Source organism: Actinoplanes solisilvae (genome assembly GCF_003999975.1).
Classification (GTDB): domain Bacteria; phylum Actinomycetota; class Actinomycetes; order Mycobacteriales; family Micromonosporaceae; genus Actinoplanes; species Actinoplanes solisilvae.
Window position 1 is genome coordinate 396819 of sequence record NZ_RJAC01000002.1, and the last position, 57671, is coordinate 454489.

Annotated in this window: 50 protein-coding genes (1 of these 50 only partly in view); 20 read left to right on the forward strand and 30 right to left on the reverse strand. The window is 71.3% G+C overall.

Annotation, left to right across the window (positions count from 1 at the left end; translation table 11 throughout):
• Both EER30_RS08755 and EER30_RS08760 read right to left on the reverse strand, forming a co-directional pair.
• Positions 1-1145, reverse strand: partial view of a pyridoxal phosphate-dependent decarboxylase family protein gene (locus tag EER30_RS08755; RefSeq protein WP_127499827.1) — the 5' portion only. The gene continues 307 nt to the left of window position 1, outside the view; 1145 of the gene's 1452 nt are visible here — the first part of the coding sequence; the start codon lies at positions 1143-1145; the stop codon falls past the left edge of the window.
• Between the two features lie 72 nt (positions 1146-1217).
• Complete coding sequence (locus EER30_RS08760) at positions 1218-2546, reverse strand: MFS transporter (protein ID WP_127499828.1); 1329 nt, start codon at positions 2544-2546, stop codon at positions 1218-1220.
• A 49-nt stretch (positions 2547-2595) separates the two neighbouring features.
• On the opposite strand from EER30_RS08760, the gene EER30_RS08765 reads away from it, so the two are divergent.
• Complete coding sequence (locus EER30_RS08765; protein ID WP_127499829.1) at positions 2596-3987, forward strand: gamma-glutamyltransferase; 1392 nt, start codon at positions 2596-2598, stop codon at positions 3985-3987.
• Between the two features lie 12 nt (positions 3988-3999).
• Here EER30_RS08765 and EER30_RS08770 read toward each other — a convergent pair whose 3' ends face one another.
• Positions 4000-4923 (reverse strand): NAD-dependent epimerase/dehydratase family protein, encoded by a 924-nt coding sequence (locus tag EER30_RS08770; protein ID WP_127499830.1) that lies wholly within the window; start codon positions 4921-4923, stop codon positions 4000-4002.
• A 102-nt stretch (positions 4924-5025) separates the two neighbouring features.
• Between EER30_RS08770 and EER30_RS08775 the strand changes: the two genes are divergently transcribed.
• Complete coding sequence (locus EER30_RS08775) at positions 5026-5706, forward strand: TetR/AcrR family transcriptional regulator (protein WP_127499831.1); 681 nt, start codon at positions 5026-5028, stop codon at positions 5704-5706.
• On the opposite strand, the gene EER30_RS08780 is transcribed toward EER30_RS08775, so the two are convergent.
• A complete protein-coding gene (locus EER30_RS08780) occupies positions 5707-6009 on the reverse strand; it encodes an MGMT family protein (RefSeq protein ID WP_127499832.1) in 303 nt (100 codons plus the stop codon).
• Positions 6010-6069: 60 nt separating this feature from the next.
• Here EER30_RS08780 and proB point away from each other — a divergent pair, with 60 nt between their 5' ends.
• Positions 6070-7182, forward strand: coding sequence for a glutamate 5-kinase (proB, locus tag EER30_RS08785; RefSeq protein WP_205650144.1), 1113 nt, complete (start codon positions 6070-6072; stop codon positions 7180-7182).
• A gap of 13 nt (positions 7183-7195) precedes the next feature.
• Positions 7196-8443 carry a glutamate-5-semialdehyde dehydrogenase gene (locus EER30_RS08790; RefSeq protein ID WP_127499834.1) on the forward strand — a complete coding sequence of 416 codons (1248 nt, stop codon included), beginning with the start codon at positions 7196-7198 and terminating at the stop codon, positions 8441-8443.
• Between the two features lie 142 nt (positions 8444-8585).
• Here EER30_RS08790 and EER30_RS08795 read toward each other — a convergent pair whose 3' ends face one another.
• The 5 genes from EER30_RS08795 to EER30_RS48495 all read right to left on the reverse strand — a co-directional run bounded on the left by EER30_RS08795 (position 8586) and on the right by EER30_RS48495 (position 14598).
• On the reverse strand, positions 8586-9392 hold the full coding sequence (locus EER30_RS08795) for a prenyltransferase/squalene oxidase repeat-containing protein (protein WP_127499835.1): 807 nt from the start codon (positions 9390-9392) through the stop codon (positions 8586-8588).
• Positions 9393-9538: 146 nt separating this feature from the next.
• Positions 9539-10720: an adenylyltransferase/sulfurtransferase MoeZ gene (gene moeZ / locus EER30_RS08800; RefSeq protein ID WP_127499836.1), complete on the reverse strand. Its 1182-nt coding sequence runs from the start codon at positions 10718-10720 to the stop codon at positions 9539-9541.
• A 118-nt stretch (positions 10721-10838) separates the two neighbouring features.
• Positions 10839-11699 (reverse strand): DUF3152 domain-containing protein, encoded by an 861-nt coding sequence (locus tag EER30_RS08805; protein WP_127499837.1) that lies wholly within the window; start codon positions 11697-11699, stop codon positions 10839-10841.
• 128 nt (positions 11700-11827) lie between these two features.
• Positions 11828-12790, reverse strand: a complete 963-nt coding sequence (locus EER30_RS08810) for an alpha/beta hydrolase (protein ID WP_127499838.1) — start codon at positions 12788-12790, stop codon at positions 11828-11830.
• Positions 12787-14598, reverse strand: a complete 1812-nt coding sequence (locus EER30_RS48495) for a Daple (protein ID WP_240669893.1) — start codon at positions 14596-14598, stop codon at positions 12787-12789. The genes EER30_RS08810 and EER30_RS48495 overlap by 4 nt, the downstream gene beginning before the upstream one ends.
• Positions 14599-15148: 550 nt before the next feature.
• On the opposite strand from EER30_RS48495, the gene EER30_RS08830 reads away from it, so the two are divergent.
• The 3 genes from EER30_RS08830 (at position 15149) to EER30_RS08840 (ending at position 18137) form a co-directional block, all read left to right on the forward strand.
• The gene (locus EER30_RS08830) at positions 15149-15808 is read left to right on the forward strand and encodes a TetR/AcrR family transcriptional regulator (protein WP_127499839.1); all 660 of its coding nucleotides are present in this window, start codon (positions 15149-15151) and stop codon (positions 15806-15808) included.
• Between the two features lie 39 nt (positions 15809-15847).
• Positions 15848-16072, forward strand: coding sequence for a DUF3107 domain-containing protein (locus EER30_RS08835; RefSeq protein ID WP_127499840.1), 225 nt, complete (start codon positions 15848-15850; stop codon positions 16070-16072).
• Between the two features lie 253 nt (positions 16073-16325).
• A complete protein-coding gene (locus EER30_RS08840; protein WP_127499841.1) occupies positions 16326-18137 on the forward strand; it encodes a DEAD/DEAH box helicase in 1812 nt (603 codons plus the stop codon).
• 75 nt (positions 18138-18212) lie between these two features.
• Here EER30_RS08840 and EER30_RS08845 read toward each other — a convergent pair whose 3' ends face one another.
• Together EER30_RS08845 and EER30_RS08850 are read right to left on the reverse strand one after the other, a co-directional pair.
• On the reverse strand, positions 18213-18512 hold the full coding sequence (locus EER30_RS08845) for a DUF2470 domain-containing protein (protein ID WP_127499842.1): 300 nt from the start codon (positions 18510-18512) through the stop codon (positions 18213-18215).
• A 5-nt stretch (positions 18513-18517) separates the two neighbouring features.
• Positions 18518-19177, reverse strand: coding sequence for a biliverdin-producing heme oxygenase (locus EER30_RS08850; RefSeq protein WP_127499843.1), 660 nt, complete (start codon positions 19175-19177; stop codon positions 18518-18520).
• A 123-nt stretch (positions 19178-19300) separates the two neighbouring features.
• Between EER30_RS08850 and EER30_RS08855 the strand changes: the two genes are divergently transcribed.
• On the forward strand, positions 19301-20473 hold the full coding sequence (locus tag EER30_RS08855) for a class I SAM-dependent methyltransferase (RefSeq protein WP_127499844.1): 1173 nt from the start codon (positions 19301-19303) through the stop codon (positions 20471-20473).
• Between the two features lie 2 nt (positions 20474-20475).
• Here EER30_RS08855 and EER30_RS08860 read toward each other — a convergent pair whose 3' ends face one another.
• The 5 genes from EER30_RS08860 to EER30_RS08880 all read right to left on the reverse strand — a co-directional run bounded on the left by EER30_RS08860 (position 20476) and on the right by EER30_RS08880 (position 25727).
• Positions 20476-21480, reverse strand: coding sequence for a DUF8832 domain-containing protein (locus tag EER30_RS08860; RefSeq protein ID WP_240669894.1), 1005 nt, complete (start codon positions 21478-21480; stop codon positions 20476-20478).
• The gene (locus EER30_RS08865) at positions 21473-21685 is read right to left on the reverse strand and encodes a heavy-metal-associated domain-containing protein (RefSeq protein ID WP_127499845.1); all 213 of its coding nucleotides are present in this window, start codon (positions 21683-21685) and stop codon (positions 21473-21475) included. Before EER30_RS08865 ends, EER30_RS08860 begins: the two co-directional genes overlap by 8 nt.
• 34 nt (positions 21686-21719) lie before the next feature.
• Positions 21720-22025, reverse strand: a complete 306-nt coding sequence (locus tag EER30_RS08870) for a metal-sensitive transcriptional regulator (protein WP_127499846.1) — start codon at positions 22023-22025, stop codon at positions 21720-21722.
• Positions 22026-22075: 50 nt separating this feature from the next.
• The gene (locus EER30_RS08875; protein WP_127500243.1) at positions 22076-24193 is read right to left on the reverse strand and encodes a RecQ family ATP-dependent DNA helicase; all 2118 of its coding nucleotides are present in this window, start codon (positions 24191-24193) and stop codon (positions 22076-22078) included.
• Positions 24194-24455: 262 nt separating this feature from the next.
• Positions 24456-25727: an MFS transporter gene (locus tag EER30_RS08880; RefSeq protein WP_127499847.1), complete on the reverse strand. Its 1272-nt coding sequence runs from the start codon at positions 25725-25727 to the stop codon at positions 24456-24458.
• Positions 25728-25985: 258 nt separating this feature from the next.
• Between EER30_RS08880 and EER30_RS08885 the strand changes: the two genes are divergently transcribed.
• Entirely contained in the window at positions 25986-27701 is a 1716-nt protein-coding gene (locus tag EER30_RS08885) for a serine/threonine-protein kinase (RefSeq protein WP_127499848.1), read from the forward strand.
• Here EER30_RS08885 and EER30_RS08890 read toward each other — a convergent pair.
• Positions 27668-29161, reverse strand: a complete 1494-nt coding sequence (locus tag EER30_RS08890; protein ID WP_127499849.1) for a fused MFS/spermidine synthase — start codon at positions 29159-29161, stop codon at positions 27668-27670. The two genes, EER30_RS08885 and EER30_RS08890, sit on opposite strands and share 34 nt — an antisense overlap.
• Before the next feature lie 137 nt (positions 29162-29298).
• Between EER30_RS08890 and EER30_RS08895 the strand changes: the two genes are divergently transcribed.
• Positions 29299-31746: a hypothetical protein gene (locus tag EER30_RS08895; RefSeq protein ID WP_127499850.1), complete on the forward strand. Its 2448-nt coding sequence runs from the start codon at positions 29299-29301 to the stop codon at positions 31744-31746.
• 55 nt (positions 31747-31801) lie between these two features.
• On the opposite strand, the gene EER30_RS08900 is transcribed toward EER30_RS08895, so the two are convergent.
• From EER30_RS08900 to EER30_RS08930, 7 genes are all read right to left on the reverse strand, one after another.
• Positions 31802-32818 (reverse strand): coiled-coil domain-containing protein, encoded by a 1017-nt coding sequence (locus tag EER30_RS08900; protein WP_127499851.1) that lies wholly within the window; start codon positions 32816-32818, stop codon positions 31802-31804.
• Positions 32819-32883: 65 nt separating this feature from the next.
• Positions 32884-33657, reverse strand: coding sequence for an SDR family NAD(P)-dependent oxidoreductase (locus EER30_RS08905; protein ID WP_240669895.1), 774 nt, complete (start codon positions 33655-33657; stop codon positions 32884-32886).
• Positions 33658-33662: 5 nt separating this feature from the next.
• Positions 33663-34472 (reverse strand): inositol monophosphatase family protein, encoded by an 810-nt coding sequence (locus EER30_RS08910; RefSeq protein WP_127499852.1) that lies wholly within the window; start codon positions 34470-34472, stop codon positions 33663-33665.
• On the reverse strand, positions 34465-34920 hold the full coding sequence (locus tag EER30_RS08915) for a response regulator (protein ID WP_127499853.1): 456 nt from the start codon (positions 34918-34920) through the stop codon (positions 34465-34467). Before EER30_RS08915 ends, EER30_RS08910 begins: the two co-directional genes overlap by 8 nt.
• A complete protein-coding gene (locus EER30_RS08920; RefSeq protein ID WP_127499854.1) occupies positions 34917-36524 on the reverse strand; it encodes a sensor histidine kinase in 1608 nt (535 codons plus the stop codon). Before EER30_RS08920 ends, EER30_RS08915 begins: the two co-directional genes overlap by 4 nt.
• Positions 36521-37702, reverse strand: a complete 1182-nt coding sequence (locus EER30_RS08925) for a PP2C family protein-serine/threonine phosphatase (protein WP_127499855.1) — start codon at positions 37700-37702, stop codon at positions 36521-36523. The genes EER30_RS08920 and EER30_RS08925 overlap by 4 nt, the downstream gene beginning before the upstream one ends.
• Positions 37703-37772: 70 nt before the next feature.
• Positions 37773-38108 (reverse strand): hypothetical protein, encoded by a 336-nt coding sequence (locus tag EER30_RS08930; protein ID WP_127499856.1) that lies wholly within the window; start codon positions 38106-38108, stop codon positions 37773-37775.
• Positions 38109-38183: 75 nt separating this feature from the next.
• On the opposite strand from EER30_RS08930, the gene EER30_RS08935 reads away from it, so the two are divergent.
• Entirely contained in the window at positions 38184-40541 is a 2358-nt protein-coding gene (locus EER30_RS08935; protein WP_127499857.1) for a M28 family peptidase, read from the forward strand.
• Here EER30_RS08935 and EER30_RS08940 read toward each other — a convergent pair.
• Positions 40529-42301: a sensor histidine kinase gene (locus EER30_RS08940; protein WP_127499858.1), complete on the reverse strand. Its 1773-nt coding sequence runs from the start codon at positions 42299-42301 to the stop codon at positions 40529-40531. The two genes, EER30_RS08935 and EER30_RS08940, sit on opposite strands and share 13 nt — an antisense overlap.
• Positions 42302-42312: 11 nt before the next feature.
• Complete coding sequence (locus tag EER30_RS08945; protein WP_127499859.1) at positions 42313-42990, reverse strand: response regulator transcription factor; 678 nt, start codon at positions 42988-42990, stop codon at positions 42313-42315.
• Between the two features lie 90 nt (positions 42991-43080).
• Between EER30_RS08945 and EER30_RS08950 the strand changes: the two genes are divergently transcribed.
• Genes EER30_RS08950 through EER30_RS08960 form a run of 3 tightly spaced genes read left to right on the forward strand, consistent with a single transcriptional unit; the run spans position 43081 to position 46072 of the window.
• Positions 43081-44208, forward strand: coding sequence for an efflux RND transporter periplasmic adaptor subunit (locus EER30_RS08950; protein ID WP_205650145.1), 1128 nt, complete (start codon positions 43081-43083; stop codon positions 44206-44208).
• On the forward strand, positions 44205-44894 hold the full coding sequence (locus tag EER30_RS08955; protein ID WP_127499860.1) for an ABC transporter ATP-binding protein: 690 nt from the start codon (positions 44205-44207) through the stop codon (positions 44892-44894). The genes EER30_RS08950 and EER30_RS08955 overlap by 4 nt, the downstream gene beginning before the upstream one ends.
• Positions 44891-46072 carry an ABC transporter permease gene (locus EER30_RS08960; RefSeq protein ID WP_127499861.1) on the forward strand — a complete coding sequence of 394 codons (1182 nt, stop codon included), beginning with the start codon at positions 44891-44893 and terminating at the stop codon, positions 46070-46072. The genes EER30_RS08955 and EER30_RS08960 overlap by 4 nt, the downstream gene beginning before the upstream one ends.
• 46 nt (positions 46073-46118) lie before the next feature.
• Here the strand turns inward: EER30_RS08960 and EER30_RS08965 are convergent, their stop codons facing one another.
• The 3 genes from EER30_RS08965 to EER30_RS08975 form a co-directional block, all read right to left on the reverse strand.
• Complete coding sequence (locus EER30_RS08965; protein ID WP_127499862.1) at positions 46119-46733, reverse strand: hypothetical protein; 615 nt, start codon at positions 46731-46733, stop codon at positions 46119-46121.
• 100 nt (positions 46734-46833) lie between these two features.
• Complete coding sequence (locus EER30_RS08970; protein ID WP_127499863.1) at positions 46834-47118, reverse strand: Smr/MutS family protein; 285 nt, start codon at positions 47116-47118, stop codon at positions 46834-46836.
• A 10-nt stretch (positions 47119-47128) separates the two neighbouring features.
• The gene (locus tag EER30_RS08975; protein WP_127499864.1) at positions 47129-47500 is read right to left on the reverse strand and encodes a tetratricopeptide repeat protein; all 372 of its coding nucleotides are present in this window, start codon (positions 47498-47500) and stop codon (positions 47129-47131) included.
• Positions 47501-47630: 130 nt separating this feature from the next.
• On the opposite strand from EER30_RS08975, the gene EER30_RS08980 reads away from it, so the two are divergent.
• Positions 47631-49796: a hypothetical protein gene (locus EER30_RS08980; protein WP_240669896.1), complete on the forward strand. Its 2166-nt coding sequence runs from the start codon at positions 47631-47633 to the stop codon at positions 49794-49796.
• On the opposite strand, the gene EER30_RS08985 is transcribed toward EER30_RS08980, so the two are convergent.
• Positions 49777-50067 carry an RCC1 domain-containing protein gene (locus tag EER30_RS08985; RefSeq protein ID WP_127499865.1) on the reverse strand — a complete coding sequence of 97 codons (291 nt, stop codon included), beginning with the start codon at positions 50065-50067 and terminating at the stop codon, positions 49777-49779. The two genes, EER30_RS08980 and EER30_RS08985, sit on opposite strands and share 20 nt — an antisense overlap.
• Positions 50068-50186: 119 nt before the next feature.
• Here EER30_RS08985 and EER30_RS08990 point away from each other — a divergent pair, with 119 nt between their 5' ends.
• The 5 genes from EER30_RS08990 (at position 50187) to EER30_RS09010 (ending at position 57342) form a co-directional block, all read left to right on the forward strand.
• Positions 50187-50924 carry a response regulator transcription factor gene (locus tag EER30_RS08990; RefSeq protein ID WP_127499866.1) on the forward strand — a complete coding sequence of 246 codons (738 nt, stop codon included), beginning with the start codon at positions 50187-50189 and terminating at the stop codon, positions 50922-50924.
• Entirely contained in the window at positions 50902-52440 is a 1539-nt protein-coding gene (locus EER30_RS08995; RefSeq protein WP_127499867.1) for a sensor histidine kinase, read from the forward strand. Before EER30_RS08990 ends, EER30_RS08995 begins: the two co-directional genes overlap by 23 nt.
• Before the next feature lie 192 nt (positions 52441-52632).
• Positions 52633-53700 (forward strand): 3-deoxy-7-phosphoheptulonate synthase, encoded by a 1068-nt coding sequence (locus EER30_RS09000; protein WP_127499868.1) that lies wholly within the window; start codon positions 52633-52635, stop codon positions 53698-53700.
• Between the two features lie 85 nt (positions 53701-53785).
• The gene (locus EER30_RS09005; protein WP_127499869.1) at positions 53786-55903 is read left to right on the forward strand and encodes an ArnT family glycosyltransferase; all 2118 of its coding nucleotides are present in this window, start codon (positions 53786-53788) and stop codon (positions 55901-55903) included.
• Between the two features lie 119 nt (positions 55904-56022).
• A complete protein-coding gene (locus tag EER30_RS09010; RefSeq protein WP_127499870.1) occupies positions 56023-57342 on the forward strand; it encodes a bifunctional glycosyltransferase family 2/GtrA family protein in 1320 nt (439 codons plus the stop codon).
• The last annotated feature ends 329 nt before the right edge of the window (positions 57343-57671 follow it).

A 57671-nucleotide genomic window follows, 5' to 3' on the forward strand; every position in this document is an offset into this window, starting at 1 on the left:
GTCACGGTCAGGTGGATGGTGGCGGGCAGCTCGGCGAAGGCCATCTGGGGCTGGGTGTGCCAGCCACGCGCCGCGAGCTCGTCGGCGAGGACGAACAGGTCGACACCATCGGACTCGGCCGAGGCCAGGCAGACGACGCTCGTCTCGGGCGGGGCGAAGAGGCGCACGCCGTCGGTGGCGGTCACCGCCTCGGCCAGCACGGACACGGCTTCGCGGGTGCGGGCGGCGAGGTCGAGATAGCCCGCGTCGCCGATGTGGCGCAGGGTGGCCACGGCGGCAGCGATGGGGCCACCGGAGCGGGTGGACGAGATGACCGGGTTGATCATCGTGTAGCCGGGCCAGCCGGCGTAGGCGAAGTATTGCGGCAGGCGCAACGCCTCGTCGCGGTGCAGCAGGATCGAGACGCCCTTGGGCGCGTAGGCGTATTTGTGCAGGTCGACCGAGATGCTGGTGACGCCGGGAACAGCGAAGTCGAAGGCGGGCAGGTCGGCGCCGAGACGGCGTAGATAGGGCAGGACCCAGCCGCCGAAGCACGCGTCGACGTGGAACCGGACGCCCCGCTCGGCCGCAATCGCCGCGATCTCGGCGATCGGGTCGACCACGCCGTGGGCGTAGGACGGCGCGGAGGCGGCGACCAGCACGGTGTCGGGGCCGATCGCGGCGGCCATGGCTGACGGGTCGGCGCGCAGGTCGGGGCCGACGGGCACGACGTCGAGGGCGACGCGCAGGTAGTGGGCGGCCTTGGCGAAGGCGGCGTGGGCCGTGGAGGGAATCACGAGGCGCGGGGTGGCCAGGTCGGGACGGGAATCGCGGGCGGCCTTGACCGCGAGGATCAGCGACTCGGTGCCGCCGCTGGTGACGCTGCCGACCGTCTCGTCGTTGCCGCCGAGCAGCCGGGCCGCGGCGCCGACCAGGGCGTTTTCCATCGCAAGCAGCGACGGGAAAGCGGTCGGATCGAGGCCGTTGACGTGGGCGGAGATCGCATAGGCCGCGCGGGCCAGCTCGTCGAGCCCATCGAGCGCGGGGTCGTAGACATAGGCGAACAGCCGGCCGCCGTGGGTCGGCAGGTCAGCGGATCGCAGATCGGTCAGCTCGCTGAGGATCTGGTCACCCGGTAGGCCCTTCTCGGGCAGTGCCTCGAACATGCGCAGAAACTATCCGATGCATCGGCTCGTGGGACCCGACGAAGGTACTGGGTCGGGGCCGTACCGAGGTCGCTATCGGATGACGTCCCGATAGGCGCGTAATAGAACGACCGCGGCGCCGACCAGCACGGCCGGCAACACGGTGAACCCGAGCAGCACGCCGAGCCGGGCGGTGTCGTCCTGCGTGGCGGCGTCGCCGGTCGACGACGAGACATAGCCGAAGAGCTGGAGGATCAATGCATACAGTCCGGGGCCGAGTGCCAGCCCGAGCGTCTCCCCCGCCGTCCACAGACCGGTGAAGACGCCGGCCTGGCGACGGCCGGTGCGCGCGGTGTCGTAGGCGATGCAGTCCGGCAGCATCGCCATCGCGAAGACCTGCTGGCCGGCGTAGCCGACACCGATCACCGCCACGATCAGATAGACGGCGATCGGGGGCAGGGCCGGCGCGGTCAGCAGGGCCAGGGCGCCGGCGGCGAAGAGCAGCGAGCCGGCGGCCAGTGAGGTGGGCTTGCCGACCCGGTGGCCGACCCGGCTCCACAGCGGCATGACCAGCAGCGCGGGCCCGACGAAGGCCGCGAAGAGGAAGGTGGCGCCCGAGTCGCGTTCGACGACGTGTTCGGCGAAGTACTGCACGCCCGCGAGCATCGTGCCGATGCCGACCGCCTGAACGATCCAGAGGAGGAGCAGTGCACGGAAGGGACGGTTCGCCCACGCGACCCGCAGTTGCGTCCGCAGGTCGGGCTCGACCGCCTCCACCGAGCGGGAGTCGGCCGACCGCGTGCCGAAGTAGACGCCGAGGGTGCCGGCCACGATGAGCACGCCGACGAAGACGCCGGCCCACCGGTGCCCGGCGATGCCACCGCCGGTCTGATCGACGACGAGCGGGGCGACCGCGCCCGAGACGAGGATGGCGAGCGCCAGCACGGCGACGCGCCAGGTCATCAGGCGGGTGCGTTCCGTGTAGCCGTCGGTGAGCTCGGCCGGCATCGCGACGTAGGGCACTTGGAAGAAGGCGTACGCGGTGGCGGCGGCGAGGAAGGCGAGGGCCACATAAGCGCCCGCGCCGGCGCCGCTGTGCACCGGGCCGGCGAAGATCGCGGCGAAGAGCACCGCGAGCAGCAGGCCCGCGACGAGCAGGAAGGGCCGCCGGTCGCCGCGGCGGTCGGAGATCCGACCGGCGACCGGATTGACGAGCACGTCCCACGCTTTGGGCAGCAACACGAGGAGGCCGGCAACACCGGCCGCCACACCTAACGTATCGGTCAGATAGGGCAGGAGGAGCAAACCCGGCACGGTGCCGAAGGCGCCCGTGACCAGCGAACCCAGTGAATATCCTGCCAAAACACGACGTGGCAGGGCGGCCGCCGGCCGTACGTCGGGAGTGGGATCAGCGGTCGTCATGAACGCGGATGGTAACCATGATCACCGTATCGAGCCTAGGCTTCGCCAAATGAAAAAGGTTGCGGCCGGGGTCGCCGCCAGCCACCCGGCCACGGCCGGGGCCGGGTTGCGCATTCTCCGGGACGGGGGAACCGCGGCGGACGCCGCCGTAGCGGCGGTGCTGGCCTGCTGCGCCGCCGAGACGATCTACACCGGACTGGGTGGCGGCGGGTTCGCGACATACTTCGACGCGGCCACCGGCGAGGTCACGTGCCTCGACTTCTTCGTCGCGGTCCCGGGCACCGACGGCGATCTCGAGGCCGGCCCGATGGTCGCGGTCGACGTCTTCTTCGGCGGCATGCCCCAGGTCTACTCGATCGGCGGGGCCAGCGTCGCCGTGCCCGGCGTGCCGGCCGGCTGCGGCGAGGTGCATCGACGCTGGGGGCGGCTGCCGTGGGCCGAGGTCGTGGCGCCGGCGATCGCGCTGGCCACCGACGGCGTCCCGGTGCCGGCCGCGCACGCGCAGACCCTCGACTCCTGCGCGCCCGCGCTCGCCTGGGGCGAGGGCGCCGAGATCTACACGCCCAACGGCCGGCGTCTGCAGGGCGGCGACCGGCTGTTCCATCCGGGGCTCGGAACGGCCATGTCGACCCTGGCCGAGGCGGGGCCCGAGATCTTCTACACGGGCGAGTTCGCGGCCGTCATGGTCGACACCGTTCGGGCCGCGGGTGGTTCGCTCGGGCCGCGCGATCTGGCCGACTACCGGGTGCTCGAGACGGTCGTCGACCACGCGACGCTGGCCGGGCACCGGGTGATGGCCCGCCACGACCTCAACCGCACGGTCGACACGATCGCGGGCCTGCCGGCCGACCTGTCCCGCCCCGGCCGGGCGGTCAGCGTCGCCAAGGCGCTGCGTGATCAGGGACGGCAGAAGATCGGCGACACCACCAACGTCTCGGTGGTCGACGCCGACGGCAACGCCTGCGTGATCACGACGACGCTCGGGCTGGGTTCGGGAGTGTGGCTGCCCGGCCTCGGCATCAACCTCAACTCGATGCTGGGCGAGGGCGAACTGCTCACCGACGACCTGGAGCCGGGCCGGCGGATGTCGTCGAACATGTGCCCGCTCGTCGTGATCGACCCGGACGGGGCGCTGGCCGTGGCGGCGGGCTCGGCGGGGGCCAGCAGGATCCGTACGGCGCTGATCGACACGCTGCTGGGGGTTCTGGTCGACGGGGCCGACATGACCGAGGCGATCGGCCGGCCGCGCTTCCACGTCGTCGACGACACCGTGCACGTCGAGCCGAACTATCCGCGCGACGAACTGAGCGCCCTGATGGCGGCGGGCTGGCAGATCAAACAGTGGCCGGGGCTCAACCACTACTTCGGCGGCGTCACCGCGGTCGGCCAGGCCGGCGCCGCGGGCGATCCCCGCCGCGCCGGCGTCGGCCTGCTGCTCTGACGTCACACCCGCTCACATGCGGCGGGCGGCGATGGCGGCGGCGTCCTCGGCCGTCTCGCGGATGCCCACCTCGACAGGGCTGGGCGCGAGGCCGAAGGTGCGTTCGGTGAGCGAGCTGTCGAGGTGGAACGGCGCGTAGAACTGGTAGTCCATCTCGGCCAGCTCACGGGACATGGGGTGCACCAGCCCGGCCGTACGCATCACGAAGCGGGGCAGGCTGCGGATCTTCATCTTCGGCTTGCCGAGCAGGTCGCAGTAACGGTCGGCGAGTGAGCGGATCGTGATCGCGGGCGCGGTCGGCGCGTGCCATGCCCGGCCCCAGGCCCGCTCGTCGTGGGCCAGGGCGATCATCGTGCGGGCCATGTCGCCGGTGTAGGTGAAACTGTGCGGCAGGTCGACGTTCCCCGGGGCGTAGGCGGTGCGCCCGGCGTCGAGCGCGGGCAGCAGCACCGACGAGAAGACACCGATCGCGCCCGCGCCCAGGTAATCGGAGCCGCGCACCTCGACCGTCCGCACCCCGCTGGCCAGCGCGTCCCGCCACATCTTGATGCGCACCCTGCCCTTGCGGCCGACGGCGGCGAGCGGGCTGTTCTCGGTCATGTGCCCGCCGGGCTGCGGCCCGTAGACGTACAGATTCCCGGTGATCACGTAGACCGCGCCGGACGCCTTCGCCGCACTGATCATGGAGTCGTTGAGCGGGAACCAGAGCTTCTCCCACTCGGTGTAGCGGGGATTCGCGCAGTTGTAGATCGTCTCCGCGCCCGCCGTCAGCGCGGTCAGCCGGGACGCGTCGGAGGCGTCGGCCGCCACCCGCTCGATCAGCGGGTGCGACGGGCCGGAGCCGCTGCGGGTGATCATGCGGACCGGAGAGCCCTGGTCACCGAGGAGACGAGCGATCGAGGAACCGATCGGGCCGGAGCCGACGACGACATGCATTGCTGTTCTCCTTTGTGAGCACCGCTCTCTTATAAGAACAACGATTACACGAACAGGAAGACAAAGCAAGAGCAGTGCTCTCGTTGTGGCACACTGGTCTCCATGAGCGCGTCAGGAGTGCGAGCCCGCGTCCGGGCCGAGATGACCGAAGAGATCAAGACGGTGGCTCGCCGGCACCTGGCCACCGACGGCGCGAACCTGTCGCTGCGCGCGGTCGCCCGTGACCTGGGCATGGCCTCGTCCGCCGTCTACCGCTACTTCGCGAGCCGCGACGAGCTGCTGACCGCGCTGATCATCGACGCCTACAACGCGGTCGGAGAAAAGGCCGAGCAGGCGGCCGAGGGCATCACCGACCCGCTCGACCGTTTCCTGCGACTGGCCCACGCCGTACGGGACTGGGCGCTCGACGATCCGCACCAGTGGGCGCTGATCTACGGCAGTCCGGTGCCCGGCTATCAGGCGCCACAGGACACCATCGGGCCCGCGACGCGGGTGCTCCTGCTGATCGCGGGCCTGATCAGGGACGCGTACGTGGCCGGAAAGATCGCGGAGCGGGAGCCGATCAGCGGGCGATTCGCCGAGGAACTGGCCGTGGTCGCCGAGCAGTACACGCCGGGCGCGCCTCCGCGGCTGGTCGGCGCGGGCATTTCGGCCTTCGTCCACCTCGGCGGGGCCATCAGCGCCGAGCTCTTCGGCCAGCTCAACCACTCGGTCGACGAGGACCGGCGCGGCTTCTTCGAGTTTCAGATGCGCGGGGCGGCGTACCTCATCGGTCTGAGCTGATCAGGGCAGCCAGGCTGCTCGGGCCATGTCCACGTGATCGCCCTTCAGGGGAACGCCCTCGGAGAGCAGGCGCTGACGGGCCTCCTGCTCGTGGCCGGGTGGCATGCGTCCGGAACTGTTCACCACGCGGTGCCACGGCACGCCGCCGCCGTGCCGGGCCATGATCGAGCCGACCAGGCGCGCGGAGTTGCGGTCCGAGCCCTCGGCCAGGGCGTCGGCGATCGCTCCGTAGGACATCACGCGGCCCTCGGGGATGCGCTCAACGAGTGAAAGCACCTCTTCGACGTACTCCTGCGGGGTCACTCGGGCCACGATATGGGATCTGACCGGGATTCTGCCGGTGCGCCCGAGCACAATTGGCCGGTGCGCGAAGTGGTGACCGAGGCGCGCCGGATCGTGGTCAAGGTGGGCTCCTCCTCACTGACCACAGCCACCGGCGGGCTCGACGAGGAGCGCGTCGACCGGCTGGTCGACGCGCTCGGCAAGCTGGCGTCCGACGGCCGTGAGGTGGTCCTGGTGTCGAGCGGTGCGATCGCCGCCGGCCTGGCCCCGCTCCACCTGCCGCGCCGGCCACGCGATCTCGCCACTCAACAGGCGGCCGCCTCCGTCGGGCAAGGGCTGCTCATCGGGCGCTACGCGGCGGGCTTCGCGCGGCACGGCCTGACGGTCGGCCAGGTGCTGCTGACGGTCGACGACGTGACCCGCCGCGCGCACTACCGCAACGCGTACCGCACTCTTCGCAAGCTGCTCGATCTGGGCGCCCTGCCGATCGTGAACGAGAACGACACGGTCGCCACCGAGGAGATCCGCTTCGGCGACAACGACCGGCTGGCCGCGCTGGTGGCCGCCCTGGTCGACGCCGACCTGCTCGTGCTGCTGTCCGATGTGGATGCTCTCTACACCGGCAGCCCGTCGGACCCGTCGTCGCGCCGCATCACGTTCGTGGGCGACGAGTCCGACCTCGATGGCATCAGCGTCGCCACGCCGGGCCGCTCCGGGGTCGGCACGGGCGGCATGGTCACCAAGATCGAGGCAGCCCGTATCGCCACCGGTTTCGGCATTCCGGTCGTGTTGACCGCCGCTCCCCTGGCCGGCGAGGCGCTGGGCGGCGACGAGGTGGGCACGTTCTTCCGGGCCGCCGAGAGCCGCCCGGCCGCGCGGCTCTTCTGGCTCGCGCACGCCACCTCGCCGCGCGGCCGGCTTCATCTCGACCCGGGCGCGGTCGCCGCCGTCGTGGCCCGCCGCAAGTCGCTGCTGCCCGCCGGCATCACCGCGGTCGACGGCTCCTTCGCCGCCGGCGACCCCGTCGACCTGATCGACGCCGCCTCGGGCACGCCGGTCGCGCGCGGCCTGGTCAACTACGACGCGATCGAGTTGCCGGCGCTGCTGGGCCGAACCACCGGAGAGTTGGCCGCCGAGCTCGGCCCGGGATATGAACGAGAGGTCGTCCACCGCGACGACCTTGTCCTCCTATAAATGAGGGAAAGCCATGACGACCGTCCTTCAACAGGCCGCCGACGCGCGAGTGGCCGCGATCGACCTGGCCGCCGCCACCCGCGCCGAGAAAGACAGCGCCCTCCTGTTGATGGCCGACCGCCTGGTCGAGCGCTCGCCCGACATCGTCGCGGCCAACGAGGTCGACGTGGCCAACGCGCGCAGCGGCGGCCTCTCCGAGGCGATGATCGACCGGCTCACGCTGACCCCGGCGCGGGTCGAGGCGATGGCCGAGGGCCTGCGCGAACTCGCCGCGCTGCCCGACCCGGTGGGTGACGTGGTGCGGGGCTCGACGCTGGCCAACGGGCTCGAGCTGCGGCAGGTGCGGGTGCCGTTCGGGGTGGTCGGCATCGTCTATGAGGGCCGGCCCAACGTGACCGCCGACGCCGCGGGCATCTGCCTCAAGTCGGGCAACGCGGTGCTGCTGCGGGGTTCGGGTTCGGCGCTCAGCTCGAACGCAGCGATCGTGTCGGTGCTGCGCAAGGCGGTGGGCGACAGCGGTCTGCCGGCCGACACGATCCAACTGCTCGACGCGACCACCCGCGACTCGGTCAAGGAACTGATGCGAGCACGCGGCCTGGTCGACGTGCTGATCCCGCGTGGCGGCGCCTCCCTGATCAAGGCGGTGGTCGAAGAGTCGACCGTGCCGGTGATCGAGACCGGGGTCGGCAACTGTCACGTCTATGTGGACGAGGCGGCCGACCTCGAGAAGGCGCTGGCGGTCGTGCTCAACTCCAAGACGCAGCGGCTGTCCACATGCAACACCGCCGAGTCGCTGCTGGTGCACGCCGAGATCGCCGACCGGTTCCTGCCGCTGATGCTGGCCGAGCTGGCCGACGCGGGGGTCACCGTGCACGGCGATCCGCGGGTCACGGCGTACGACGATGCGGTCGTGCCCGCCACCGAGGAGGACTGGGGCACCGAGTATCTCTCGGCCGACATCTCGGTGGCGATCGTCGACTCGCTCGACGACGCGCTCGACCACATCCGCCGCTACGGGACGGGTCACACCGAGGCGATCGTGAGCGAGTCGGTGACGGCGACCCGGCGGTTCGCGGCCCGGGTCGACGCGGCCGCGGTCATGGTCAACGCGTCGACGCGGTTCACCGACGGCGGCGAGTTCGGCTTCGGCGCCGAGATCGGCATCAGCACGCAGAAGCTGCACGCCCGGGGTCCGATGGGCCTGCCCGAGCTGACCTCGACGAAATACATCGTCACGGGCAACGGGCACACGCGCCGATAGAACACGCGCCGATGGACATGCCGTGGGCCCGGCGGACGGTGCCGGGCCCACGACTGCCCCGAACACACTGTGCCGTTGCCGAGCGTGAGTTCACTACCCCCTGTTGTTACGAACAGTGACAACAAAAGGGTGAACTTACGGCTCAGAGGCAGGCGCGCAACACGGTGAGTGTTGTGTTCACGTCGAAGATCGGGCCCTCGGCGCTGTCCCAGCCCCCGTCGGTGCGCTGGGTCTCCCCCAGCCGCTTGCGGGCGCTCTGGACCAGCCAGTCGTCGCCGAGGTTGACCCGGCGCAGAGCGGCCGCCATCGAGGCGACGTCGGCCGGCGCCATGTCGGGCAGCCGGTCGCCGAGGACGAGCTGCACCCGGGCCGACTCGTAGAAGTACTGCTGGCCGTAGAGCAGACCGGCGGCGTGCCAGCCGGCCGCCAGGAACGACGGCCACGTGCCGTCGGGCTGGAGCTGGCCGACCACCCAGGTGGCCGCGGCCCCGAGAGTGCTCGCGTGCCGGGCGGGCACGTCGAAGTTGGGGTGCGCCTCGAACTCGGCCAGGGTGATCCAGAAACCGGCGAGGCAGGTGAGGTAGAGAGTGGCCTCAGGGTCGCCTGGCATCGCCCAGGCGGGTGCCACCTCGGCGAGCTCTTCGGCCTCTTGCCAGGTGCCGTCGGGGCGCTGCACGCTCGCCAGCCAGGCCAGTGCCCGGTCGACCGGCTCGCCGCGCAGGCCGCCCAGGTCGTCGAGCTCGTTGAGGCGGAAGCAGGTGGCGTCGATCGAGCTGATCGCGTCTTCGGTGGAGGCGGGCCAGCCACCGGCCTCGGTCTGACCGGCCACGATGCGGTCGAGCACCTGGGGTTCGGGCTGCTGACCGGCGCGCAGGTAGGACAGACGGGCTCGCTCGACCGGGTCGCCGTGCGCGACGACGTAACCGATAGCAGCGTCGATGTCTACCACGACCGTGACGCTACAACGCGTTCCTGATTTCCGCTGTGCCGTCTTGTCTCTTGCTCGCCTCTTGCCCAGAAGGTCCGTTCCGTCACCCACTGATCACGCTGAGAAGTCGCCTAAACCACTCCTCAGCGTGACCAGAGGGGTCGAACTCAGTAGGACGGCTGCGAAGGGTCAATCGTGTTGACCCAGGAGACGATGCCGCCCTGCACGTGCACGGCGTCCTTGAAGCCGGCCGCCTTCAGAGCCGCGAGGGCCTCGGCCGACCGCACGCCTGACTTGCAGTGGAGCACGATCTGCCGGTCTTGCGGGAAGCGGGACAGCGCCTCGCCGGACAGGATCTCGCCCTTGGGGATCAGGGTCGCGCCCGGAATCCGGTTGATCTCCCACTCGGCCGGCTCGCGGACGTCGACGAGGAACAGGTCCTTGCCGCTGTCCTGCCAGTCCTTCAGCTCGCGGGCCGTGATCGTGGCGTTGAGGGTCGCCTCCTCGGCCTCGACCGAGACCGCGCCGCAGAAGTCTTCGTAGTCTTCCAGCAGGTCGGTGACGGTCGGGTTGTCGCCGCAGAGCGCGCAGTTCGGGTCCTTCCGGACCTTGATCTTGCGGTATTCCATCTCGAGGGCGTCGTAAACCATCAGCCGGCCGACCAGCGGCTCACCGATGCCGGTCAGCAGCTTGATCGCCTCGTTGACCTGGATCGACCCGATCGACGCGCACAGCACACCGAGCACGCCACCCTCGGCGCAGCTCGGCACCATGCCGGGCGGCGGGGGCTCGGGGTAGAGGCAGCGGTAGCAGGGACCGTGCTCCTCCCAGAAGACGGAGGCCTGGCCGTCGAAGCGATAGATCGAACCCCAGACGTACGGCTTCCCGAGCAGGACGGCGGCGTCGTTGACCATGTAACGCGTCGCGAAGTTGTCGGTGCCGTCGACGATCAGGTCGTACTGGCTGAAGAGCTCTTTGACGTTGTCGCGGTCGAGCGCGGTGTTGTGGATGACCACATTTACCAGCGGGTTGACCTCGCGAATGCTCGCGGCGGCGGACTCGGCCTTGGGCCGGCCGATGTCGGAGACGCCGTGGATGATCTGGCGCTGCAGGTTGGACTCGTCGACCGTGTCGAAGTCGACGATGCCCAGCGTGCCCACGCCGGCGGCGGCCAGGTAGAGCAGCGCCGGCGAGCCGAGGCCACCCGCGCCCACGACCAGGACCTTGGAGTTCTTCAGTCGCTTCTGACCCGTCATCCCGACATCGGGGATGATCAGGTGCCGTGAGTAGCGGCGGATCTCATCGATCGACAGCTCTGCGGCCGGCTCGACGAGCGGGGGCAGTGCCACGTTAACTCCCCGGGTTGGCGGTAAGGATCGGTCACCATTGTCACTCGCGACCGCCCTCCGCGGCCATGACGTTACCCACCGGCCCGACATGCGGGACACGGGAATATCTCCGGGTCGCTCACAACGAGGGGCCGGTCAGCGTCTTTCCGTTCCGGCGAGGCCACGCGTAGGCCTGACAGCCGCGCAGCGTGAGGGTCTGCTGCACCATGACCGGGGCCGGCCCGCCCGCCTTCGGACAGCCCTGATGATGATGCCCCAGCTCGTGCCCCACCTCGTGGTTGATCACATACTGCCGATAGGTGAAGAGGGGAATCCGGGCGCTCACATAGGTCGGCGCGGACAACCGCCACCGGTCCAGGTTGATGATCGCCTTCCCGGTGGCGCGGCAGGACGTGTAGGGGCGCCCGCCGACCCGGATGTTGGTGCCGCCGTTCAGGCACATCTTCCCGGCCGTGTCCCGGGTCGCGAGATAGACCGTGAAGTCGGCCGGGTCGGAGCCGCGCACCATCTGCAGCCGCAGCTGACCACCGCCGGTCCAGCTGCGCGGGTCGCCCAGGATGGCGGAGACCTCCTCGGCGAACTCGGTGGCGTCCTCGTTGCTGCCCTTCTCGACGGCGACCCGGAAGCGGCGCAACTGGCCCTTGCCGCCGAAGACCGAACTGCGCAAGGACGCGTACGTGAACTGGCCGGAGCCTTTGGTAGGCACCGCGCCGGGCAGTTGCAGCAGCGTGGCCTTCTCAGGCGTCGGTGACGGCGACGGTGACGGACTCGCCGATGGCGGAGCGGCGTTCGACGGCGGCGGGGCGGGCGCGAAAGTCATGGCCGGAGCGCTGGTCTCGCCCTGCTCCATGCGCTGCCCCACCGCGAAGCCACCAGCGACCAGCACGATCACCGCAAAGGCGGCCAGCCACCACTTCCGCCACCGGCCGGGACCGGACGGCGGCTTCACCGGGGACGGCGCCGTAACCTCGTCGATCATCGTTCGCCAGCGTCGCACACCCCGACGGGCGGCGCGCCACCGCTATGGATCTTGTGTGACCCAGGGCCTAACTGTCTTGGAAGGGGGTCGAGTCGCGGACGAGGCCCAGCACCATCCCAAATCAGGCCCTAAGTCCTGGCCGGTGCGTTGACCTCGTCCAACAGGCCGACGACGGCCCGGGCGACCAGGCGCGGGACCTCCATCTGAGCCACGTGACCGACACCCGGAAGGACGAGCAGCCGCGAGTCGGGCACTGCTCGGGCCACCTGCAGAGGCACGCGCGGATCGATGAGCTTGTCGTTGAGGCCGCCCACTATCAGCGTCGGCGCCTGCACCCGCGCGGCCAGCCGCCACTGCGAGCCCGCACCGGGCAGATAGGCCCGCAGGAAGCTCGAGACCAGGCCACGAAGAGTGCCCAGATAAGCCTTGGGATAGTGCGCCACCGTGTAGCGCAGCTTGATCTCCTCCATCGCCTCGGCCCGGCGCTGGGCCGAGACCCGCCGCGTGTCACCGAAGCACGCGGCGAGCACCTGCTCGGCCATCTCCTCCGCGGTGATCCGCGAGAACGCCCAGCCGAGCAGACGGTGGGCCTGCGGCAGTGCCAAGATCGGCAGCACGCGGTTCTGCGCCGTGCGCCTCGGGTCGAGGAAGGGCATGGCCGGAGAGATCAACGTCAGCGTACGGACCAGGTCGGGGCGCAGTGCCGCGGCGCGCACCGCGATCGAGCCGCCCAGCGAGTTGCCGACCAGATGGACCGGTCCCCGGTTGTCGTGATCCAGGTAGCCGATCAGCATCGTGGCGAACGACGCGATCGAGTAGCGCGGGCTCGGGTCGCTGTAGCCGAAGCCGGGCAGGTCGACGGCGCGCGCGTCGAAGCGGTCGGCGAGCAGGCCGGCGAAGTCGGTGAAGTTCTGCGACGAGCCGCCGAGGCCGTGCACGTAGACGGCCGGCTCCGCGTCGGGCGAGGTCGCCGGGGTGTCGCGGACGTGCAGCATCGCCCCGCCGACGGTCACCCGTCGCGCGGGCCACGGTGCTGGTGCTTCGCCCTCCGGCAGCAGCGCGCTGTCGGGGGCCAGGACGGCGCCCTTCATCGGGTCAAGAGTGCCTCAAGCCGGCGGTTCACCGCGGCGAGCGTGGCGCGCACCATCGCGTGCCGGTCGTCGCTGGTCACCACGGCCGAGCCGGCCAGTTGCTCGACCCAGCCGCCCCACGAGAGCAGCAGTACGACGACGGCGACCTGGGCGGCCCCGAACGGCACCGACGCGGCGTGCTCGACGAAGCAGCGGGCCGGACCTTCCGCGTGGTCGGAGTCGGAGAGCAGCTCGTCGACCGCGCCGGCCGTGGCCATCGCGCAGAGGCGCAGCAGGTAGCCGTCGACCGCGGGACCGCTGGCCACACCGGACGCCGTACGGGGGCCGACGCCGAGCCTGACCTCGACGGTGGCGTCCGCGCCGAACGTGTTGACGTGCACGTTCTCGATGACGATGCGGGGGCCGGGGTGCTCGCCGGGGAAGAGCGGGCGCGGCGGCCCCGATTCGGCGCCGGTGGGCACGACCTCGGCCGTCTCTTCGGCCTCGGGCAGGAGGCGGGCCGCGGCGGCGTGCCGGTCGCGGGCGTCACGCTCGCGGACCTCACGCTCACGCTTCTCGCGCTCGCGGGTCGCTTGATCGCGGACCGCCTGTTCACGAGCCTCACGAGCCTCACGAGCCTCACGAGCCCGGGTCTCGCGCTCCCGGGTCTCGCGCTCCCGGCTCTCGCGTTCCCGCGTCTCGCGCTCCCGGGTCTCGCGTTCCCGGGTCTCGCGCTCTTTGTCGGCGGCGTAGCGGTCGGCGAAGGGGGTCTGGGACAGCGGCGTGGGCTCGGGCAGCGGCGGGGCCGAGACGGGCGGCGCCACGACCGGCTCGCTGACGCGCGCCCGCGGCACGAGCGCCGACGGGGAGACCGGCGTGACGGGCGGGAGATCGGCGGGCGGCGGCGGGGCCGGCACCTCGCCGGGCATGGCCGCGTCGAGACCCATCGTGTCCTGCAACAGACGGGCCACCCGGCGGCTCACCTCGGCGGGGTCGGCCCCCTCAGCGAGGTCGAGCCGCAGGCTGTGGGCACCGGTCGGGGTCGAGCGCAGCGAGGCGTCCCGCACTCCCTCGACCTCACGCACCGCGGCCAGGATCGCCTGCACATCGAAACCTTCCTGCCGTTCCTGCACCGGCAGCACGTCGCCGCGGCGCAGGTGGGTGGCGATCCTGGCGAGGGCGGGAGTCTCGGCGGTGGCCTCCACCAGGGGCGGCTCCGGAACTCCCTTGGGCACGTCGGGCTGCGCGGGGACGCGCTGGGGCAGGCCGGGGTTCGGCTCGGCCGGGCCGGGCAGGCGCGCGGTCGTCTCGCCGAAGCCGGAGTAGGGCTCCTGCCGCACGGGCTCGGACACCACCGAGGGCGTTGGCTCGTACGGCTTGGGGGTGTCGTAGTTCTTCTTCGGCTCGTACGGCTTCTGCGGCTCGTAGGGCACCGGAGGCTCGTAGGACAGCCGGCGCGGGAAGCTGGACGGGTCGTAGGCGGGACGCGCCGGGCCGGGCTTTTCGGCGGGCACGCGGGGCACACCCTGCACGGGGGTGCCGCCGCTCAGCGCGTGGCGGGGCGGCTCGGTCGTGCTGTGCTCGGCTGTGCCCCAGTCGGCGCGGCGCCCGCCACCCGGTGTCGCCGGGCGCACCAGCGGGACGGCCGTGCGCTGCTGAACGATCGGCGGCGGTTCCGGGGGGCCGTCGTCGAGATCGCCCTCGTAGGGGAACGGTGGCGCGCTGTTCGGCGTGGGGACGTCGTATGCCCGCAGGCGGCCGGGTGTCAGATTTCCGCTGGTGGCGCCCGGCTCGCGCGGGGGCTGCGAAGGCGTCGCCGGTTCCACCATGCGGGACTCCGGGCTCAGCAACTCGGAAAATCTGGACCTGTCCCACCGGGAACCGGGGACGGCGATGTCCCCGGAAGGGGGAATTTCGCCGCTTTGCTGCGCGTCGACGAAGCCCGGCGGGGCAGGGGGCGGAGCCGGAGCGGGAATACTTGACGTGGGCTGCGCCGAGACGGGGACCGCCGATGACGGAAATGCCGGATTACGCGGAAACGAGCGCGTGTCAGCCCCCGGCCTGCGCCAGGCCGGGACATCACTGTCGGCCTCGACCCCGGAGCCCGTGTACGACCAGGGACTATCTGGCGTCGCCCAGCCGTTCACCCGAGTGCGTTCCCGCGCCTCGGCGCCATCACCGCTGTCCGCGGCTCCGGCGTCTCCGGAATGCCCAGTTTCATCCACCGCGTGCTCCTCGCTCGCCCCCGCTGAGGCTACCGTGTGCTTGCAGTGGCGATAAGTTGCAGCGTCGCGACAATTGCCCATCGACAGCATCACGCGCCGATCCGGGCAATACGCGCCGGCAAACGGGGACCAACCCCCTGGAGGTTCGAGAGACATGACCGCTGCGTCCGGCGGAGCTCAGACGGCCCGACCCACGCGTCTGCCTCGCTCCGCGCGCCGTAAGCAACTGCTCGCGGCGGCCCAGCAGGTCTTCGTCGCGCATGGCTACCACGCCGCCGCGATGGACGACATCGCCGAGCGTGCCGGGGTCTCCAAGCCCGTGCTCTACCAGCACTTCCCCGGCAAGCTCGAGCTCTATCTGGCCCTGCTCGACACCCACTGCGACGCGATAATCGCCAAGGTTCGCGACGCCATGCTGGCCACCTCCGACAACAAGGAACGGGTCAAGGGCGCCGTCCGGGCCTACTTCGACTTCATGGACCACGAGAGCGAGGCGTTCCGTCTCGTCTTCGAGAGCGATCTGCGCAACGACCCTCAGGTGCGTCAGCGGGTCGAGCGGGTCGAGGCGGGCTGCATCGCGGCCGTCACCGACACGATCATCTCGGACACCAACCTCGGCGGCGACGCGGCGCAGTTGCTCGCGTCGGGTCTGGTGGGGGCGGCCGGGCAGTCCGCCCAATACTGGCTGGCCAACGGGCGGCGTACGCCTAAAGCTGAAGCGGAAGCGCTCGTAGCTGCACTTATCTGGCGTGGAATCGCCAGCTTCCCCCTTCAGGAGGGCACATCCGGCGGCACCCCGGCCGAAATCGGATAGCCTTGCACGCGGTAAGAGACGCGCAAGAAGGAGGGCCCCGTGGAGGTCAAGATCGGCGTGCAGCACACGCCCCGTGAGCTGGTGCTCGAGAGCGCGCAGACCCCGGCGGAGGTCGAGCAGGCCGTGACCGAGGCGATGGCGAAAGACAGCATTCTGTCGCTCACGGACGAGAAGGGCCGCAAGGTGATCATCCCGATCTCCAAGGTGGCCTACGTGGAGATCGCCGAGTCGAGCGTTCGCCCGTTCGGTTTCACCGCCCGCTGAAATAGTTCTCCTCACCCGGAGGACGTTCCCGATCACGGGAACGTCCTCCGCGTGCTCTCCGCGCCAAAGTCCGCTCTGAGGTGCACGATCGTCCCGTCGGGTAGGATGGCCTTGTCGCCGTCGACGTCGATCACTACCGATCGCCGCGGCGACCCGCGCGTGCGGCCCGCTCTCCAGCGTGTGGCCCGCGCCCTATCCAGACCGCGCCCCAGACTTCCGACGGGCGCACCACGAGAGGCACCCGTAAAACTTCATGACCGACATCGAGAACAACGCACCCGCACTGGTACCAGTAACCAACCGCGCACCGGTCCGCCCGGACAGCCCCACCTTTGCCGAGCTGGGTGTCCGCGCCGAGACCGTGGAAGCGCTGGCCAAGGCCGGCATCACGCACGCCTTCGCCATCCAGGAGTACGCGCTGCCGATCGCCATGCGCGGCACCGACCTGATCGGCCAGGCGCCGACCGGCACCGGCAAGACCCTCGGCTTCGGCCTGCCCATGCTCGAGCGCGTCACCGCCCCATCCGAAGGCGCCGACGGCCGCCCACAGGCGCTCATCGTCGTCCCCACCCGTGAGCTGGGGCTCCAGGTGGCCCGTGACCTCGCCGCGGCCGGCAGCACCCGCGGCATCCGCGTCCTGCCGATCTACGGCGGGGTGGCGTACGAGCCTCAGGTCGACGTTCTGAAGAAGGGCGTCGAGATCCTGGTCGGCACGCCCGGCCGCCTGCTCGACCTGGCCAAGCAGAAGCAGCTCAAGCTCGACTCGGTCAAGACGCTGGTGCTCGACGAGGCCGACCGCATGCTCGACCTGGGCTTCCTCGAGGACGTCGAGAAGATCCTCGCGATGATCCCGGCCGAGCGTCAGACGATGCTCTTCTCGGCGACCATGCCCGACCCGATCGTCGCCCTGTCCCGGCGATTCCTGCGGCACCCGGTGACGATCCACGCCGGCCACACCGCCGAGAGCGGCCCGTCGCCGCTGACCAAGCAGGTCGTCTACCGCACGCACCCGCTCAACAAGGTCGAGATGGTCGCGCGCATCCTGCAGGCCCGCGACCGCGGCCTCACGATGATCTTCACGCGGACCAAGCGCGCTGCCGACCGGCTCGCCGAAGACCTCGACTTCCGGGGCTTCGCCGTCGCCGCCGTGCACGGCGACCTCGGCCAGGGCGCCCGCGAGCGGGCCCTGCGCGCGTTCCGCAGCGGCAAGATCGACGTGCTGGTCGCGACCGACGTCGCCGCCCGCGGTCTGGACGTCTCCGGCGTCACGCACGTGATCAACTACGACTGCCCGGAAGACCCCGAGACCTACACGCACCGCATCGGCCGCACCGGCCGGGCGGGCGCGACCGGTGTCGCGGTGACCTTCGTCGACTGGGAGGACATGCCCCGCTGGGTCCTCATCGACAAGTCGATGGGCCTGAGCATGCCGCAGCCCCCGGAGACCTACCACACGAGCCCCGCGCTCTACAGCGACCTGGACATCCCCAGCGACGTGTCGAGCACGCTGCCGACCGCCGACCGCAACCGGGTCGGGCTGGCCGCCGAGATCGAGGAAGACCTCGGTGGCGGACGTCGTCGCCGCGAGCCCGCCGGACGTGGCGGACGCACTGGTGGACGGCCGCCCCGCGGTGGTTCGCGCGGTGGCTCCGACAGCGGCCCCGCCAACGCCGGCCCGGCCGCCGACGAGACCGAGGCGGGCGAACGGCCCAAGCGGCAGCGGCGCCGGCGCCGGGTCGACGAGCCCGCCACCGCCGAGGGCGCGGTCGTCACCGACGACGCCACCCCGGCCGTGACCGGCTCCGAGGACGACGTCGCGCCCGCCCCGCGTACGCGGTCTCGCCGTCGCGTGGCCACGCCGGAGCTCTCCGAGGCCACCGACGAGACCGAACCCGCCGCGGAAAGCGACGAGGCCGGCGACGATTCGGACGACCGGCCCCGTCGCCGTCGTCGTCGCGGCGGCCGCGGCAACCGTGGAGCCGGCGGATCGGGTGCGTCCTCGGACGACGCCGCGCCCGCCGAGATGACCGGCGGCTCGGAAGCCGGCGTCGGCACCACCGCCTGACGACCCGTACGCGGAAAGCCCCTTGATCCCCACGGGTCGAGGGGCTTCACTCTGCTCAGTGGCGGGGCTCGACGTTCAGTGGCGGGGCTCGAGGTTCAGGGCCGCGCAGGCGTCGTGATACATGCGGACGGCCTCGGCCCGCACCTGACGACGCTCGGTGAGCCGCTCGGAGAAGGGCACCCGCACCGGCACCTCGATGCCGTCGACGACCGCCTTGAACTCCATCGCGTCGGCGTCCAGGCCCGACACGCGAGCCGCCGTCGCCGTCGGAATGCCACCGAGAGCCCGCACGATCAGCACGTTGTCGTCGGCGTGGTCGTCGTTCATGTGCCGGGCGATCTGGTTGACCACCTCGGGCGGGAACGGATCGGTCATCGTCGTCAGCTCCAGCGGCTCAGCAGCTCGTCGAGGACGGCGATGTTCAGCCGGTACGCCTCGGCGACCTCACGGATGAACTCGTCCTGCTCGGCGAGGGACCAGGGCGCGGCATCGAGCAGGGCACGGTAATGGGTCTTGAAGGACATCGGGTCGACGCCGTTGAAGATGAAGAAGCGGTGGCCGTCGGCGGCGGGCAGGTTGTAGGACTGGGCGATCGCCGGACCGAGGTATTGCCCGCCGGAGAGGTCGCCGATGTAGCGCGTGTATTGGTGGGCGACGAAACCGGTGGCCGCGCGGTGGGCGACGTCGCGCAGCCGCGTGCAGTAGACGGTGGTGGCGGGCAGGGCGAAAAGATGGTCGGCCCACCTCGGCCCGTACAGGAAACGCAGGTCGGCCTCGAGGGACGGGAGCCGGCGCAGCTCGGGGAACAGGAACGTGGCGACCACCGGGTCGTCGGCCATCGAGGTGGCGGCCGACTCGAGAGCCTCGTACATGAACCAATGCTGCGCGGTCAGGTCGGCGTAGGCCTCCCACGGGAGGTGGCCGCCCGAGACAGCGTCGAGGAAGCCACTGCGCTGGGCCGCGTCGTGCGCCCCGACCGTGTTGCGGCGCACACGGACGGAAAGCCGGTCAGCCCCCGGCGGGTCGGCCATCAACGGCATCGGCAAGGCACCTCGCTTCCGGGCCCATCAGCCTATCCAAAGATCGACTCGGCACCGACGTCGCCTGGGCGCGGGGATCTTACGCCGAAATCGTTTCCGGAAGACACGCGGCAGAATAGAGGGATGCCACAACCGCTCGACGAAGCCCTGACCGAGGTTCGCGATCTGCTGCTCGCCCCCGATTTGACCCGTGCCGTCGCGGCCGGCCGCCGGCGCGGCCTCACCCCGTCGGTGACCAGGGCCGAGCTGCGGCCGGTGACGCTCAAGGGCGGCGCCCGGCTGCAGATCGTGACCGACGACGGCTCGCGGCCGTTCACGCGCAACGTGGCGCCTGGCGACGAGGCCTCGGCCGCGATCGACGAACTGCTGGCCGAGCCGTTCGGCAACTGGCACGTCGAGACGTCGTCGGTGACCTTGCAGCTGCGGGTCACCAAGAAGGGTGACGCCCAGGTGCACCGGGCGTCTGTTTCCGCTGCGCCGGCTTCCACAGGGGCGGCTTCCACAGCGTCGGCTTCCACTGCGCAAGATCACGACCGGCAGAAGCAGTGGCTGCTCGATCCGGGCGACCCGCTGTTCCAGGTCATCGGAGGCAACGCGGCCAAGCGGCGCCAAATCGACGCGTTCCTGCGGGCGCTGGCCGCCACCCTGCCCGACGAGCTGCCGTCCCCGCTGCGCGTGGTCGACCTGGGCTGCGGAAACGCGTACCTGACCTTCGCCGCCTACCGCTACCTGGCCGGGCGTGGCGTTCAGGTGCAGGTCGTCGGGGTCGACGTGCGAGAAGACCAGCGCGTACGCAACACCGCCGTCGCGGCCTCCCTGGGCTGCGCCGACGACGTGACCTTCGTGGCCGGGACGATCGAGGAGGCGGCTCTGCCGTTCGAACCCGATCTGGTGCTCGCGCTGCACGCCTGCGACACCGCCACCGACCAGGCGCTGGCCCGCGCGGTCGGCTGGAAGGCGCAGTGGACGCTGGCCGCGCCGTGCTGCCACCACGACATCGCGGCCCAGCTCAAGGGCCGTCCCGCCCCGGCGCCGTTCGGCGAGCTGACCCGGCACGCCATCATGCGCGAGCGCTTCGCCGACGTGCTCACCGACTCGTTGCGGGCCGCGCTGCTGCGTCTCAACGGCTACAAGGTCGAGGTCGTCGAGTTCATCGACTCGGCCCACACCCCGCGCAACCTGCTGCTGCGCGCCCGCCGCACCGACGCCGCTCCCACCGCGGCCCAGCAGTCCGAATACGAGGCCCTGACGTCGCAGTGGGGCGTTACCCCGGCCCTGGAGAAGATGCTCCCGTAGCTCTAGTCGATCTTCAGGGTCCAGGAAGCGGTGTGGACCTGACCGGCCACCTGGAAGTCGAAGAACATCCGGTAGCTGCCGCTGCTCGGCGCGGTCAGCCAGAACTTCACCCGGCCGTCGACGAGGAGCGGTTCCGGGTGGACGTGCACATAGGCGAGATCGCCTTCGCGCATGACGACGAGGTGGCCGAACGCGCCCAGGTAGGGGTCGAGGCGGGCCGCCGCGCCACCGGGGCCGGTGACCTGCATCAGGAGCGGCTGCGTGGCCTGCGTGTTCGGGGTGCCCTCGTACGAGACCGCGAAGCCGTCAGCATTATCGGTGCGCGCCGGCGCGGGAAGTGCCTGCGGCGCGTAGTTGCCCGCCACGGTCAGGTCGCCGCCCAGGGTGGTGGCGATCTGCTGCCCGCCGACGATCGCCGTGAAGTCGGCGATCATCCGGTAGCTGCCCGGCTCGGCGAGCGTCAGGTCGATTCCCCAGGTGCCGTCCGAGGCCATGGTCGGGTGCAGGTGCTGGAAGCCGGTCAGGTCGCGACGCACGACGACCAGGTGCAGGGGCTTGTCGTGCACGGTCGCGTAGGTCGTGACCGGCGCGCCGCCCGCCCCCTTGACGCGGAAGGCGAGCCGCTGCGCCTTGCCCGCCGTGAAGGTCGTCGTCTCGGGCACCAGCGTCAGCCCGCCCGAGCTGAGTGACAGGCCGCCCACGGCCGCGCCCATCGGCGTCGTGACGGCGGCCTGGCTCACCGTGCCGTCCGAGTTGTGCGCGTGCGGCTGGCTCTCGTCCATGACCATGCCGGGCATGGCCGCCCCGCTCGACGTGGGCGCGGGTGGCGCCGACGCCGAGGCGGTGGAGTTGTTCAACCGGCCCAGCCCGTAACCCGCGAAGAGCACGACGATGAGCACCGCCCCGAACGCGGCCAGCCGGAACCCGGCCCGCTCACCCACCGGTGTCTCGGCGCCGATCCCGACCGGGGCGTCGGCGTCGTTCTCGGCCGGTGGGTGATCAGGCATTCGCGAGCTCGTAGCCGGCCTCGTCGACCGCGGCGCGCACGACGTCGTCGGTGAGCGGGGCTTCGCTGGTCACGGTCACCGCGCCGGACGCGAGGTCGATCTGCACGTCGGCCACGCCCGGCAGCGTGGACAGTTCCCCGGTCACCGCTTGCACGCAGTGTCCGCAGGTCATGCCGGTCACGGTGTAGGTGCTGGTCACAGCCATGTCAGAAAGCCTTTCGGAAACGAGTCTCGCAGCGTCAGGAACGAACGAGCCGGGCGATCGCGTCGGACGCCTCTTTGACCTTGGCACTGGGGTCACCGGCGCGGGCCGCGTCGACGACGCAGTGGGCCAGGTGATCTTCGAGCAGGCCGACCGCCACCGCCTGGAGGGCGCTCTTGGCCGCCGAGATCTGCGTCAGCACGTCGATGCAGTAGGTGTCTTCGTCGACCATGCGCTGGAGCCCGCGGATCTGGCCCTCGATGCGCCGGAGGCGACCGAGCAGAGCGGCCTTGTCTCCCGAATAGCCATGCGGACCGTGCTGCGGTGTCGACTCATCGGACATGACGCCAGCATACCCCCTACCCGTATGGGCCGATGTCGTGGCTCGGGCGCTCAGCCCGCCACCGCCAGGGCCAGCGGCAGCACCCCCTCGGCGCCCGCTTTGCGCAGCGCGCGGCCGGCCAACGTCATCGTCCAGCCGGAATCGACCAGGTCGTCGACGAGCAGGACCGGGCCTGACAGCCCGGGTAGTTCGGCGGCGACCGCGGCGGGAACGGTGAACGCGTCGTGCAGCGCCCGCACGCGCTGGGCGCTGTTGCCCCGGGCGCCGGCCTCAGCGGAGGGCGTCACCTCGACCGTGCCGAGCAGCGGCAGCCGGCCGACCTTCGCGATGTGACCGGCCAGGGAGCCGATCAGCTCGGGATGGCGGGTCGACGAGAGCGCGACGACGGCCGCGGGGCGCAGTGCCCACGCGTCCTCACCGTGCGCCCAGTCTTTGAGGATCTCGACCACGGCACCGGCCAGGTCGTCGGAGATCGGCACGTCGGGCGACTCGGGACTGACGAGACCGCGCAACCGGCTGCCCCAGCCCAGGTCGGAGAGCCGGCCGACGGCCCGCCCCGGCTCGATCTGCTCGCTCGCCGCGATCTTGCCCTTTAGGCTGACGCCGACGGCGGCCAGGCCGGTGGGCCACATCTTCTTCGGGGCGATCACGACGCCCGGGTGGCCCAGGAACGCGTCGGCCGCGGCCAGCGCGGCGGTGGACACCTCGGCGTCGAACTGTGGCCCGGCACAGTTGTCGCATCGGCCGCAGGGCGCAGCCTCGGGATCGTCGAGGCAGCGGCGGAGGTATTCCATGCGGCAGCCGGTCGTCGACGCGTATTCGATCATCGTCTTCTGCTCGGCGTCGCGGGCCTCGGCGACCCGGCGCAGGCGGGCGGCGTCGTAGGTCCACGGCTCCCCCGTCGCCAGCCAGCCGCCGCGCGTGCGCCGGACGGCACCGTCCACATCGAGCACCTTGAGCATCATCTCGAGGCGGTTGCGGCGCAGGTCGACCAGCGGCTCGAGGGCCTGGGTGGAGGTCGGCCGCTCGGGCCAGAGAGTGGCCAGCACGGAGCGCACCTGCTCTTCCGGCGGGAAGGCGAGCGAGGCGAAATAGCGCCAGATAGCCGCGTCTTCACGGCCGGGCAGGAGCACCACCTCGGCGTGCTCGACGGCGCGGCCGGCCCGGCCGACCTGCTGGTAATAGGCGATCGGGGAGGGCGGGGCGCCCAGGTGCACGACGAAGCCGAGGTCGGGCTTGTCGAAGCCCATGCCGAGCGCGGAGGTGGCGACCAGGGCCTTGATCTTGTTGTCGAGCAGATCTTGCTCGGCCGCCCGGCGCTCGGCGTCGTCGACCTGGCCCGTGTAGGACGCGACCGGGAAGCCGCGAGAACGCAGGAAGTCGGCGGTCTCGGTGGCGGCGGCGACGGTGAGCGTGTAGATGATGCCGGAGCCGGGCAGCTGCTCGAGGTGGTCGGCCAGCCAGGCCAGCCGGTGCGCCGGGTTGGGCAGGTCGAGCACGGCCAGCCGCAGCGAGTCGCGCTCGAGCGGGCCGCGCAGCACCAGCGCGTCACCCAGCTGGTCGGCGACGTCAGCGGTCACGCGGGCGTTGGCAGTCGCGGTGGTGGCGAGCACGGGGGTGCGCCCCGGAAGCCCGGCCAGGAAGGTGCGCAGCCGCCGGTAGTCGGGGCGGAAGTCGTGACCCCAATCGGAGACGCAATGGGCCTCGTCGACCACGAGCAGGCCGGTCTCGGCGGCCAGGCCGGGCAGAACGTTGTCGCGGAAGTCGGGGTTGTTGAGCCGCTCGGGGCTGATCAACAGGACGTCGACCTCGCCGGCGCGGATCTCTCCCTCGATCTCGGACCACTCGTCGAGGTTGGCGGAATTGATCGTGCGGGCCCGGATGCCGGCGCGGGCGGCGGCGTCGACCTGGTTGCGCATGAGGGCGAGCAGCGGGGAGACGATGACGGTCGGCCCGGCCGGGGCGCCGCCCAGGGACGGGGTAGCGCCCTCGCGGAGCAGGGCGGTCGCCACGAAATAGACGGCCGACTTGCCCCACCCGGTGCGCTGCACGCAGAGCACGCGACGACGGTCGACGGTGAGCGCCTCGATGGCCCGCCACTGATCTTCACGGAGCACCGCGTGGTCGCCGGCGAGGCGGCGCAGCACCGCCTCGGCCCGCTCGCGCACCGCGGCACGATCGGCCGCGGTGGCACGATCGGCGGTGGCTCGCTCGGCTGGGACGGGGGCTGGCGTCGTCTCGGTCACCCGGCATGTCTATCAGCCCGGTCCGACAGAACCCGAGTTATCCACAGGCCGCCCGTCGTCCACAGGCAGCGGGAAAGGCTCGCGGCACCGGCTCGAACCCTCGCAGAATCGGGGGCATGTCGAATACCAATGCCGAAAAGCTGCTGATCCGACCAAATGCCATCGCGTGGTTGCCACAGGTGTTTCACAGGTGGCGCTCCAGGGTCGCTGCCTTGAGGGGCCGCCAGGCGGCTGCCCCGACCAGAGCCATCGCCGCGGCCGCGGTCCCATAGGTCGCCACCAGGCCATAGGCGGTGGCGACAAGACCGCCCAGCAGGGAGCCGAGAGCGGCTCCGCCGAGATCGAGGAAGGAGTAGACACCGGCGACACGGCCGTACATGGCGGGCGGCACGTCCCGCTGGCGAATCGTGGTCACCACGACACCCCAGACGGTGGTGTGGATGCCGAAGACGACGATCATCGCGGCGGCGATCCACGGTTCGCGGGTGAGGGTCAGGGTCGTGTGCAGGGCCACCTCGACGAGCAGGCCGGATCTCAACAGGGCCGCGGCGTTGACTCGGCGGATCAGGGGTGGCGCGACCAGGGTGCCGAGGAGGCCGCCAACCGCGAAGGCCACGAGCAACAGGCCGTAGCCGACGTCAGTCAGGCCCAGACGCTGGGCGGCGTAGAGGACGAAGATCGCGAAGGCGGCGCAGAAGACGACGTTGCCGACGGCCATCGTGACGGCCAATGTCCGCAGGATGCGATGGCGGAGCAGCCACCGCAGGCCGTCACCGATCTCGGCGAGCAAGCCGGGCCTAGCCGGCTCGGCCACGACGACCGGAGCCGACTGGGCTCCGGCTCCGGCTGGGGCGGCCGGTGTCGCGCGGTGGGGCGAGACCGCTCGGATTGTGGAGAGGAGGAGCGCGGAGACGGCGAAGGTCACCGCGTTGACGGCGAAGGGGGCCGCTGCGGCGAGGACGAAGAGCCAACCGCCCACGGGCTTCGCGGCGAACTGGTTGAGAAGGTTGAAGTTGGCGTACATCAAGGAATTCGCCCGGGGCCGCAGGGGCTCGGCGACGATGGCCGGCACGAAGGCAGCCGAGGCGGTGTCGGCCAGGGTCTCGCCCGTGCCGAGCAGGAAGAAGACGGCCAGGATGAGCGGGACGGTGGCCATGTCGGCGGCGGCCGCCGCGGCCAGGACGGCCAGGGTGCAGGCGCGCAGGACGTTGACGGCGACGACCAGGCGACGGCGGTCCAGGCGGTCGGCCCAGGCGCCGCTGATCAGGGCGAAGAGCAGCCACGGCAGTTGCTGGGCGAGGACCGCGCCGGCGACGGCGGCCGGGTTCGTGGTGATCGAGGCGACCAGCAGCGGGCCGGCCACCATGGTGATGCCGTCACCGAGGTTGGTGACGGCGGACGCGGTCCAGAGTTTCCAGAAATCCGCACCCAGCGGCGCGGCGTAGAGGGCACGCAAAAGAACTCCTCGAGCGAGGGAAACGGTCGGAAGCGACCGCCCCGAGGCGAGGAGTGACGTGAAAGGGCGCCCTAGCGGGCGGAGGCACGTCCTCGCGTCGAGGCGAAGACCGTCACCGAGGTGCGTTGCATGCGAACCCTCCGATCGGAAGGGGAACTGACCAGGGCCCACGATAACGGAATCCGGCAATCGGGCACGAGGGGCACGGGTTTCGGCGGACGGCATCGGGCGGCCCGTCCCTCGGGTCACAATCGGCACATGGGGCGGACGGAGCGAAACGGTCAGTTTGGCTCGCTTCGTATCGCCGGGCGGTATCGGCTCGTCGAGAAGCTGGGCACGGGCGGCATGTCCGAGGTGTGGCGGGGCTTCGACGAGACGCTCGGGCGGTCCGTAGCGGTCAAGGTGCTCTCGCCCCGGCTGGCCGGCGACCAGGTGTTCCGCGACCGGCTGCGGCAGGAGGCGCTGGCCGCGGCCCGGCTGTGCCACCCGCACATCACCGGCATCTTCGACTTCGGTGAGTCTCCGCTCGACGAGCGGCTGACGGTTCCGTACGTGGTGATGGAGCTGAACGACGGCGAGTCGGTGTCGTCGCGGATCACCCGGCGGGGGCCGCTGCCCTGGCGCGACGCCGTCACCGTGGCCGTCGAGGTCGCGTCCGCGCTGGCCACCGCCCACGCGCGCGGGGTGGTGCACCGCGACATCACCCCGGCCAACGTGATGCTCACCGGCGCCGGGGTGAAGGTCGTCGACTTCGGCATCTCGGCGATCGTCGGGGAGCGCGACGCCGCCCCGGACGGCAGCCTGCTCGGCACTCCCGCCTACCTCGCGCCGGAGCGGCTCGGGGGATCACAGGTGGCCACGGCGACCGACGTCTACGCCCTGGGCCTGCTGCTCTACCGCTCGCTCTGCGGCCGTCACCCCTGGCCCGCCGACAACACCGCCGAGGCGCTGCGCGCCCACCTCTACGCCGACCCGGACCCGTTGCCCCCGATCCCCGACCTGCCGCCCGTCGTCGCCGACCTGTGCCGGCGTTGCCTGAGCAAGGACCCCGCGGATCGTCCCAGCGCCGCCGACGTGGCTCGCGGCCTCGCCGCCACGGTCGGCATCCAGCCGATCATCCCGCCGGTCGTGGAACGCGGCGACGACGCACCCGAGACCGCGCGGGGCACGGCGGGCCCACCAGCGCTGGTCCCGCAAAGGCCCGGGGTGGGACGCGCCGTGCTCACCTATATGGGCCTGCCCGGCGGCAATCTAGGCCTGCCCGGCGGCAATCTGGGGCCGCGCCCGGCCGTCCGGGTGCTGCGGCTGCGTGCGGGCCTGCGTATCGGGTCCGCGCTCCGGCTCGGCGCTGCCCGCCCACTCGGCGGCGGCCTCTTCTCCGGGAGGTGGGCCCGCCGGAGGTCAGCCCACGGCTACCCCGTCGGCGGTGCAGCGCGCGGCCGCCAGCGAGCACAGGCCGCCCTGGTGACCCTGGCCGTCGTGGCGACGGCCGGCTTCGGATGGGCCGCGAGCCGGGACACTCCGGACGTGCAGAAGGCTCAAGCCGCCGGCACCGGAGTGGCGGCCGCCGGCCCGGCCGACGAGTCGGAATGCGCGGTTCGCTACCAGCTACGGCGTGATTCGGGCCGGGCCTATGAAGCCCAGTTGACCGTGGCGACGACCGAGGGGCTGGCCCGCGGGCCGTGGCGGCTGCAGTTCTCCTATCCGGGCACTCAGCGGCTCACCGGCCTTCCGAAGACGGTCACGCAGAAGGACCGGCGGGTGACCGCGAAGGGCCACGGCCGCTTGAAGGAGTTCACCCTGCGTGGCGAATACCACGACTACAACCCGCTGCCGCTGGCGTTTGCCGTGGACGGCGTGAAGTGCCGCGCGGAGGTGCTGGCGAGGGCGAGCCGCCGCGACCGCCTGCCACGAAATGAGAGCAGCGAACCTAAAAGCGGTCAGCCGGCCAGAAGCTGGTCGACGGGGGCGTAATCGTCGGTGAGGACCCGGGCGTCGTCGATGAAATCGGCCAGCGGCTGGTCGGTGAGCATCGTGCCCGGCTCGGCGGCCTTGGCCAGCCGGCGACGAATCTCGACGACGGGAAGCGGCGCGGCCGACGCCACGATGACGAAGTTGGCGCCCTCCGCACCGGCCAGGGCCGCGTCGCTGCTGATCACGGCGACGTGCGGGAAGACCGCCGCCACCGTGGCCAGTTCGGCGCGGATGAAGCGGTCCGGCGGGTAGTCGATGACGTTCTGCACGTAGATGCCGCCGGGCCGCAGAACCCGGGCGATGTCGGTCGCCATCTCCTCGGTGGCCAGGTGCCACGGCACGGTGAGGTGGCCGAACGCGTCGCCGACCACGAAGTCGTGCGACCCGGACGGCTGGTCGGCCACGCCGACCCGCGCGTCCCCGACCCGTACGCGAAGGTCTGAACCGGTCTCGAGGCCAAGCTTCTCGCGGTCGAGGTCGACCAGGCCGCCGTCGATCTCGATCACCAGTTGGTCGCTGCCGGGGCGGGTGGCGCGCAGGTAGTCGGGCATCGTGAAGCCGCCGCCGCCCAGGTGCAGCGCGTCGACCGGCCCCGACGGGAGCGTGTCGGCCACGGCCCCGATCCATTGGATGTAAGCGAACTCGAGGTTGCGCGGGTCGTCGAGGTCGACATAGGAGTGGCGTGCGGAGTTGAGGATCAGCTCGCGCCCGCCCGGCTCGGACGGATCTTCCTGCACTCGGGCGCAGTGATAGGCCGTCTCGACGTCGCACGGGGTCGGCGAGGCCACGCCCAGCCCGGCACCGACCAGCCCCACGGTCGCGATGACAGCGCGGGTGCGCGGCTTGCCCGGTAGCGGGGAGGCCTGACGGAGCCACCAGCCCAGGACAAGACCCGCCGCCGCCAGCAGCACCGCCAGAATGATGATGATCCAGCTCGACGGGACCGCCGCGACGAAGACGAAACCGGTCAGGAGCGTCGCCGTGATCGCCCCGAGAGTGCCGATGCTGGAGAGCCGCCCGACCACCGACCCCGTACGTTCGAGGTCGCTGAGCTGCAGTTTCACCACCATCGGGCTGACCGCTGAGAGCAGGAAGGCCGGGAGGAAGACGGCCAGGGCCGCGAGCAGGAGCACGGCGGGAGCGGCCCCGCCGCGCAGCACCTCGCCACCGAAGCGCACCAACGGCAGGGTCACGGCCGTGCCGACGGCCGCCAGCAGCAGGGCCGGGGCGAGCAGGGCCCGCGGATCGTAGCGGTCGGCGAGGCGGCCCCCGAGCCAGGTGCCGTACGCGATGGCGGCCAGCGAGATGCCGATGACCGAGCTGCTGACCTGCAACGTGACGCCGACGTAGGGCCCCACGAGACGCAGCGCCAGGATCTCGAGCACGAGGACGGCCCCGCTCGCCCCGAAGACCAGGGCGGTGGCAAGGCCGGACGGCAGGGCACGCGGCGGGTTTCCCATCCGCCGGATGCTATCGACCCCAACCTGACAGTTAGCTGTCCGCCACGGAGCGGCAGGCGAAAACCCGAAGGGCGGTGACCGAGCGACCCGATCTTGGTATACCGTGTGCCGCCGCGTAAACGGGGAGGTCAATACCTATGAGACGTTGGAAACGCACTGTCGGCATCGGAGCGGTCGTCGCGGCGGGAGCGGCATTGCTCGTCGTGCCGGCCGTGTCACAGGCCGGAGACAATCAGTTCAGCCCGCGGGCCGCCGCCGACGCGCCCGATCGGCTGAGCATCGTCGACGGCGGCAAGGGCCGCCACAAGCAATTCCGGTTCCAGGCGGGCAACGGTGACCCTCGCACGCCGTACGCCTTCGTCTCGGCCGACGGCGCCGTGCAGGCCCGTCGTCTCGATCGCGCGGGGGCTCCGGCGACGCGAGTGAAGACGGGGGTGTCCGCCGCCAAGGTCACCGCCGCGGCAGACACCTACCGGATCACGATCCGGATCGCCTCCGAGCAGCCAGCTTCGTACGCCCCGTTCATGAACATCTGGCGTCGTGACGCGAACTGGATGTACTACCCGGTCGCCACCGGACCGGGGTCCAACATCGGGACCGCCGACCTGCCGCCTGGCAGCTACTTCGTCGGCGCGCTCTACGGCCTCAACGCGGAGAACAACTACCTGCTGTCGGCGGCCTTCACCGTCACCTCCAAGGCACAGACGGTCGTGCTGGCCGAGAGCTCCGCCAAGGAGGCCGCGATCCGGGTCGACGACGCCACCGCCCAGATCGACAACAGCGTGATGTGGCTCAGCCTGCCTAACGGCGACATCATGGGCTACGGCGGCGCCTATCGCAGCCGCACCTTCATGACGCCGCCCTCGGTCGCCGGGATCCGGATGGGGCTGCGCCACATCCTGGTCAAGGCGGGCTCGTCCGGGGTCAAGCCGACGCCGTACCGCTACGACCTGGTGAAGGACTGGGCCGCGCCCTTCCCGACGTCACTGATCACGTCGGTCAAGACGGCGTCGCTGGCCAAGACGACGACCACGTTCGCGACGCCCGGCGCCAACCTCGACGGCTATTACATGTCGGTGTCCTCGTCGCCCGGCGGCGCCTACACCGCGACGAAGATGCGCTTCCCGGCGACCCTCACCGAGTTCGTGACGCCGGGCGTTTCCTTCTCCCGCATCACGGAGTACGGCACGGGTGAGTCGATCGACCTCGGCTCCCGGACCCTGCCGGCCGGCTCGTCGCCCGGGCAGACGGTCGGCGCGGGGCCGCTCGCCCCGATCCGGCGCACGGACGCGCCCACCACGCGCAAGGGAAACTACGTCTCCATCGGCGAGTACGCTGTGCTGGGCGACGCCGCGGGCAACATCGGGTATCTCACCCCGTTCCGTGACGGCAAGCTGACCACCCGGCTCAGCAGTGGCGGCACGGTCCTGAAGAGCGCCGAATCGGCCTTCATGACGGTTGCCGTGCCCGATGCCGAGCAGCAGTACGAGCTCGATCAGACGGTGACCCGCGAGGGCGGGCCGGCCGAGTTGTCCACCCGGGTCGACAGCCACTGGCAGTTCCGCTCGGGCTTCCAGCCGATGACAGCTGAGCTGCCGCTGATCGACGTGTCGGTGCGCGCCTCCGGGCTCGACCAGCACAACCGGGCCGCGGGGACGGTCGGGCTCACCCTCAAGGCGACCACGCGTGGCGGCCTGAACGCCCCGGCCGCCACCGTCGACAAGCTCGAATGGTCGCAGGACGACGGCCGCACCTGGACCACACTGGACGGTGCGAGCCTCGCGGTGCCGGGCACGGCGTCGTTCGTGTCCCTGCGCATCACGGCGAGCAACGCCGACGGCGGCAAGCTCACCCGGACGCTGCTGCACGCGTTCGCCGGTTCGAAGGCGCCCGGCGACGAGAAGGTCGGCGCCACGACGATCAGTAACGTCGTCGTCAATTCCGGCACGAACGTCATCGTCGGCACGGGCGGAGGGCTCGGGATCAGGGTCACGTTCACGGCGACCGACCCGTCCGGCATCAGCAACGGTGGTGTCCGGCTGTGGCACGGCAGCGCCACGGCTCCCGACGGTGTCGAGGTGGCCACCGCGAGCTGCACGGCCGCCGTCCCCACGGCCACCTGCACAGCGACCGTGAACGCCTACGAGGTCCGGCACTCGTTCGCGAGCAACGCGCTGGCCGGCGTCTGGCGCGTCGACGCCTGGGCGAACGCGGCGGACGGCACCAGCCGTGCCCGGCGGCCCGGCGCGGGCAGCGGCACTCTCGTGCGACGGATCTACCTCACGGCCGACGCCACGCCGGAACCCGCCAACAAGAACGCGACGATCACGGTCACCGGCAAGCTGACCCGCGCCGACTGGGGAACCGGCACGTACCTCCCGTACGCGGGTCGCACGATCGGGCTCCAGCGGGCCAAGGCCGGCTCCAGCACGTATGCCAGTGTCCAGGCCAAGGCCACCGACAGCCAGGGCGTCGTCCGGACCGCCGGGACGGCCTTCTACGACGCGACCTGGCGCTTGAGCTACCCCGGCGACGCGACGGGCAACGCGGTGATCAGTGCGGGCGATTACGTGGACGTTCGCTGAGATAAACGCGCGAAAGGGGCCGGGCTCACGCCCGGCCCCTTTCGCGCGTCAGGGATCAGAGCATGGACACATGGACGTGATTGGTGTGCTCGGCCGACGCGCCACCGGACCCGCTGTATCGCGACCATCCGTTGCCCGGCATCCAGATCTGCCGATACCAGATCACGTACATCACGCCGAGCCGGTCCGCGTTCTTCACGAAGTAGGCCGCGAGCCGATCCCCGTAAGCCCGGTCGTCGCCCGTGGCCGCCGAGGTCTTGAAGGTCGACCTGTTGGACGACATGTCGCAGGCCCGGCCCTTGGGGTGCTCGCCGGAACTCCGCTGGCTCCAGCACACCGTGTAACGCGTGAAGTCGGCCGCCTTGGCCTGTTTGTAGGCGTGCAGCGTGCGCGGCGTCAGGCAGCCGCCGTCGGCGGTCGGGTCGGAGATCGTGCATCGCTCGTCGGGCCACGACCCGTCCGAGTTGCGCGGCGCGGGCTTGGCCAGCGCCGAGTTCGCCGAGAGGAAGCCGCCCGAGGCGCCACCGCCGCCGATGCTGGCCAGCGCGATCTCGGCCTCTTTCTTCTTCTTGGTCAGGGTGGCGACCTGCTTGGTCTGCTCCCTGATCTCCTTGTCGATCGCCGCCTTGGCCGCCTTCGCCCGGTCGAGCTCGCCGCGGTAGCGGGTGAGGAGCTGCCCGTCGAGCTGAGCCATCATGTCGAGCCGTTCCATGCGCTCGAGGAAGATGTCGGGCGAGGTCGAGTCGAGCAGCATCGTCACCGAGCTGGGGCGGCCCAGGCGGTAGGAGCGGGTCGCGATCTCGGTGACCTGCTTCTCCATGCCCTTGGCGCCGGCCTCGGCCTGCTTGACCGTCGTTTGTAGCTGGACGGCCCGCTTTTTCGAGGTGGTCAGCTTCTGGATGGCGACGGCCTGGCCCTTGGCCGCGGACTCGAGCGCGCTGCGCAGCGTCTTGCTGTCACCCTCGTCGGGCGCGGCGTGGGCCACCCCGGTCGTCGCGGTCAGCACGAGCGCGCACGCTGCCAGCAGCAATACGAGCGCAATGCTGAGCCGGCGCTGGAAAACCGCCGCCACGGATTACCTCCCCATCGAAAGTGCGGGCAGACTCTACCGTGATACGCAAACCAGCGTCGGATCGATCAACTGGCCGAATAACCGCCGTCGACGAAGAGTGTCTGGCCCGTGACGGCGACGGCGGCCTGGCTGGCCAGGAAGACAGCACAAGCCCCGAAATCAGCCGGTACGCCATTTCTTCCGATCAGCGCGCGGGCGGCGTGCTTGGCCACGGTCGCCGGGTCGGCGAAGACGGGCTCTGTCAGTGGAGTGTGGACGACCCCGGGGGCGATCGCGTTGCAGCAGACGCCCTGCGCCGACCATGCCTCGGCCTGCGACCGCGTCAACCCGACGAGACCGGCCTTCGACACTCCGTAGGCGCCACTGTTGCCGTACGCCCGGAAGGCCTGTTGCGAGACGACGTTGATGATCCGTCCCCAGCCGCGCTCGGCCATCAGCGGCCCGAAGGCTTGACCGAGCAGGAACGGGGCGGTCAGGTTGGCCGCCATCGTGACGTCCCAGTCGTCCTCGGTGAGCTCACCCAGCGGCGGACGTCGATTGACCGCGGCCGAGTTGACGAGCACGTCCGGAGCCCCGTACGCCGAAAGGGTCTGCTCGATCACCCGGGTGACGGACGCACGATCGGCGAGGTCGGCCGAGATCGCGTGCCCCTCCGCGCCGAATCCGCGCAACTCCTCGATCACCTCGGCCATCAGTGCCGGACGGCGCGCCACCAGCACGACACGCGCTCCGGCCCGGCCCAGCGCGACGGCCATCGCCCGTCCAATGCCCGAACTGCCTCCGGTCACCATCGCGGTCCGGCCGTTCAGACCGAAGACACTTTCCAGGTACGCCGACACGCGCGCTACAGGATCGAGGTGTCGGGGAAGAGTGTGTCCCGGACCGTACGCCAGATGTCGTCGTTCGCGGCGACGAGCATCCCGCGCTCGCTGTCGGTCGGGTGGTAGGGCGTGCCGTCGAGGTGCAGCACGGAGCCGCCGGCCTCGCGGATGATCAGCGAGCCGGGCACGTGGTCCCACGGCAGGATGCGCCAGAACAGCGCGAACTGCTGCTCGTCGATCGCGACGGCCGGGTATTCGTAGCCCGCGCAGTGCTTCCCGGCGGTGACCTCGCCGAGCGCCGGAGCGTTCGCGGTGGCCACCATCCGCAGGTGTTCGGGCAGGTAGCGGCTGGCCACGACGCCGCGCAGGGCCGCCGCGCCGGGGTCGTCGGTGCGGGTCTTGACGCGTACGCCGTCGCGGTAGGCACCCGAACCGGCCTCGGCCACCGTGAGGTGATCGTCGACCGGGTCGAGGATCCACGACGCGACCGTTTCGCCGTCACGGACCAGCGCCACCATCACCGCGAACGGGGTCTTGCCGGCGGCGAAGTTGTTCGTGCCGTCGACCGGGTCGACGATCCACACCGCGCCGCCGTTGCTCAACCGGTCGAGCACGCGAGGGTCGGCCGCGACCGCTTCCTCACCGACCACGACCGAGCCGGGCAGCAGGGCGGTCAGGCCCCGGGTCAGGGCCTTCTCGGACTCCTGGTCGGCGATGGTGACCAGGTCACCGGGCGCCTTCTGGACGATCTCGTCGGAGGCGAGGTGGCGGAAGCGCGGCAACACGACCGTGGCCGCGACCTCGCGAACGAGTTCGGCGACCTGATCAAGCACGCGGCGGCAACTTCACGACGCTGACGAAGAACTCGTCGATCTGCCGGATCACGGTGATGAACCGTTCGAAGTCGACCGGCTTGGTCACGTACGCGTTCGCGTGCAACTGGTAGCTGCGCAGGATGTCCTCGTCGGCGGCCGAGGTGGTGAGCACGACCACCGGGATGCGGCCCAGGTCGGCGTCCTTCTTGATCTCTTCAAGAACCTCGCGGCCGTCGCGCTTGGGCAGGTTGAGGTCGAGCAGGATGAGGTCGGGACGCACGGCGTTCGCGTAGTCGCCCTCACGCCGCAGGTAGGCCAGCGCCTCGGCGCCGTCGGAGACGACGTTGAGCCGGTTGCGGACCTTGTGTTCCTCGAACGCCTCCTGGGTCATCAGCACGTCGCCCGGATCATCCTCGACCAGCAGCACCTCGATCGGCGTGCCGTCGGCTCGCATCGCAGCCGTCATGCCGTGACCTCTTTCCTCAACTCCTGTGCCGGGACGGCGGGTTCCTCGTTCGCCGGCCCCGGCAGAACCGGGAGGGTGAACCAGATCGACGTGCCCTCCTCAACCTCGAGGTCGAGCCAGATCCGTCCGCCATGGTATTCGACGATCTTCTTGACGATGGCCAGGCCGATGCCGGTGCCCTCGTAGGCGTCGCGTGCGTGCAGCCGCTGGAAGATCACGAAGACCTTGTCGGCGAACTCGGCCTCGATGCCGATGCCGTTGTCGCGCACGTTGACCCGCCACTCACCGCCGTCACGTTCGGCGCTCACCGTGATCAGCGGGGGCACGTCGGGCCGCCGGAACTTGAGCGAGTTGCCGATGAGGTTGACGAAGAGCGTGGTGAGCAGCGGCTCCTCCCCCTCGACGGTGGGCAGACCGGACCAGGTGATCTCGGCGTCCTCGCCGGCCCGCACCTCGAGCTGCGACCTGACCTCGGTGAGCACCCGGTTCAGGTCGACCTCGGTGAAGCCGGCGGTGAGACGGCCGATGCGCGAGAAGGCGAGCAGGTCGTTGATCAGACGCTGCATCCGCTGGGCGCCGTCGACGGCGAAGGCGATGTACTGATCGGCGCGCTCGTCGAGCTGCCCGGCGTAGCGCCGCTGCAGGAGCTGGCAGAAGCTCGCCACCTTGCGCAGCGGCTCCTGCAGGTCGTGCGACGCGACGTAGGCGAACTGCTCGAGGTCACGGTTCGACCGGGTCAGCTCCTCAGCCTGCACCTTGAGCTGGTCGTTGACCCATTCGATCTGGGCGCGGGCCTCGCGCACCTCGGCCAGCTCGGCGGCGATCTTCTGCCGCATGCCGTCGACGTCGTCGGCCAGGGCGGCCAGCTCGGGTGAGCCGCGGCTCTCGATGTGCTTGTCGTAGTCGCCGTCGGCGACCTCGCGCACCTGCTCGGCAAGCTCGGTCACGGGGCGGCTGACCATGCGGTCGAGCAGCAGCAACAGCGCCGACCCGGCCAGGATGATGATGGCGGCGGCGGCGATCTGGATCGCCACCATGGTGCGGCTGCTCTCCTTCGCCGCGTTCGCGGATTTCGTCCGCAGGACCTGGATGTCGTCCTGCATGTCGGCGATCGCCCGGCGCAACGCGTCGAACTGCGCGGTCGACGTGCCCTTGAGCCGATCCTGACCGGCCTGGGTGCCGTCGGCGCGGATGACCGCGATCACCGGCTCGGCGACTTCCCGGTGCCAGGCCGCGGCGGCCTGCTGCACCTCGACCAGCTCGTCGCGGATGTCGTTGTCGTCAGGGTGCAGGTAGCTCTCGACGCGGGCGACGAGGCGCTGTTCGTCGGCCAGACCCTGGGTGTACGGCTTGAGGTTGTCCTCGTCGCCGGTGATGGCGAACCCGCGGATGCCCGTTTCCTGGTCGACATAGGCCGTGTTGAGCGCCTCGCCCGCGGCTCGCATCGGGCTGGCCCGGTTGAGCACGTCGTCGAGCTGGCGGTTGTTCTGGGCGGCGGTGATCGCGGCGAAGGCACCGAGCGCGCTGAGCAGCACCCCGACCGTGATGCAGAGGGCCGCGATCCGCCGGCGCAGCGTCCAGGTGCGCAGGTCGAAGACGCTCACCGGCCGTTCCCCCGCGAGATCAGCAGCATCGCGACGTCGTCGGCGAGCGGGCCGCCGTTGGCGTGCTCGGCCCGGCCGACCAGCCAGGCGGGCAGGGCGGCGAGGGGCACCGCGCGGGCGGCGGGCTCGGCGAGCAGGCCGCGCAGCCCGTTGACGTCGAGTCGTTCGTGGGCGACGCCGGTGTGGCCCTCGATCAGGCCGTCGGTATACATCAGCAAGGACCAGTCATCTCCCGAGAACTCCACCTCGGTAGCCGGGGTGGGCCTCGGACTTACCCCGAGGACGATGCCGTTACGCGCCTCGACCGGGGCGACCCGGCCACCCGAGAGCAGCACCGGGGGCGGGTGGCCGGCGAGGCGTACGACCGCCTTGTTGCCGGCCAGGTCGAGCGTGACGGAGGCGACGGTCGCGAAGACCTCGCGGGCCCGGCGCTCGCTCATCAGCACCTGTTCGAGCGAGCCGAGGATCAGGTCGTCGTGCACGCCGGCCAGCACCAGGGCGCGCCAGGCGACCCGGAGCTCGACACCGAGTGCCGCCTCGTCGACCCCGTGGCCGCAGACGTCGCCGACGATCACGTGCAGCTTGTCGTCGCCGACCTGCACGACGTCGAAGAAGTCGCCGCCGAGCAGGCCCAGTGCCCGGCCGGAGCGATAGAAGGTGTGCACCGCCACCTGGTCGGTGGACATCAGCGGCTGGGGCAGCAGACCGCGTTCGAGGCGGGCTGACTCGGCCTGGCGCAGCTCGATCTCGCGCAGGCGCTGCGAGTTCTCGTCGGCGCGCTTGCGCTCGACCGCGTAGCGCAGCGCCCGGGTCAGCAGGACGCCGTCGACCTGGCCCTTGACCAGATAGTCCTGGGCCCCCTCGGCGACCGCGGCGACACCGAGGTGTTCGTCGGAGCGGCCGGTCAGCACGCAGACCGCGGCGCTGCCGGCCACGGCGAGCAGCTTGCGCAGGCCGTCGATGCCCTCGGCGTCGGGCAGACCGAGGTCGAGCAGCACGCAGTGGATGCCGTGCAGCAGGCCGCGGGCCTCGCGCAGGGTCGTGGCCACTCGCAGGTCGAACGGCGCCTCGGCCTCGGTGAGCAGCTCACGCACCAGGAAGGCGTCGCCCTCGTCGTCCTCGACCAGCAGGACGCTCAACCGCTCCTGAAGGACAGGCGTGACCGAGCGCTCAGTCATGCCGTACCCCCCGCTCGTAGTCCCGCTGATAGTTCCCCACCGACGCCCGCCGCACAACACCGGCTCAGCCTCACGAGGCGTCCTCGGCGGCGACCCGGCGGGCGTGGTCGGCGATGACCTGACCGAGGATGCCATGCAGCCGTCCGCAGTCGGGGCAGTGCAGGTTCTCGTCGAGGTGGCGGCCACCACAGCCGACGCAGGCGCCGCGGTCTTCCGGGTCGCGGTAGGCGGCCAGGGCCTTGCACATGGCGCGGATCACGTGGTCGCTGACGGCGAAGGTGCCCTCGCCCAGGGCGGTGCGCACGCCGACCATCGCGACCGGCATGGCCTCGGGGTGGGGATCGTAGGGGGCGACGGCGTCGATGAAAGCGGCCACGACGGCGGCGGGGTCGATGGGCGTGCTCACCCCGACAACGCTAGGGCACGCCGTAAAAGATCTTCGGGCTACCCGGCGTCGTACCCAAGCGCTTAGATGTCACCCATGCGTGCTCCCTCGATCACCGACCCGGTTCACCGGGCCTCGGCCGCTCTCCTCGCCGTGGTGGTCCTCGTGCTGGCCGGTCTCGCCGGCGTCTGGTCGGTGCGGCCACCGGCGGCGCGGCCCGCCTCGGCCCCGGCCGGCGAGTTCAGCGCCGGCCGCGCGTTCCAGCAGGTCGAGGCGATCGCCACCCGCCCCCACCCGGTCGGCAGCGCCGCGCAGGACGATGTGCGCGAACATCTTCTGACCACGCTGCGGGGCCTGGGTCTGTCGCCCGAGGTGCAAGACACCGTGTCGATCGAGGGGGCCGGGCTGTCGTCGAGCGCGGGCGGCACCGGGCTCGCCCGGGTACGCAACGTCATCGCGACGATCCCGGGCTCCGACTCCACCGGCCGCCTCTTCCTCATCGCCCACTACGACTCGGTGCAGGGCGGTCCGGGCGGCAACGACGACGCCGCGGGCACGTCGACGATCCTCGAGACGGCGCGGGCGCTGCTGGCCGGCCCCAAGCTGCGCAACGACGTGGTGCTGGTGTTCACCGACGGCGAGGAGGCCTGTCTCTGCGGGGCGAAGGCGTTCGTCGACCAGCACCCGCTGGCTCGCGACGGCGGGGTCGCGCTCAACTTCGAGGCCCGCGGCAGCAGCGGCCCGGCGATCATGTTCGAGACCTCCGAGGGCAACGCGGGCCTGGTCGAGGCCTACAGCTACGCGACCAAGCCGGTCGGCACGTCGTTCGCCGTCGAGATCTATCGGCTGATGCCCAACGACACCGACTTCACCGCCTTCCGCGAGGCCGGGTTCGCCGGGCTGAACACCGCCTACATCGACGGCGCGGCCGTCTATCACGGGCCGACCGACACTCCCGCGTCGATGAACCGCGACAGCCTGCAACACCACGGCGAGAACGCCCTTGCCGTGGTGCGTGAGCTGGGCGGGCGCGACCTCGACGCGCTCAAGAGGACCGGCGGCGAAGATGCGACCTACTTCCCCGCGCCCGGCTTGCTGGTGCGTTACCCGGGTTCGCTGGTCTGGCCGATCGCGGCGCTGGCCGTCGTGGCGGTCGTGGCGCTGGCCTGGCGGGCGCGCCGCCGCGGGCTGATCACGGGCCGCCGCCTGGTCGCCGCCGGGGCGCTGACCCTGGTGCCGATCGTGCTCGCGCCGCTGCTGGCCCAGGTGCTCTGGTTCCTGCTCCAGCTCGTGCGCCCTGAGTACGCGGCCATGCCGATCGACCCCTACCGCCCGGGCATGTACCGGCTGGCCGTGATTTTCCTGGCCGCGGCCGTGGTGCTCGGCTGGTTCGCGCTGCTGCGCCGCCGGATCGGCCCGGCCGCCCTGGCGATCGCCGGGCTCGGCTGGCTCGCCGTGCTCGGCGTGGTGCTGGCCGCGTTCGTGCCCGGCGGCTCCTACCTGGCCGCCCTGCCCGCCCTGGCCGGGGCGCTGACCGGCCTGGTCGCGGTGGGCCGGCGAGGCTGGCTGCCCGTGGTCGCGGTGACCCTCGGCGGCGTCGTCTCGACCCTGATCCTGCTGCCGACCGTGGTCATGCTCTTCCCCGCGCTGGGGCTGGGCATGGGCGCCGCCGGAGCCTTCCTCACCGTGCTGCTCGGCCTCGCCCTGCTCCCGGTGGTCGACCTGATCCACCCGAAGGCCGGTGGGCAGCGAGGGCTCGAAGCGCTGCGCGGCCGGCGCCTGGGTGCCCTGCCCGCCCTGGCCGTCTCGGTCGCGGCCCTCGTCCTCACCGGCGTCGGCCTGGCGGTCGACCGGTTCGACAGCGAGCGACCGGCGCTGACCCAGCTCATGTACGCGCTCGACGCCGACGACAACACCGCCCGGTGGGTCAGCGAGGAGTCCGCCGTGCAGGACTGGACGAGTCAATTCGTCGACGGCGACCCGCGCCGAATCGACGACTCGATGCCGTCATTCGGGCAGGAGGAGGTGCGCACCGGCGAGGCGCAGGCCGCGACCGTGCCCGCGCCCCTGCTGACGGTCGAGTCGGACACCCGCACCGGCGCCACCCGCACGCTGAAGATGCGCCTGACCCCGCAGCGGCAGGCCCGGCTGGTCACCCTGCACGTGGCCCGCGCGACGCCGGTCGAGTCGGCGACGGTCGAGGGGCGTCCGGTGCCGGTGCGGGCCGTGACCGAGGGCGAGTGGGGCTTCGGGTTCGTCTTCCACGCCCCGCCGCAGGACGGTGTCGAGGTCACGCTGACCGTGCGCGCGACCGGTCAGGTGCGGTTCCGGGCGATGGACGGCAGCGACGGCCTCAGCGGCGTACCCGGCTTCAAACCGCGACCGGCGGGCGTCGACGTCGTCGGCTCCCACACGAGCGAGCTGCTGGCGGTGGCCAAGACCTACACGTTCTGAGGCGGCAGGCGCACGACGAACTCGGCGCCCTGGCCGAGCCGGCTGCTGACGTCGATCGTGCCGCCGTGGGCCTCCACCAGTTTGCGGCTGATGGCCAGGCCCAGGCCGCTGCCGCCGGTGGTGCGGCTGCGCGACTCGTCGGCCCGCCAGAAGCGGTCGAAGACGCGGGAGAGGTGCTCGGGGGCGATCCCGGCGCCGGTGTCGCGCACCGCGATGGTCGTGCCGTGCGCGGCGACCGTGACCGTCCCGCCGGGTGGGGTATGCCGGATGCCGTTCGAGACGAGGTTGCCGATCACCTGGCGCAGCCGCACCGCGTCGGCCCGTACGACCGGTTCGCCCTGGACGTCGATCGTCAGCGTCACGCCGGCCGCCCGAGCACCCTCGCGATGGCTCTCCACCACCTGGGTCACCAGGTCACGCACGGCGGTCGGCGCCGCATGCACCCGCAGCGTGCCCGCGTCGGACGCGGCCAGATCGCCCAGGTCGTCGATGATGTGCTGAAGCTGCGTCGCCTCCTCGTGCAGCAACGCGAGCAGCTGGCCATCGGTGGGGGCGAGGTCGTCCTGGGCCGCCTCGAGCCAGCTGCGGATGTTGGTGAGCGGGGTACGCAACTCGTGGGCCACGTCGCCGACCATCGCCCGGCGCTGCGCCTCGGCCCGGTCGCGCCGCTCGACCGAGGCGTTCAGCGCGCGGGCCAGATAGCCGATCTCGTCGCGCCCGCCGACCGCGACCGGGGCCTGCCGGTCGGCCGCCTCGGTGAGCGCCCGCAGCGGCCCGACCAGGCGACGTCCGATCAGGACGGTGGCCGCGATGGTGGCGAGCAGGACCGCGCCGGTCACCCCGATGATCCGTACGGTGTTCTCCCGCGACAGGGTGAAGGTGGTGCGGTCGACGCCCTGGCCGGGGTCGGTGACGAAGAGCAGGGCGGGCGGGGCGACGTACGGCTGAAGCTGGGTGCGGCGCGATTTCTCCAGACAGGACCGCAGCCGCGGGGTGATGGGCGGGCCGCCGACCTGCTCGGCCGGGACCGGGCGCGGGATGACTGCCACCGCGCTCAGCACTGGAGTGAAGTCAGGACCGATCTTGAGCTGAGTCGACGCGTCGAGCCCGGCGCATCGGGCGGTGGCCCTGGCCAGCGACGTCAACGCCTTCTGCTCGCGTGCTGTCACCAGGTCGGTCGTGAGCCCGCGGCACCGGGTCCGCAGGTCGCTCGGCGTGCCCGGGGCCGGCGTCACGGTCGACCGTCCGCTCGGGCTCTCGGTGATCCGCCCGTCGAGGTCGGCCCGGCGCAGGCAGGCGACCTCGTCGTCGGCCGCCTTGCGCAGGATGGCGCGCTCGGCCGAGGTCAGCCGGTAGGGACCCGTCGCCCGGGAGTCGATCCGCGCGGAACCGGCGGTGAGGCCAAGGTCGAGATTGAGCGGGTCGACCACCGCCGACGGCCGGGCCACCCGCAGCGACGCCCCGGGCGCGGACTCGACGATCACCTGCCGGTCCTCTGTGGTCAGGGTGATCCGCCGGTCGAGCTTCGCGGCCCGGGCGTTGATCAGCGTGGCCACGCCCGACCAGTCCGGGTGGGTGGCCGCGTAGGCGACCAGCATGTCGTAGACGCCCTTGTCGTCGGTGAGCGAGCGCCCCTGCTCCTGGTTGATCGCCCGGGTCGCGGTGCGGGTGGCCAGCCAGGCCGTCGACACGGTGGCGGCGATCGCGATCAGCACCGAGGTGACCAGCAGGCGGGTGACCAGGCTGTGCCGCACAGGCACGCGGCTGTGGCTCACCCGCCGGCCATCAGCTTGTAGCCGACTCCGTAGACCGTCAGCAGATGGTTCGGCCGCTGCGGGTCGGCCTCGATCTTGCGACGGAGGTTCATCACGTGGACGTCGATCGTGCGCTCGGTGGAGCTGCGGTCGGCGCCGCGGCTGTGGTGCAGCAGCTGGGCCCGGCTGAAGACCCGGCCGGGCTGCTCGGACATGGCGGCCAGCAGGGCGAACTCGCCGGGCGTGCACTCGATCGGCCGGCCCTCGACCGTCAGTTCATGCCGGGCCGCGTCGACCACGATCGGTCCGACCACGCGGATCGGCGACGGTGGGGACGCTCGCCGCAGCAGGGTACGGATGCGGGCCATCAGCTCGCGAGGGCTGTACGGCTTGGTCAGGTAGTCGTCGGCGCCGAGCTCGAGCCCGAGCAGCATGTCGTCCTCGCTGGTGCGGGCGGTCAGCATCAGCACCAGCACGCCCGACTCCTGGCGCAGTGTGCGGCAGACGTGCAGGCCGTCGAGCCCGGGCATCATCACGTCGAGCACGATCAGGTCGGGGCGCAGCCGGCGGGCCTCGTCGAGCGCGGCGTGGCCGTCGTGCACCAGGACCGTACGGTGGCCCTCGGCGGTGAGATATCGCCGCAGCACCTCGGCTTGGCGCGGGTCGTCCTCGGCGACCAGAACCTGAGCAGACATGACGGCGACTATAGGTCGGCCCGGCCCGGCCGCCGAGTCTTCGCGGAACACCTGACAGGTTCCTAACGATCAGCGGCCACCCTCGTCCGCATGCTTGCGAAGCCTGACGCCCCGACCGAAGTGATCCCGGCGGTCGCCGACCCGCCCCCGCCCCGGCGACGGGTCGGCAAGTGGCTGGCCGCAGGTTTGGTGCTGGTCGCGGTGTCCGCGGGCGCGACGGTCCTGGCGACCCGGCACCGCGCCGGCGCGGAACCGCCGCCCCCGGCAACTGTGCCGGTCGCGACGGCCCAACTGGAACGACGAGACCTTTCGACCGTACGAACCCTCACGGGCACGATCGGCTTCGGCGCGGCCCGGCCACTGGAGGGACACCGCGCGGCGACCGTGACCTGGTTGCCGCAGCCGGGCGCCACCATCAAGCGGGGCAAACAGATCTACCGCGCGAACGACCAGCCCGTGCCGCTGTTCTACGGCTCGATGCCGCTCTACCGCACGATCTCCGCCCCCGGAACCGCCGGACGCGACGTCCGCATCGTCGCCGACAACCTGCGCGCCCTCGGCTACCGCGTCGGACCGCGGCCGAGCGGCGTCAAGGCGGGCGAGAGCGTGCTCACCCCCGACCTGATCAAGGCGCTCAAACGCTGGCAGCACGACCTCGGCCTGCCCGAGAACGGCGCGGTCGCCGTCGGGGACGTCGAGGTGCTCACCGGCGCGGTGCGGGTCGACTCGGTCGCGGTGCAGCCCGGCGCGCGCGCCGACGGCCCGCTCATGTCGGTCACCTCGACCCGCAAGGTCATCACCGTGGCGGCCGAGCTGGCCGACGGCGGGTCGGTCGAGCGGGGCCAGAAGGTCACCGTCACCCTGCCGGACCAGCGCGTGGTGCCGTCCCGGGTCACCTCGGTCGGACGCACGCTGACCGCCGCCGACAACGGCCCGGCCAGCGGTCCGCCCACCCTCACGGTCACGATCGTGGCCGACAAGCCGGAGCTGATCGCGGGCCTGGACTCGGCCGACGTGTCCGTGCAGTTCGCCGGCCGCGTCCGCAAGAACGTGCTGGCGGCGCCGGTCGAGGCCCTGGTCGCGCTCAGCGAGGGCGGCTACGCCGTACAGACCGCCACCGGCCTGGTCGCGGTCAAGACCGGAATGTTCGCCCGCGGCTGGGTCGAGATCACCGGCGCCGGACTGACCGAAGGCGTCGAGGTGGTGATGCCGTCATGAGCGAGCCCGTCCTCTCCGTCCGCGACGCCGGCATGGTCTATCCCGGCGGCGTCACCGCGCTGGCCGGCGTCAGCCTCGACATCGCGGCCGGCGAACTGGTGGCCATCGTCGGCCCGTCCGGCTCGGGTAAGTCGACCCTGCTGCACCTCATCGGCACACTCGACCGGCCCACGAAGGGCAGCGTACGGATCGCCGGGCAGGACATCGCGGCCCTCAGCGACCGGAAACTGTCGGCGCTGCGGGCCCGCGAGATCGGCTTCGTCTTCCAGCAGTTCCACCTGGCCGACGGGCTGAGTGCCGAGCAGAACGTCGCCACCGGCCTGCTCTACGCCGGGGTGCCGCGCCGCCGTCGTCGCGAGCGCGCGCTGGCCGCGCTCGACCGGGTCGGCCTGTCCCATCGCGCCGGGCACCGTCCCCATCAGCTGTCCGGAGGCGAGCGTCAGCGGGTGGCGATCGCGCGGGCCCTGGCCAACCGCCCGTCGCTGGTGCTGGCCGACGAGCCGACCGGCGCACTCGACACGGCAACCGGGCAGGCCGTCCTCGACGTGCTCCGCCGGCTCAACGACGAGGGCACGACCATCGCGCTGATCACCCACGACCGGGACATCGCGGCCTCGCTGCCACGGCGCATCGAGATCAGGGACGGTCTGCTCGTGCACGACAGCGCCGCGGCGGTGCTCCGATGATCGGGCCGGTCGATCTGCTCTCGCTGGGCCTGATCGGCCTGCGCACCCGGCCGGCCCGGGCCGTGCTCTCGGGCCTGGGCATCGCGATCGGCATCGCGACCATGATCGTGGTGACCGGCCTGCCCGCCTCCAGCCAGGCCGCCCTGATGCGCGAGCTGCGGGCGCTGGGCACGAACACGTTGCAGGCCACGGCGTTGCCGAACCAGCAACCACCCGCGCAGCTGCCCGAGAGCGCGGTCGGCATGGTGCGCCGGATCGGCCCGGTCACCGCCGCGACCGCGGTGGCCAACACCCATGCCCTCGTACGCCGTAACGACCGCACCGATCCCAGCGACGGCGCGGGCCTGACCGTCCTGGCCACCCGCCTCGATCTGCTGCCGGTGATCAACGCACGCGTGCAGACCGGTCGCTGGCTGACCACGGCCACCGAGCGTTTCCCGGCCGTCGTGCTCGGTTCGGTCGCCGCCGGCCGGCTCGGCGTCACCACGTTGCCACCCGGCCGCGCCGGGCCGCTGGTGATGATCGGCGACCACTGGTTCACCGTCGTCGGCATCCTCGCCCCCACCCCGATCTCGCCCGACATCGACCGCTCGGCGATGGTCGGCTGGGAGGCGGCCCGCGCGACGCTGGGCTTCGACGGCCACCCGACGGTGCTCTACGTGCAGTCCGAGGAGTCGCAGCTCGAAGCGGTCCGCGCGGTGCTGGCCGAGACCATCTCGCCCGAGCGCCCCGGGCAGGTCGCGGTGACCCGGCCGTCCGACGCGCTGGCCGCCAAGCGGGCCACCGAGAGCACGTTCTCGGTGCTGTTCCTCGCGCTGGCCGGGGTCGCCCTGGTCGTCGGCGGGATCGGGGTGGCCAACACGATGGTCGTGTCGGTGCTGGAACGCCGGGCCGAGATCGGGTTGCGGCGCGCGCTCGGCGCCACCCGGGGCCAGATCCGGGGCCAGTTCCTGACCGAGTCGGTGGTGCTGGCCGCCGTGGGCGGGCTGGCCGGCGCCGGACTCGGCCTGCTGGCCACTCTCGGGTACGCCACCTGGCAGAACTGGCCGCTGGTCGTGCCGGCCGAATCGGCGCTGCTCGGGGTGGGCGGTGCGATCGTGGTCGGCGTGCTGGCCGGCGTCTACCCCTGCGTACGGGCGGCCCGCCTGACCCCGACCCAGGCACTCGCCGGCAACTGACACGGCGGTGGCCGGACCCCTGCTCGGGCCCGGCCACCGCCGCCTGTCACTTGGCCTCGGCCGCGACCTTCCGCTCACACTCGGAGACGTGGTCGAGCCCCAGCTTGATCGAGCGGGGGTCGTTCTTCTCGCCACCGAGAGCGATACTGATGCCGTCGTCGGACACCTCGACGTACTCGACGCCCTTGGTCTTCAGGCACTTCACGACGCCGACCGCGAAATCCTTGGCCTCGGGGTTGGCCGGATCCTTCTCCCACGGCGGCAGCGGGTAGTACTGCGGCTCGCAGATCTTGTTGGCCGCGTCCAGCTTCGCCTCGTCCTCCGGCGTCGCCGGTCGCGGACGGCCCGGCTCGGCGGCCGCCCCGGGCTGACCGCTCTTGTCCGAAGGCAGCTTCGCCGTCGTCATGTTGACGCCCTGGTCCTTCAAGCACTTGTTGTACGGCCCGAGCAGCGCCATGAACTCGGCCGGCGTGGTGTCGAGCCGCTCGCGCGGCCGCTGCGCCGCCTTCGACGTCGCCGGGGCTTTCGTGGTCGCGGCGTGGCTCTGCAGCGTGGCCACCTTCGCGTCGCCCCCGGCCTGCTCCTGCCCCTGGGCCGACCCGCACCCCGCGAGCGCGGTCACCGCGACCGCCGCCACCACCAGCGCCTGACTCCTGCGCATCCCGTCGCCTCCCTGTCCACCGGCCGGGCCCGTCCCGGCCAGCGGCCAGCCTCACCAGCGAAAGTCAGGAAGGTGTCAGGTTCGCCGAACGAATTCGGCTTCAGCGCCCGCGGCCGCGGCGGCCGGTGGACTCGTTGTGGCGGAAGTGGACGAAGAGCCGGCCCCAGTTGTCGCCGTCCTTCTCGACCCGGTGATAGAGCTGCTTGATCTCTTTCTGGTCGAGGAAGCGCAGCACCTTCTTCTTCAAGGCACCGCTGCCCTTGCCCGGGATGATCTCGACCGTGCTGGCCTTCTTCTGCACGGCCTCGTCGATGATCTCGCGCAGGGCACGGTCGATCTGCTGACCTTTGTTGAAGATGTCGTGCAGGTCGAGCTTCAGCTTCACGTCATCAACCTTAGGGCGTCTCGGATTTGCCGAGCCACTCCTCAGCCCGGCGCACGGCTTCGAGATAGTCGGGCTGCTGCTTCATCGCGGCGGCCAGCCGCAGGTGGGGCAGGGCTTCCCGGATGCGGCCGCCCCGTTCCAGCGTGCGGCCGAGCACGTGGTGCGCGTAATGGTCGGACGGGTCGCGCTCGATCAGCTCGCGCAGCTGCTCCTCGGCGCCGTTGAGCTGAGCCGAGTTGAAATAGGCGCGGGCCAGCAACTGGCGGACGGCGGTGTTGTGCGGTTCCGCCTCGACGATCGGCTCGAGCAGGCGGGCGGCGCCGAGCGGGTCACCGGACTCGAAGAAGAAAGTGGCTCTGCGGTACTCCTCGAGAAGATCCACGCATACGCTCCCCACGCTCGGCGCCCTCACCAACGCTGGCACAACATTGAGCCCACGGCGAGTGTTCCCTCGGCTCAAGCTTCCCGACAAATCGGCCCATACAGCAACCCTGACGTCAGACAATGCCTGCGTGGGGGACTTTCCGAGCCATCTGGTGACCGCGCCCGCCCGTCCACGATCCGGGCGTTTCAAGGCGTCCGTGATCGCGGTCTTCGTGCTCGGGCTCTGCCTGCTGCTCGCGGGCGGCACCGCGGCGCCGGCGCTGACCTCGCCGGCCTTCCTGATCTCGGGGATGCGCGAGATCCCCTCCCCGCCGAAGGGCACCTCGTGGGCGCCGGCGCCGCGCGAGGCCGACGGCCTGCGCATGGTGGCCAGCTCGGACGGGCAGGAGTTCGAACTGCACACGGCGGGTGGCGTCCGGACCTTCCTGCCTGGCGTCGACCTGGGCGACACCACGCCCGGCCACCTGCCCGGCCAGGGCGCGATCTCGGCGGCCCAGCACCGGGCCTGGTTCGCGGCCATGAGCTGGCTCGGGCTGCGGGTGGTGCGGGTCTACGAGATCCATCCGCCGGCGTTCTACGAGCAGCTCGCGGCGTGGAACGCGACCAACCCTGAGCGGCCGCTCTATCTCGTGCAGGGCGTCCGGCTGCCGGACGAGACGTACGTCAAGAAGCGCAACCTGTTCGACCAGGCGTTCACCACCGCCTTCCGCGAGGAGCTGCAGGCGGCGTCGGGCGCGGTGGCCGGCGACCTCAGCCGCACCGCCGTGCCCGGCCGGGTGGGCGGCGCCTGGACCGCGGACGTCACCCCGTGGCTGGCCGGCTGGATCATCGGCGCCGAGATCGACCCGCACGCGGCGGCCGCCTCGGACCGGCGCAACGCCGCGGTCCCGCGGGTGGCGGGCCGCTACTTCCGGAACACTCCGCAGGCGACGCCGACCGAGCGCTGGCTCGCCGCGCGGATGAACGACCTGGCCGGCGCGGTGGCGAAACGCGGGGTCAGCCAGCCGATCGCCTTCGTGAACTGGCCCACCACCGATCCGCTGCGCCACCCCCGGGAGCCGCTGCCCCAGGAGGACCTGCTCGGCGTCGACGCCAACCACGTGCTGCCCACGGCGGACTGGCCCGCGGGCACGTTCGCGAGCTACCACGCGTACCCGTTCTATCCGGACTTCCTGCGGTACGAGCCCGAACTGGCCGCCTACGAATACGAAGACCGCCGGGACCCGTACGCGGGCTATCTCTCGGAACTGCGCAAGCACCACGCGACGATGCCCACACTGATCACCGAGTTCGGCGTGCCCTCGTCGCTCGGGTCGGCGCACAACGCGCCGCTGGGCCGATCGCAGGGCGCGCACAGCGAACGCGAGGCGATGCGGATCAACGCCGAGCTGCTGCGGATGATCCACGGGCAGGGGCTGGGCGCCGGGTTCGTCGCCGGCTGGATGGACGAGTGGTATCGCTCCACCTGGAACACCGCCGGGCACCAGGATCCGGCTCGCCGTCAGCTCTGGCACGACCCGCTCACCAACGAACAGCACTACGGGCTGCTCGCGATGGACGCGCAGGGCACCGCCGAGAACCGGGAGCAGCGGCTGCTCGACAGCGACGCGTGGCCGGCGCGCGAGGTCACCTCGCGGGTCGACGAGGAATACCTGCACCTACGCGCGAAGCTGGCCGGTTCGGCTCCGGGCTCGCTGCTGGTGGGCTTCGACGTGCTTCCCGGCTTGACCGGCGAGCCGATGCCGGGCAGCGGCGACCGGCGGCCCGACGCTGTGTTCGCGCTCAACCTGGTGGGGCACACCGGCCAGGCGTACGTCAGGGAGCAGCTCGACCCGATGAAGCTGGACTTCGCGGTCCCGGCCGCCGATCGTGCCCCCGCACCCTCGGGGTGGCGGCCCTTCGAACTGATCGTCAACCGGCCGCTCGCGAAGCTGCCGGCCGAACTGCAGAACGCGGGTCAGTTGCGCCACGGCTCGTGGGACCCGCAGGACGAGGAGGCCGACAGCCGGTCGCTCTGGCAGATCGACGGCGACGACCTGACACTGCGGGTGCCGTGGGCGATGCTCGGGTTCGCCGACCCGTCCGCCCGCCGCGTCGCGGTGCCCAAGAACGGCAAGCTCACGACCCAGACGAGCCCGGGGGTGACGGTGTCGCTGACCGCCTCGGGCACCGATCAGGGGATCGGCCAGGTCAAGTGGTCGAACTGGAACCGGCCGTTCTATGCCGAGCGGCTCAAGCAGGGGGCCGGGAGCCTGCGCGACGCCGCCCTGACCGTCACGACCGGCGGCGACTGATCAGCAGCAGGGCCGCGCCCCCGGCGATGAGCAGGGCGCCCAGCGCGGCGAGCCCCATCGGGTTCCGCTGTTCGGGGTAGCCCGCGCCCCAGCAGAAGACCTCGCCCGACTCGGTCAGCGCGCAGGTGCTGTCCCCGTCGGCGACCAGTTGCACGACGCGGCCCTCGAGACCGACCTCGACCAGCCCGTCGTCCGCCGCGGCCGGCCCTGCGGACAGCGTCAGCGCCACCACGACGGCCAAGATCGCCATTACCCGTCGTGTGATCACCATGCAACCATTATGGGTGTTTTGTACGCTTTCGTGGTGCTCAACACGCCCCACCACGCTGTCACAGGTGCTACACAGGAATCGGAAAGCCCGCGCATAGCGACGCCCGTGACAGTAGGGGTATGACGATGGCGAACTCAGACCCCAGCACCGACCTGCGCCGCCCCGACGGCGGTCCGGTCCGGGTCCTCGTGGTCGACGACGAGCCGACACTGGCCGAGTTGCTCACGATGGCGCTGCGCTACGAGGGCTGGGACGTGCGCAGTGCCGGCGACGGCCAGAGCGCCGTGCGCACCGCCCGCGACTTCCGCCCCGACGCCGTCGTCCTCGACATGATGCTGCCCGACATCGACGGCCTCGAGGTGCTGCGCCGCCTGCGTGGCGAGACACCTGAGGTGCCGGTCCTCTTCCTCACGGCCAAGGACTCGGTGGAGGACCGCGTCACCGGCCTGACCGCGGGCGGCGACGACTACGTCACCAAGCCGTTCAGCCTCGAAGAGGTGGTGGCCCGGCTGCGCGGCCTGATGCGCCGCATGGGCCACTCCCCGCTGCGCACCGACTCCCAGCTCGTCGTCGGCGACCTGACGCTCGACGAGGACAGCCACGAGGTTCGCCGCGGCGGCGCCCTGATCACGCTGACCGCGACCGAGTTCGAGCTGCTGCGCTATCTGATGCGCAACCCGCGCCGGGTGCTGAGCAAGGCCCAGATCCTCGACCGGGTGTGGAACTACGACTTCGGCGGACAGGCCAACGTCGTCGAGCTCTACATCTCCTACCTGCGCAAGAAGATCGACGCGGGGCGTACACCGATGATCCACACGATGCGCGGGGCGGGTTATGTCCTCAAGCCGGCCGACTGACGTGGCCTGGCGTCACCCGGCCCGCTGGCGCAGTCCGGCGGGCTGGCCGCTGCGTACCCGGATCGTGGCGATCATCATGCTGCTGCTCACGGTCCTGGGCCTCGCGGTCGGCACCACGTCGTACCTGTTCCTGCGCGACACCCTCTACACCCAGGTCGACGCCAAGCTCGACGACACCGGGCGTCCGCCGGGCGGCCCCTTCGGCGGCATCGACGTCGACCGGCCTTTCCGCGGCGCCGAACCCGGGTCGATCACGCTCTATTACACGAGCGTCGCCAACGTGGAGGGCGGCCAGGTCAACGCGTACACCAACGCCGAGGGCTACCCCGACACGCGCTATCAGCCGCTCACCGACTCGGCCGAGGCGCACCTGCTCGCCGTCCCGGCCGACGAGTCCAAGTCGACCCTCAGTCTCGACGGCTACGGTTCGTTCCGGGTCACCGCCGAGCCCCTGGGCAACGGCATCGTACGGGTCAGCGCCCTCTCACTGCAGAACACGAACTCGACGTTGCTGCAGGTCGCGCTGGTCACCGGCGGCGCCGTGCTCATTGCGCTCGGCATCGCCGGGTGGGCCGGGGCGCTGATCGTGCGCCGCACGCTCGCCCCGCTCGACCGGGTCGCGGCCACCGCCACGAAGGTCTCCGAGCTGCGGCTCGACCGGGGCGAGGTGCGGCTAGCCCAGCGTGTGCCCGAGCCCGACACCGACCCGCGCACCGAGGTCGGCCAGGTCGGCGCGGCCCTCAACCAGATGCTCGACCACGTCGGCAACGCGCTCGAGGCCCGGCACGCCAGCGAGATGCAGGTCCGCCAGTTCGTGGCCGACGCGAGCCACGAGCTGCGTACGCCCCTGGCCGCCATCCGCGGTTACGCCGAGCTCAGCCGCCGCAGCCGCGCCCCGGTCACCGACGAGATCGCCCACGTGCTGAGCCGCGTCGAGTCCGAGGCCAAACGCATGACCGGGCTCGTCGAAGACCTGCTGCTCCTCGCCCGCCTCGACGCGGGCCGCCCACTGGCCCACGATCCGGTCGATCTCAGCATGCTGGTCGTCGACACGGTCAGCGACGCGCACGCCACCGGCCCCGGGCACGTCTGGCAGCTCGACCTGCCCGACGAACCGGTCACGGTGACCGGCGACGGCGCCCGTCTCCACCAGGTGCTGGCCAACCTGCTGGCCAACGCGCGCACGCACACCCCCGAGGGCACCACAGTCACCGTCTCGGTCTCGTCGACCCCCGACTCGGCCGTGCTGCGGGTCGCCGACGCCGGGCCGGGCATCCCCGACGATCTGCAGCCGAACATCTTCGAGCGGTTCACGCGCGGCGACAACTCACGCTCGCGCGCCGCCGGCAGCACGGGTCTCGGCCTGTCGATCGTGCACGCTGTGGTCACCGCTCACGGCGGCACCGTGTCGCTGCAGAGCTCGCCCGGCCGCACCGTCTTCACCGTCGTGCTGCCGCTCGGCCCCGCCGTCCCATCTGCTGAACACTTCGCGCAATCAGCGCGGCCGGTCAACTGAGCGGCTATGCTTGCCCACATGTCTCGTTCGTATCAGTGGTTTAGTGGGCCGGCTCGCGCCGGTGACTCAGCCATGGATACACGAGCCATGCACTGAGACATCACGCCAGAGCCGGCCCGGGCAGCGACATGACGTCGCTGCCTTTTTGTTTGCCGGCTCTCACCGTGGGCGCCGGCGGAGGAGTGACACACCGTGACTGCCCCCGAGGTCCAGCGCGTACGCGACCAGCGCATCGAGAAGGTCGTGCCGCTGATGAGCCCCGCCCTGCTGCACCACGAGCTGCCGCTGACGACCGAGTTGCACGACACCGTGCTCGAGGGTCGCCGGCAGGTCGAGGACGTGCTGAACGGCCGAGATCCGCGGCTGCTCGTCGTCGTCGGCCCCTGCTCGGTGCACGACCCGGTCGCCGCCGGCGAGTACGCCTCGCTGCTGGCCGGCGCCGCCCAGCGGTTCGCCGACGACCTGCTGGTCGTGATGCGCGTCTACTTCGAGAAGCCGCGCTCCACGGTCGGCTGGAAGGGCCTGATCAACGACCCGGCGCTCGACGGCACCGGCGACGTCGGCACCGGCCTGCGGATCGCCCGCCGGCTGCTGCTCGAGATCGTCGGGCGGGGCCTGCCGACCGCCGTCGAGTTCCTCGACCCGATCACGCCGCAATACATCGCTGACACGGTGAGTTGGGGCGCGATCGGAGCCCGTACGGTCGAATCTCAGGTCCACCGCCAGCTCGCGTCAGGCCTGTCGATGCCGATCGGCATGAAGAACCGGCCCGACGGCAGCATCGCCACCGCGATCGACGCGATCCACGCCGCCGCCGTGCCGCACGTCTTCCCCGGCATCGACTACTCCGGCACCCCGGCGATCCTGCACACCACCGGCAACCCGGACACCCACCTGGTGCTGCGCGGCGGCGGCGGCCAGCCCAACTACAGCGCCCAGGACGTGGCGAACGCCCTCGCGCTGCTGCGCAAGGCCGAACTGCCCGAGCGCCTGGTGATCGACTGCTCGCACGGCAACAGCGGCAAAGACCACCTGCGCCAGCCGGTCGTGGCCGACGATGTGGCCGCCCAGATGGAGGCGGGTCAGCGCGGGATCAGCGGCGTCATGCTGGAGAGCTTCCTCGTGCCCGGCCGCCAGGACCTCGGCGGTTCGCTCGTGCACGGCCAGTCGGTGACCGACGCCTGCATGGGCTGGGACCCGACGGTCGGCGTGCTGGAGCGGCTGGCCACGGCCTCGGCGAAGCGCCGCGCTCACAGCTAGTCCATAGCAAGGGCATAACGGCGCGACAGGGGCAACGTCGAGTCTGGTCGAGGTAAGCACATCCGCCCTGCCTGGGAGAGCCTCGATGACCACGACGTTGCCCGTACCGCCGTCGGTTGAGCCCGACCTTCCGCCGCCGCCGGCCCGGCACCGCTCGCGCGTCGGGCGGATCTTCCTGGGCCGCGTCGACGATGCGCCCTGGGTGCGACCCGCCCTGCTCGCGCTGCTGGTGCTCACCGGCGTGCTCTACATCTGGGGGCTCGGCAAGAACGGATGGGCGAACGCCTTCTACTCCGCCGCCGTTCAGGCGGGCTCGGAGAGCTGGAAGGCGTTCTTCTTCGGCTCCTCGGACGCGGCCAACTCGATCACGGTCGACAAGACCCCGGCCGCGCTCTGGGTGATGGCGCTGTCGGCCCGGGTCTTCGGCGTCAACGCGTGGAGCATCCTGGTGCCGCAGGCACTGATGGGCGTGGCCACCGTCGGCCTGCTCTTCGCGACCGTGCGGCGCTGGTACGGCCCGGCCGCCGGGCTGCTCGCGGGGGCGGTTCTGGCCGTCACGCCGGTCGCCGCGCTGATGTTCCGGTTCAACAACCCCGACGCGCTTCTCGTGCTGCTCATGGTGGCCGGCGCCTACGCGACCGTACGGGCCATCGAGAACGGCTCGACCAAGTGGATCGTGCTGGCCGGCGTCTTCGTCGGGTTCGGCTTCCTGGCCAAGATGCTGCAGGCGCTGCTCGTGGTGCCGGCGTTCGCGCTGGCCTACCTGATCGCCGGACCGCCGAAGCTCGGCAAGCGGATCGTTCAATTGCTGCTCTCGGGCCTCGCGCTGGTCGTCTCGGCGGGCTGGTACATCGCGATCGTCGAGCTGGTGCCGGCGTCGATGCGGCCCTACATCGGCGGATCGCAGAACAACAGCATCCTGGAGCTCACGCTCGGCTACAACGGACTCGGCCGGCTCAACGGCGACGAGACCGGCAGCGTCGGCGGTGGGGGTGGCGCCGGGGGCGGCATGTGGGGGTCGACCGGACTGCTGCGCATGTTCGACAGCTCGCAGGGCGGGCAGATCTCGTGGCTGCTGCCGGCGGCGCTGATCACCCTGGTGGCGGGGCTGGTCATCACGGCTCGGCGGGCGCGCACCGACCGGCAGCGGGCCGGGCTCGTGCTGTGGGGCGCGTGGCTGCTGATCACGGGGCTGGTGTTCAGCTTCATGCAGGGGATCTTCCACGCGTACTACACGGTGGCGCTGGCGCCGGCCATCGGCGCGGTCGTGGGCATGGGGACGGCGCTGCTGTGGCGACACCGGCGGAACGTGTTCGCGGCGCTGACGCTGGCGGCGGCCGTGGCGGTGACGGCAGTGTGGTCCTTCCACCTGCTGCGGCAGAGCGCGGACTTCCTGCCCTGGCTGCGGTGGGTCGTGCTGATCGGCGGGCTTCTCGGGGCGGTGGCGCTTCTCGGCGCGCTGCGGCTGCCGGCGCGGGTGGCGGCGCTGGCGGCGGCCGTGTCGCTGGCGGCGGTGCTGGCCGGGCCCGCGGCGTACGCGGTGCAGACTGCCGGATCGGTGCACACGGGGTCGATCCCGTCAGCCGGGCCGGAGGTCTCGGGCGGGTTCGGTGGCGGACCCGGGCGGGGTGGCTTCGGGGGTGGACGCGGCAATCGGGGCGGGTTCCCGGGTGGTGGCTTCCCCGGCGGCGGTGCTCCCGGGGGCTTCCCCGGTGGTGGCGGTCAGGGCGGTTTCCCTGGAACTCCCGGCGGCACGAACGGCGGCACGGCTCAAGGGGGCACCGCTCCGGGTGGCGGCTTTGGTGGGGGCCGCACCGGGATGCGCGGTGGGGGCGGTGGGCTGCTCGACGCCGCGACGGTCAGCGACGAGATGAAGGCGCTGCTCGAAGCCGACGCCGACTCGTACACCTGGGTGGCTGCGGCAGTCGGATCGCAGAGCGCGTCGGGCTACCAGCTCGCGACCGGCGACCCGGTGATGGCGGTCGGCGGCTTCAACGGCAGCGACCCGTCGCCCACCCTGGCCCAGTTCCAGCAGTACGTGGCCGAGGGAAAGATCCACTACTTCATCGGCGGGGGCGGGTTCGGCGGCGGCCGCAGCATGAACGGCAGCAACGCCAGCTCCGAGATCGCGACGTGGGTCGCCGAGAACTTCACAGCACAAACGGTCGGCAACACCACGGTGTACGACCTGAGCACGCCCTGACCGCTTCTTCAGTCAACGGCCGGTTCCCGTACGGGGGCCGGCCGTCGACGTCTGATCTCACAGGCTCGGCACAGGGCAGCCACAAAAGCGGCTCAGCCCGCACGATCAACCTGGGACGCATGAGCCTTTCCACGCAGTCGTCGCACGCCGAGGCCGCGACCCGAGTCGACTCCCCGGTGATCGACGTGGTCGTCCCCGTCCACAACGAAGAGAGCGATCTCGAGCCCTGCGTGCGGCGTCTGCACGCGTACTTGAGCGCCTCCTTCCCCTACCGCTTCCGCATCACGGTCGCCGACAACGCGAGCACCGACGCGACCGCCGACGTGGCCCGGCGGCTCGCCTTCGATCTTCCCGAGGTCGCGTGGACGCACCTGACCGAGAAGGGGCGGGGACGCGCGCTCAAGCACGTGTGGACGCACTCGGACGCGGCCGTGCTCGCGTACATGGACGTGGATCTCTCGACCGACCTCGACGCGCTGCTGCCTCTGGTCGCCCCACTGATCAGCGGCCACTCCGACCTGGCCATCGGCTCGCGGCTGGCACGTGGCTCCCGGGTCGTACGGGGTGCGAAGCGGGAGTTCATCTCGCGCGGCTACAACCTGCTGCTGCGCGGCACGCTGTCGGCCCGGTTCTCCGACGCGCAGTGCGGCTTCAAGGCGATCCGCTCCGAGGTGGCCGCGCGTCTGCTGCCGATGGTCGAAGACACGGGCTGGTTCTTCGACACCGAGATGCTGGTGCTGGCCGAGCGGGCCGGCCTGCGCATCCACGAGGTCCCGGTCGACTGGATCGACGACCCCGACAGCCGCGTCGACATCGTGCCGACCGCCATCGCCGACCTGAAGGGGATCATGCGCCTGCTGCGCGCCTTAGGTTCGGGCCGACTCCCGCTGGCCGCGGTGCGCGACCAACTGGGTCGAGACCCGCTGCCGCTCGACGGGCCACCCACCGGCCAGTTGAGCCGCGGCCCGCTGCTGCCGGTCGACGGAGTACCCACCGGCCAGTTGAGCCGCGGCCCGCTGCTGCCGGTCGACGGAGTTCCCGCCGGCCTGGCCAGACAGCTGATCCGGTTCGCGACGATCGGGGTGGCCAGCACGCTCGCCTATCTGGTCCTCTATGCGCTGTTTCGCCTGGGGCTGGGCCCGCAGTGGGCGAACTTCCTGGCCCTCGGCCTGACCGCGATCGCCAACACCGCCGCCAACCGCCGCCTGACCTTCGGCGTCCGCGGCACCGAGGGCGCCTGGAAGCACCAGGCCCAAGGCTTGATCGTCTTCGGAATAGGCCTGGCCCTGACAAGCGGTTCTCTGGCCGCCGTGGACGCCCTCCACACAGCCCCCAGCCGGCCGATCGAGTTGGCCGCGCTGGTGCTGGCCAACCTGCTGGCCACCGCCGTCCGTTTCCTCCTGCTGCGCATCTGGGTGTTCCGCTCCCGCCTGGCCTAGCCAGGCACCCGAACCAGCTCGCGCCTCGCCCAATCGGCTGCCCGAACCAGCTCGCGTCCCTTGGCCAAGCCCATCCGGACTCGGTGACCAACCCATTCCGGAAACCGGAACCGACATCGGGCGGCGACGGTCGAAACGGCTGCGGGCGATCGTGACTATCCTTTGAGGACCTGAAACCTGGCCTCTCCCGCCCGGAGCGGTGCGCAGGGTCAGCGGCCCGGAAAATACGGGGTCGTTGTCCGGTGGGCGGCTCAGGGGCGGCGGGGGGCGTTCTGCAAGGCGCGGCCCTGGTCGCCGAGCACTGGCGGAGGATCGTTGGCACCGTTCGC

What these genes read in the sequence shown, in the direction of transcription:
- EER30_RS08770 (WP_127499830.1), bottom strand. Translation starts at nt 4,923, where the DNA reads ATGCATGTCGTCGTCGGCTCCGGCCCGATCGGTTCCTCGATCGCTCGT.
- EER30_RS08885 (WP_127499848.1), top strand. Translation starts at nt 25,986, where the DNA reads ATGGGGCGGACGGAGCGAAACGGTCAGTTTGGCTCGCTTCGTATCGCC.
- EER30_RS08895 (WP_127499850.1), top strand. Translation starts at nt 29,299, where the DNA reads ATGAGACGTTGGAAACGCACTGTCGGCATCGGAGCGGTCGTCGCGGCG.
- EER30_RS08945 (WP_127499859.1), bottom strand. Translation starts at nt 42,990, where the DNA reads ATGTCTGCTCAGGTTCTGGTCGCCGAGGACGACCCGCGCCAAGCCGAG.
- EER30_RS48495 (WP_240669893.1), bottom strand. Translation starts at nt 14,598, where the DNA reads ATGGTGGAACCGGCGACGCCTTCGCAGCCCCCGCGCGAGCCGGGCGCC.
- EER30_RS08810 (WP_127499838.1), bottom strand. Translation starts at nt 12,790, where the DNA reads ATGAAGGGCGCCGTCCTGGCCCCCGACAGCGCGCTGCTGCCGGAGGGC.
- EER30_RS08840 (WP_127499841.1), top strand. Translation starts at nt 16,326, where the DNA reads ATGACCGACATCGAGAACAACGCACCCGCACTGGTACCAGTAACCAAC.
- EER30_RS08870 (WP_127499846.1), bottom strand. Translation starts at nt 22,025, where the DNA reads ATGTCCGATGAGTCGACACCGCAGCACGGTCCGCATGGCTATTCGGGA.
- EER30_RS08830 (WP_127499839.1), top strand. Translation starts at nt 15,149, where the DNA reads ATGACCGCTGCGTCCGGCGGAGCTCAGACGGCCCGACCCACGCGTCTG.
- EER30_RS08855 (WP_127499844.1), top strand. Translation starts at nt 19,301, where the DNA reads ATGCCACAACCGCTCGACGAAGCCCTGACCGAGGTTCGCGATCTGCTG.
- EER30_RS08995 (WP_127499867.1), top strand. Translation starts at nt 50,902, where the DNA reads ATGTCCTCAAGCCGGCCGACTGACGTGGCCTGGCGTCACCCGGCCCGC.
- EER30_RS08765 (WP_127499829.1), top strand. Translation starts at nt 2,596, where the DNA reads ATGAAAAAGGTTGCGGCCGGGGTCGCCGCCAGCCACCCGGCCACGGCC.
- EER30_RS08760 (WP_127499828.1), bottom strand. Translation starts at nt 2,546, where the DNA reads ATGACGACCGCTGATCCCACTCCCGACGTACGGCCGGCGGCCGCCCTG.
- EER30_RS09005 (WP_127499869.1), top strand. Translation starts at nt 53,786, where the DNA reads ATGACCACGACGTTGCCCGTACCGCCGTCGGTTGAGCCCGACCTTCCG.
- EER30_RS08950 (WP_205650145.1), top strand. Translation starts at nt 43,081, where the DNA reads ATGCTTGCGAAGCCTGACGCCCCGACCGAAGTGATCCCGGCGGTCGCC.
- EER30_RS08890 (WP_127499849.1), bottom strand. Translation starts at nt 29,161, where the DNA reads ATGGGAAACCCGCCGCGTGCCCTGCCGTCCGGCCTTGCCACCGCCCTG.
- EER30_RS09010 (WP_127499870.1), top strand. Translation starts at nt 56,023, where the DNA reads ATGAGCCTTTCCACGCAGTCGTCGCACGCCGAGGCCGCGACCCGAGTC.
- EER30_RS08775 (WP_127499831.1), top strand. Translation starts at nt 5,026, where the DNA reads ATGAGCGCGTCAGGAGTGCGAGCCCGCGTCCGGGCCGAGATGACCGAA.
- EER30_RS08955 (WP_127499860.1), top strand. Translation starts at nt 44,205, where the DNA reads ATGAGCGAGCCCGTCCTCTCCGTCCGCGACGCCGGCATGGTCTATCCC.
- EER30_RS08845 (WP_127499842.1), bottom strand. Translation starts at nt 18,512, where the DNA reads ATGACCGATCCGTTCCCGCCCGAGGTGGTCAACCAGATCGCCCGGCAC.
- EER30_RS08915 (WP_127499853.1), bottom strand. Translation starts at nt 34,920, where the DNA reads ATGACGGCTGCGATGCGAGCCGACGGCACGCCGATCGAGGTGCTGCTG.
- EER30_RS08790 (WP_127499834.1), top strand. Translation starts at nt 7,196, where the DNA reads ATGACGACCGTCCTTCAACAGGCCGCCGACGCGCGAGTGGCCGCGATC.
- EER30_RS08960 (WP_127499861.1), top strand. Translation starts at nt 44,891, where the DNA reads ATGATCGGGCCGGTCGATCTGCTCTCGCTGGGCCTGATCGGCCTGCGC.
- EER30_RS08965 (WP_127499862.1), bottom strand. Translation starts at nt 46,733, where the DNA reads ATGCGCAGGAGTCAGGCGCTGGTGGTGGCGGCGGTCGCGGTGACCGCG.
- EER30_RS08925 (WP_127499855.1), bottom strand. Translation starts at nt 37,702, where the DNA reads ATGACTGAGCGCTCGGTCACGCCTGTCCTTCAGGAGCGGTTGAGCGTC.
- EER30_RS08990 (WP_127499866.1), top strand. Translation starts at nt 50,187, where the DNA reads ATGACGATGGCGAACTCAGACCCCAGCACCGACCTGCGCCGCCCCGAC.
- EER30_RS08850 (WP_127499843.1), bottom strand. Translation starts at nt 19,177, where the DNA reads ATGCCGTTGATGGCCGACCCGCCGGGGGCTGACCGGCTTTCCGTCCGT.
- EER30_RS08805 (WP_127499837.1), bottom strand. Translation starts at nt 11,699, where the DNA reads ATGATCGACGAGGTTACGGCGCCGTCCCCGGTGAAGCCGCCGTCCGGT.
- EER30_RS08865 (WP_127499845.1), bottom strand. Translation starts at nt 21,685, where the DNA reads ATGGCTGTGACCAGCACCTACACCGTGACCGGCATGACCTGCGGACAC.
- EER30_RS08985 (WP_127499865.1), bottom strand. Translation starts at nt 50,067, where the DNA reads ATGGTGATCACACGACGGGTAATGGCGATCTTGGCCGTCGTGGTGGCG.
- EER30_RS08935 (WP_127499857.1), top strand. Translation starts at nt 38,184, where the DNA reads ATGCGTGCTCCCTCGATCACCGACCCGGTTCACCGGGCCTCGGCCGCT.
- EER30_RS08860 (WP_240669894.1), bottom strand. Translation starts at nt 21,480, where the DNA reads ATGCCTGATCACCCACCGGCCGAGAACGACGCCGACGCCCCGGTCGGG.